This is a genomic window from Burkholderia sp. BCC0419 (genome assembly GCF_902830285.1).
In the GTDB taxonomy this organism is placed as follows: domain Bacteria; phylum Pseudomonadota; class Gammaproteobacteria; order Burkholderiales; family Burkholderiaceae; genus Burkholderia.
The window spans coordinates 456,554-513,136 of sequence record NZ_CADESR010000003.1; the positions used below are offsets into that span (position 1 = coordinate 456,554).

Annotated in this window: 51 protein-coding genes and 1 pseudogene (2 of these 52 only partly in view); 19 read left to right on the top strand and 33 right to left on the bottom strand. The window is 68.5% G+C overall.

The window, feature by feature from the left end:
- Positions 1–3,600: the end of an LWXIA domain-containing protein gene (locus HWW87_RS20340; protein WP_175821848.1), read on the top strand. The gene continues 7,800 nt to the left of window position 1, outside the view; only the last 3,600 of its 11,400 coding nucleotides appear in the window; its start codon lies beyond the left edge, outside the window; it ends in the stop codon at positions 3,598–3,600.
- A 72-nt stretch (positions 3,601–3,672) separates the two neighbouring features.
- On the opposite strand, the gene asnB is transcribed toward HWW87_RS20340, so the two are convergent.
- The 15 genes from asnB to HWW87_RS20415 all read right to left on the bottom strand — a co-directional run bounded on the left by asnB (position 3,673) and on the right by HWW87_RS20415 (position 19,974).
- Entirely contained in the window at positions 3,673–5,643 is a 1,971-nt protein-coding gene (gene asnB / locus HWW87_RS20345; protein ID WP_175821849.1) for an asparagine synthase (glutamine-hydrolyzing), read from the bottom strand.
- Between the two features lie 271 nt (positions 5,644–5,914).
- Positions 5,915–6,946, bottom strand: coding sequence for an EscU/YscU/HrcU family type III secretion system export apparatus switch protein (locus HWW87_RS20350; protein ID WP_175821850.1), 1,032 nt, complete (start codon positions 6,944–6,946; stop codon positions 5,915–5,917).
- Between the two features lie 16 nt (positions 6,947–6,962).
- Positions 6,963–7,772 carry a type III secretion system export apparatus subunit SctT gene (gene sctT / locus HWW87_RS20355; RefSeq protein ID WP_175821851.1) on the bottom strand — a complete coding sequence of 270 codons (810 nt, stop codon included), beginning with the start codon at positions 7,770–7,772 and terminating at the stop codon, positions 6,963–6,965.
- Positions 7,766–8,440, bottom strand: a complete 675-nt coding sequence (locus HWW87_RS20360) for a hypothetical protein (protein ID WP_175821852.1) — start codon at positions 8,438–8,440, stop codon at positions 7,766–7,768. The genes sctT and HWW87_RS20360 overlap by 7 nt, the downstream gene beginning before the upstream one ends.
- A complete protein-coding gene (gene sctN, locus HWW87_RS20365; RefSeq protein ID WP_175821853.1) occupies positions 8,433–9,809 on the bottom strand; it encodes a type III secretion system ATPase SctN in 1,377 nt (458 codons plus the stop codon). The genes HWW87_RS20360 and sctN overlap by 8 nt, the downstream gene beginning before the upstream one ends.
- Positions 9,806–10,435 carry a type III secretion system stator protein SctL gene (gene sctL / locus HWW87_RS20370; RefSeq protein WP_027781117.1) on the bottom strand — a complete coding sequence of 210 codons (630 nt, stop codon included), beginning with the start codon at positions 10,433–10,435 and terminating at the stop codon, positions 9,806–9,808. The genes sctN and sctL overlap by 4 nt, the downstream gene beginning before the upstream one ends.
- Positions 10,417–11,166 carry a SctK family type III secretion system sorting platform protein gene (locus HWW87_RS20375; RefSeq protein WP_175821854.1) on the bottom strand — a complete coding sequence of 250 codons (750 nt, stop codon included), beginning with the start codon at positions 11,164–11,166 and terminating at the stop codon, positions 10,417–10,419. Before HWW87_RS20375 ends, sctL begins: the two co-directional genes overlap by 19 nt.
- Positions 11,163–12,047, bottom strand: coding sequence for a type III secretion inner membrane ring lipoprotein SctJ (sctJ, locus tag HWW87_RS20380; protein WP_175821855.1), 885 nt, complete (start codon positions 12,045–12,047; stop codon positions 11,163–11,165). Before sctJ ends, HWW87_RS20375 begins: the two co-directional genes overlap by 4 nt.
- A gap of 50 nt (positions 12,048–12,097) precedes the next feature.
- Positions 12,098–12,574 carry a hypothetical protein gene (locus HWW87_RS20385; RefSeq protein ID WP_175821856.1) on the bottom strand — a complete coding sequence of 159 codons (477 nt, stop codon included), beginning with the start codon at positions 12,572–12,574 and terminating at the stop codon, positions 12,098–12,100.
- 124 nt (positions 12,575–12,698) lie between these two features.
- Entirely contained in the window at positions 12,699–12,908 is a 210-nt protein-coding gene (locus tag HWW87_RS20390) for a hypothetical protein (RefSeq protein WP_175821857.1), read from the bottom strand.
- Positions 12,909–13,048: 140 nt separating this feature from the next.
- A complete protein-coding gene (gene sctD, locus HWW87_RS20395; protein WP_175821858.1) occupies positions 13,049–14,392 on the bottom strand; it encodes a type III secretion system inner membrane ring subunit SctD in 1,344 nt (447 codons plus the stop codon).
- Positions 14,373–16,409 (bottom strand): type III secretion system outer membrane ring subunit SctC, encoded by a 2,037-nt coding sequence (gene sctC, locus HWW87_RS20400; protein WP_175821859.1) that lies wholly within the window; start codon positions 16,407–16,409, stop codon positions 14,373–14,375. The genes sctD and sctC overlap by 20 nt, the downstream gene beginning before the upstream one ends.
- Positions 16,409–16,687, bottom strand: coding sequence for a type III secretion system export apparatus subunit SctS (gene sctS / locus HWW87_RS20405; protein ID WP_006480854.1), 279 nt, complete (start codon positions 16,685–16,687; stop codon positions 16,409–16,411). The genes sctC and sctS overlap by 1 nt, the downstream gene beginning before the upstream one ends.
- On the bottom strand, positions 16,684–18,891 hold the full coding sequence (gene sctV, locus HWW87_RS20410; RefSeq protein ID WP_175821860.1) for a type III secretion system export apparatus subunit SctV: 2,208 nt from the start codon (positions 18,889–18,891) through the stop codon (positions 16,684–16,686). Before sctV ends, sctS begins: the two co-directional genes overlap by 4 nt.
- A 249-nt stretch (positions 18,892–19,140) precedes the next feature.
- Positions 19,141–19,974, bottom strand: a complete 834-nt coding sequence (locus tag HWW87_RS20415; RefSeq protein ID WP_175821861.1) for an autoinducer binding domain-containing protein — start codon at positions 19,972–19,974, stop codon at positions 19,141–19,143.
- A gap of 282 nt (positions 19,975–20,256) precedes the next feature.
- Here HWW87_RS20415 and HWW87_RS20420 point away from each other — a divergent pair, with 282 nt between their 5' ends.
- Positions 20,257–21,165 (top strand): LuxR family transcriptional regulator, encoded by a 909-nt coding sequence (locus HWW87_RS20420; RefSeq protein ID WP_175821862.1) that lies wholly within the window; start codon positions 20,257–20,259, stop codon positions 21,163–21,165.
- Positions 21,166–21,295: 130 nt separating this feature from the next.
- Here the strand turns inward: HWW87_RS20420 and HWW87_RS20425 are convergent, their stop codons facing one another.
- Together HWW87_RS20425 and HWW87_RS20430 are read right to left on the bottom strand one after the other, a co-directional pair.
- Positions 21,296–22,942 (bottom strand): NRAMP family divalent metal transporter, encoded by a 1,647-nt coding sequence (locus tag HWW87_RS20425; RefSeq protein ID WP_175821863.1) that lies wholly within the window; start codon positions 22,940–22,942, stop codon positions 21,296–21,298.
- A 117-nt stretch (positions 22,943–23,059) separates the two neighbouring features.
- Positions 23,060–23,197 (bottom strand): hypothetical protein, encoded by a 138-nt coding sequence (locus tag HWW87_RS20430; RefSeq protein ID WP_174388375.1) that lies wholly within the window; start codon positions 23,195–23,197, stop codon positions 23,060–23,062.
- 1,080 nt (positions 23,198–24,277) lie between these two features.
- Between HWW87_RS20430 and HWW87_RS20435 the strand changes: the two genes are divergently transcribed.
- Together HWW87_RS20435 and HWW87_RS20440 are read left to right on the top strand one after the other, a co-directional pair.
- A complete protein-coding gene (locus tag HWW87_RS20435; RefSeq protein ID WP_175821864.1) occupies positions 24,278–24,544 on the top strand; it encodes a hypothetical protein in 267 nt (88 codons plus the stop codon).
- 94 nt (positions 24,545–24,638) lie between these two features.
- Positions 24,639–26,126 carry a carbohydrate porin gene (locus HWW87_RS20440; protein WP_175821865.1) on the top strand — a complete coding sequence of 496 codons (1,488 nt, stop codon included), beginning with the start codon at positions 24,639–24,641 and terminating at the stop codon, positions 26,124–26,126.
- A gap of 125 nt (positions 26,127–26,251) precedes the next feature.
- On the opposite strand, the gene treA is transcribed toward HWW87_RS20440, so the two are convergent.
- Positions 26,252–27,970 carry an alpha,alpha-trehalase TreA gene (gene treA / locus HWW87_RS20445; protein WP_175821866.1) on the bottom strand — a complete coding sequence of 573 codons (1,719 nt, stop codon included), beginning with the start codon at positions 27,968–27,970 and terminating at the stop codon, positions 26,252–26,254.
- A gap of 329 nt (positions 27,971–28,299) precedes the next feature.
- Between treA and HWW87_RS20450 the strand changes: the two genes are divergently transcribed.
- Both HWW87_RS20450 and HWW87_RS20455 read left to right on the top strand, forming a co-directional pair.
- Positions 28,300–29,688 carry an MFS transporter gene (locus HWW87_RS20450; protein WP_175821867.1) on the top strand — a complete coding sequence of 463 codons (1,389 nt, stop codon included), beginning with the start codon at positions 28,300–28,302 and terminating at the stop codon, positions 29,686–29,688.
- A gap of 356 nt (positions 29,689–30,044) precedes the next feature.
- Entirely contained in the window at positions 30,045–31,256 is a 1,212-nt protein-coding gene (locus tag HWW87_RS20455; protein ID WP_175821868.1) for a crosslink repair DNA glycosylase YcaQ family protein, read from the top strand.
- Positions 31,257–31,316: 60 nt separating this feature from the next.
- On the opposite strand, the gene fabI is transcribed toward HWW87_RS20455, so the two are convergent.
- From fabI to HWW87_RS20475, 4 genes are read right to left on the bottom strand one after another with little or no spacing between them, the layout of a single operon-like run.
- Entirely contained in the window at positions 31,317–32,078 is a 762-nt protein-coding gene (gene fabI / locus HWW87_RS20460) for an enoyl-ACP reductase FabI (RefSeq protein WP_175821869.1), read from the bottom strand.
- A 28-nt stretch (positions 32,079–32,106) separates the two neighbouring features.
- Positions 32,107–33,228 (bottom strand): alpha/beta fold hydrolase, encoded by a 1,122-nt coding sequence (locus tag HWW87_RS20465; protein ID WP_175821870.1) that lies wholly within the window; start codon positions 33,226–33,228, stop codon positions 32,107–32,109.
- 8 nt (positions 33,229–33,236) lie between these two features.
- Positions 33,237–34,445, bottom strand: coding sequence for an acetate/propionate family kinase (locus HWW87_RS20470; protein WP_175821871.1), 1,209 nt, complete (start codon positions 34,443–34,445; stop codon positions 33,237–33,239).
- 10 nt (positions 34,446–34,455) lie between these two features.
- Positions 34,456–35,583, bottom strand: coding sequence for a phosphate acetyltransferase (locus HWW87_RS20475; protein WP_347879294.1), 1,128 nt, complete (start codon positions 35,581–35,583; stop codon positions 34,456–34,458).
- Between HWW87_RS20475 and atpG the strand changes: the two genes are divergently transcribed.
- A complete protein-coding gene (gene atpG / locus HWW87_RS20480) occupies positions 35,576–36,445 on the top strand; it encodes an ATP synthase F1 subunit gamma (RefSeq protein WP_175821872.1) in 870 nt (289 codons plus the stop codon). The two genes, HWW87_RS20475 and atpG, sit on opposite strands and share 8 nt — an antisense overlap.
- Before the next feature lie 10 nt (positions 36,446–36,455).
- Complete coding sequence (gene atpC, locus HWW87_RS20485) at positions 36,456–36,914, top strand: ATP synthase F1 subunit epsilon (RefSeq protein ID WP_175821873.1); 459 nt, start codon at positions 36,456–36,458, stop codon at positions 36,912–36,914.
- Between the two features lie 22 nt (positions 36,915–36,936).
- On the opposite strand, the gene HWW87_RS20490 is transcribed toward atpC, so the two are convergent.
- Positions 36,937–37,155: a DUF1653 domain-containing protein gene (locus HWW87_RS20490; RefSeq protein WP_006480837.1), complete on the bottom strand. Its 219-nt coding sequence runs from the start codon at positions 37,153–37,155 to the stop codon at positions 36,937–36,939.
- 52 nt (positions 37,156–37,207) lie between these two features.
- On the bottom strand, positions 37,208–37,651 hold the full coding sequence (locus HWW87_RS20495) for a GNAT family N-acetyltransferase (RefSeq protein ID WP_175821874.1): 444 nt from the start codon (positions 37,649–37,651) through the stop codon (positions 37,208–37,210).
- A gap of 150 nt (positions 37,652–37,801) precedes the next feature.
- Between HWW87_RS20495 and HWW87_RS20500 the strand changes: the two genes are divergently transcribed.
- Together HWW87_RS20500 and HWW87_RS20505 are read left to right on the top strand one after the other, a co-directional pair.
- Positions 37,802–38,425: an HAD hydrolase-like protein gene (locus tag HWW87_RS20500; RefSeq protein ID WP_175821875.1), complete on the top strand. Its 624-nt coding sequence runs from the start codon at positions 37,802–37,804 to the stop codon at positions 38,423–38,425.
- A gap of 409 nt (positions 38,426–38,834) precedes the next feature.
- Positions 38,835–39,413: a DUF4142 domain-containing protein gene (locus tag HWW87_RS20505; RefSeq protein WP_175821876.1), complete on the top strand. Its 579-nt coding sequence runs from the start codon at positions 38,835–38,837 to the stop codon at positions 39,411–39,413.
- A gap of 114 nt (positions 39,414–39,527) precedes the next feature.
- On the opposite strand, the gene HWW87_RS20510 is transcribed toward HWW87_RS20505, so the two are convergent.
- Positions 39,528–40,127, bottom strand: a complete 600-nt coding sequence (locus HWW87_RS20510; protein WP_175821877.1) for a GNAT family protein — start codon at positions 40,125–40,127, stop codon at positions 39,528–39,530.
- A gap of 63 nt (positions 40,128–40,190) precedes the next feature.
- Positions 40,191–41,105: a LysR family transcriptional regulator gene (locus tag HWW87_RS20515; RefSeq protein WP_175821878.1), complete on the bottom strand. Its 915-nt coding sequence runs from the start codon at positions 41,103–41,105 to the stop codon at positions 40,191–40,193.
- Positions 41,106–41,213: 108 nt separating this feature from the next.
- On the opposite strand from HWW87_RS20515, the gene lysA reads away from it, so the two are divergent.
- Positions 41,214–42,467: a diaminopimelate decarboxylase gene (gene lysA / locus HWW87_RS20520; protein WP_175821879.1), complete on the top strand. Its 1,254-nt coding sequence runs from the start codon at positions 41,214–41,216 to the stop codon at positions 42,465–42,467.
- A gap of 182 nt (positions 42,468–42,649) precedes the next feature.
- Here the strand turns inward: lysA and HWW87_RS20525 are convergent, their stop codons facing one another.
- Positions 42,650–43,537 (bottom strand): DMT family transporter, encoded by an 888-nt coding sequence (locus HWW87_RS20525; protein ID WP_175821880.1) that lies wholly within the window; start codon positions 43,535–43,537, stop codon positions 42,650–42,652.
- A gap of 124 nt (positions 43,538–43,661) precedes the next feature.
- Between HWW87_RS20525 and HWW87_RS20530 the strand changes: the two genes are divergently transcribed.
- Complete coding sequence (locus tag HWW87_RS20530) at positions 43,662–45,137, top strand: PLP-dependent aminotransferase family protein (RefSeq protein ID WP_175821881.1); 1,476 nt, start codon at positions 43,662–43,664, stop codon at positions 45,135–45,137.
- A gap of 42 nt (positions 45,138–45,179) precedes the next feature.
- Here HWW87_RS20530 and HWW87_RS20535 read toward each other — a convergent pair whose 3' ends face one another.
- Complete coding sequence (locus tag HWW87_RS20535; RefSeq protein WP_175821882.1) at positions 45,180–46,613, bottom strand: nicotinate phosphoribosyltransferase; 1,434 nt, start codon at positions 46,611–46,613, stop codon at positions 45,180–45,182.
- Positions 46,614–46,686: 73 nt separating this feature from the next.
- Positions 46,687–47,727: a bifunctional nicotinamide-nucleotide adenylyltransferase/Nudix hydroxylase gene (locus tag HWW87_RS20540; protein ID WP_174432321.1), complete on the bottom strand. Its 1,041-nt coding sequence runs from the start codon at positions 47,725–47,727 to the stop codon at positions 46,687–46,689.
- 190 nt (positions 47,728–47,917) lie between these two features.
- Here HWW87_RS20540 and HWW87_RS20545 point away from each other — a divergent pair, with 190 nt between their 5' ends.
- From HWW87_RS20545 to HWW87_RS20565, 6 genes and pseudogenes are all read left to right on the top strand, one after another.
- On the top strand, positions 47,918–48,370 hold the full coding sequence (locus HWW87_RS20545; protein WP_174432322.1) for an SRPBCC family protein: 453 nt from the start codon (positions 47,918–47,920) through the stop codon (positions 48,368–48,370).
- Between the two features lie 148 nt (positions 48,371–48,518).
- The gene (locus tag HWW87_RS20550; RefSeq protein ID WP_175821883.1) at positions 48,519–49,406 is read left to right on the top strand and encodes a DUF4261 domain-containing protein; all 888 of its coding nucleotides are present in this window, start codon (positions 48,519–48,521) and stop codon (positions 49,404–49,406) included.
- A 40-nt stretch (positions 49,407–49,446) separates the two neighbouring features.
- A pseudogene (locus tag HWW87_RS37570) lies at positions 49,447–49,632 on the top strand (hypothetical protein); the annotation flags it as partial.
- A 56-nt stretch (positions 49,633–49,688) separates the two neighbouring features.
- Entirely contained in the window at positions 49,689–50,453 is a 765-nt protein-coding gene (locus HWW87_RS20555; RefSeq protein WP_175821884.1) for an N-acetylmuramoyl-L-alanine amidase, read from the top strand.
- Positions 50,454–50,507: 54 nt separating this feature from the next.
- A complete protein-coding gene (locus tag HWW87_RS20560; protein ID WP_006480817.1) occupies positions 50,508–50,897 on the top strand; it encodes a lysozyme inhibitor LprI family protein in 390 nt (129 codons plus the stop codon).
- 36 nt (positions 50,898–50,933) lie between these two features.
- Positions 50,934–51,464 (top strand): GNAT family N-acetyltransferase, encoded by a 531-nt coding sequence (locus tag HWW87_RS20565; protein ID WP_175821885.1) that lies wholly within the window; start codon positions 50,934–50,936, stop codon positions 51,462–51,464.
- On the opposite strand, the gene HWW87_RS20570 is transcribed toward HWW87_RS20565, so the two are convergent.
- A complete protein-coding gene (locus tag HWW87_RS20570; protein ID WP_175821886.1) occupies positions 51,453–52,388 on the bottom strand; it encodes a LysR family transcriptional regulator in 936 nt (311 codons plus the stop codon). The genes HWW87_RS20565 and HWW87_RS20570 overlap by 12 nt on opposite strands.
- Positions 52,389–52,537: 149 nt before the next feature.
- Here HWW87_RS20570 and HWW87_RS20575 point away from each other — a divergent pair, with 149 nt between their 5' ends.
- Positions 52,538–53,716, top strand: coding sequence for an FAD-dependent oxidoreductase (locus tag HWW87_RS20575; protein ID WP_175821887.1), 1,179 nt, complete (start codon positions 52,538–52,540; stop codon positions 53,714–53,716).
- Between the two features lie 23 nt (positions 53,717–53,739).
- Here the strand turns inward: HWW87_RS20575 and HWW87_RS20580 are convergent, their stop codons facing one another.
- From HWW87_RS20580 to HWW87_RS20590, 3 genes are all read right to left on the bottom strand, one after another.
- A complete protein-coding gene (locus HWW87_RS20580; RefSeq protein WP_175821888.1) occupies positions 53,740–55,086 on the bottom strand; it encodes a glutamine synthetase family protein in 1,347 nt (448 codons plus the stop codon).
- 152 nt (positions 55,087–55,238) lie between these two features.
- Complete coding sequence (locus HWW87_RS20585) at positions 55,239–55,796, bottom strand: XRE family transcriptional regulator (protein ID WP_175821889.1); 558 nt, start codon at positions 55,794–55,796, stop codon at positions 55,239–55,241.
- Positions 55,797–55,815: 19 nt separating this feature from the next.
- A protein-coding gene (locus tag HWW87_RS20590; RefSeq protein WP_175821890.1) for an FAD-binding oxidoreductase crosses the window boundary here: on the bottom strand, positions 55,816–56,583 show its 3' portion. The gene runs 522 nt beyond the window's last position; the window shows 768 of its 1,290 coding nt (coding positions 523–1,290); the start codon falls outside the window, past its right edge — the gene reads right to left on this strand; its stop codon occupies positions 55,816–55,818.

Below are 56,583 nucleotides of genomic sequence, written 5' to 3' on the forward strand. Positions count from 1 at the left end.
ACGCCCGCGACCACCGCGCTGGCGTCGGTGCCCCGCTCGTTCGAAGCCGGCCTGCTGCCCGCCGCGTCCGGTCATGCGCTGGATTTCAGCGGTCAAAACGTCATGCACCTGCTCGGTCTCGCGAAAGCACGCGGCCTGGTGCCCGGCAAGCACTTCATCTACGTGTATGGCGGCGGCGACCGCATCGCGTACCGGCTCGGCAAGCCGCGCGCGGTGATCACGGCCAACGCGGAAGGCGAACTGACGTGGCATGACAACTGGCGCAAACCGGACGGCCCCGGCGTGCCGCTCGAAGCGTCGCCGATCGGCGGCGGCCCGTACGGCGGCGATACCCATCTGCTGCTGACCGAACTCGCGCCGGATGCGCTGGCGGAACACGCGCGCGGCACGCGGCTCAAGACGCTCGAGACCCGCCTCGCGACCGTCGACGCGCTGGCCAAGGACCCGTCGCCGGAAACGTCCGACGCGCGGCGCAACTGGGGCGCGGCCGAGGCGCAGCGGCTTCGGTCACAGCGCAACGCGGCGCTGCAGTCGATCCGCCGCGCGAACGCCGCGGCCGCGCGCAACGGGCAAGCGGCATCGAGCCATCCGGTGCTCGACGTGCGGACCTACCAGCCGTCGCTCGTCAGCACGACGCAGGTCGAATCGCTGCAGCGCTATGGCGACGGCAACGCGTCGGCCCTGCTCGCGCACTACGACCGGATCGACGCGCTCGTGCAGCACGCGCGCGATCCGCGCGCCGCGCCGCTCGAACTCGACGATGCGGTCAACGGCGTACCGCCCGCGATCATGGCCGACGCACAGGCGTTGCGCGACACCGGCATGCCGCTGTACGTCGCGCGAGACTGGTCGGGCGGCGGCTCGCGCTATGCGCCGATTCCGCTGAGGAAAAAAGTGCTGAGCCGCTTCAGCACCGCGCTCGCGACCGATCGCGCGCTGCGTCGCCGACTGCTCGCCGCCGATCCCGCGTACCAGCAGCGCGTCGTGCCGATGAGCCGTGCGTTCCGGCTCTCCGACGATCCCGCGACGTTCGTCGCGCAGATCGAGCGGCACGGCGGCGTGATGCCGGCCGTGACGATCGTGATCGATCCGCACACGCTCGCGGCCACACGCGGCGCGAAGCACGACCCCGCCGTCGTGCACGACGCGAAGTCGATCGGCGACCACAAGGACGCGACGATCGACTACTGGACCGGCACGATCACCGGCGCGAACGGCAAGTCGATGCGTATCGACGACCTAGCCGAGCAATACGTGCACGACTGGCTCGACGCGTCGTCGAAGGCCGGTTTCCTGCTGCGCTTCGAAATGGCGCCGGCGCGGGCGCTGGTGTCGTCCGTCGACCACCGGCATCAGCCCGGCCCCAACACCGGCTATCACGACCACGCGCGGCTGGGTGCGCTGCTCGAATCGTGGAACCGGAAGCACCTCGGCCAGCCGGCGCCGCACGTGATGGTGACGTTCCACGGCTGGGATACCGTGCCGGAGCCCGCATCCGGCGCGAGCCATCTGGAGCTCGCGAAATCGCTGCTCGACCATCCGGCGCTGCCGTGGGTGCACGTCGGCCTGTCGTACGCGACGCATGGCTCGGATTTCGTCGCGAACCAGGAACTGACGACCGCGCTCGCGACGCTGCTCGTCGAGCGCGCCAGGGCGAACGACCCGACGCTCGCACGGCTGCACGGCGCCGACGCGCTGACGCGCGTGTACGACCGCGTCGACCGCACGACGCTGATGAACCAGCACAGCCTGCTGCTCGCGGAAGTCGACCGCATCGGCCGGGCGCGCGGCATGTCGCCCGCGCGGATCGCGGCGTTGCGCCAGCAGCTGTACGAAGGCAACACCACGCAACTGCTGCATCGCGCCCGCTATGCGACGTCGCGCTTCGCGGCCGACCAATGGGCCGCCGACCCGCGCCGCGCGCCCGCGGCCAGCGATGCCGCCCGGATGTTCACCGAACGGTGGCTCGCCGACGTCGGCACGCGGCTCGCGGCGCCCGAACAGCGCGTCACGACGGACGGCGGCGGCACCGGCGTCGAACCGCTGCAGGCCTGGCGCGAAACCGTCCTCGCGCCGGCGCTCGTCGCCGCCGATACGCAGCCGATCAGCGAAAGCCGGCTCGTCAGCGCGCAGACGAACGAGCCGATGCGTCCCGACGATCCGCTCGCCGCGGCCGCGGAACTGCATGCGCTGCGCCTGCATCAGCCGGACAGCTGGATCGCCGCGCTGCTGAACCGCAAGAACCTGATGTCGATCGCGGTCGGCGCGGCGGCCGGCTTCGCGGTCCATCACTTCGGCCTGACGCCGGACAAATTCAAGCAGGCTGCCAACGCGGCATTCGTCGGCGTGCGGACCGGCCGGCTCGTGCAGGCCGTGCACCAGGACACCGTGCGCGCGCTGCAAAGCGGCGACCCGCGGCTGTTCGACCGCGTGATCGACCGCTTCGTCGACGGCCTGAACAATCAGCTCGATGCGCACCAGATGCATGCCGAGCAGCGCAACGCGTCGCTGATCCTGCTCGCGGAAAGCGCGCGTGCGAAGATCCATCTCCAGCTGGAATTGCACAAGGCCGCGTCGCTGCCCGCGGACAAGACGCTCGAGTACACGAAGATGATCGCCAACGACATGCTCCAGCAGATGCAGGGCGTGCTCGCGGGCACCTCGATCCAGCAGCTGCATTACGGGAATCCGCGCCGCTTCATGGGCAAGGCCGGACGCGCCGCCGCGATCGCCGGCTATGCGAGCCTCGGCGAGCTGTCGCTGCATGCGCTGCTGCAGAATCCGTCGGTGGTGCCCGCGCTGGGGGCGGCCGGCGCGCTGCTCGGCATCACGTATACGGGCCTCGTGCAGGGCAGTGCATTCGCACACCTGAACATCGAACGGCGCAGCCGCATCGTGCGCGGCATCGACCTGATGTCGGATCTCGCGAGCATCGCCGGCGGCGCGATCGCGCCGTTCGTCGGCCCGCATCCCGCGATCCACTCGGACTTGCCGATCGCGATTTCGTCGCTGTCGTCCGCGACGCTGCTCGCGCTCGCGCGCATCGACACGCACTTCCCGAACCTGCCGAAGCGGCTCACCGGCTCGATCCCGACTTCGCTCATGGTCGCGCCGATCCTGATCTATGTCGGCAAGTGGATCTACACCGCATTCGAGGACGACGACGGCAAGCCGCCGCCATCCGGTACGCAGCAGCCGGGCGGCGGTCCGACGCAGCACGCCGTCGCGCCGTCGCCGGCCGCCACGCCGGGGCAGCATGCGCCCGTCACGCATGCGGCGCAGCCGAGCGCCCCGCCATCGCCTTCGGCGAGCGCCTCGCCGTCCCAGCCGCAGCCGTCGCCAGGCACGCCGTCGAGCCCGCCGTCACCGTCGAACACCGCGCAGCCCTATATCGTCGTCGACGGCGATTCGCTGTGGGTGATCGCGGACCAGCATCGCCAGTCGCTGCTCGACGCCGCGCACGTGTCGCGTGCCGACCAGCAGGCGATGACGCGCGGCGAGCAGGATACGCATGCGTTCAACGAGATCCTGCAGCTCAATCCGTCGGTTTCACGCGATCCGGACCGCCTGTCGGTCGGCACGCCGCTGATCGTGGGCTGATATCGGCGCGCTGTCCGTGTGGCGCCGCGCGCGCGTGGCGCCGCGCGCATCGGTTGCGCGCGGCACGCCGCATCACCCCGCGCGCTGCGCCTCCAGCCACGCCTGGAACATCAGCACCGTCCACAGCTGATGCTGCCAGTTCATCCGGCCCGTCTGGTGCTGGCGCCATAGCCGCTCGACCGCCGCCGCATCGAAGAAGCCTTCTTCGCGCAAGCGCGACGGCCGCAGCAGCGCCTCGGCCCAGTCGCGCAACGCGCCGCGCAGCCAGTGGTCGACGGGCGCGCAGAAGCCCTGCTTCGGCCGGTCGATCAGCGCGGACGGCACGTACCGGTCGAGCAGCCGGCGCAGCAGCGCCTTCGACTGCCCTTCCGGCAAGCGCACCGACGCCGGCACGCGCCACGCGAATTCGACGACGTGATGATCGAGGAACGGCATGCGCGTCTCGAGGCTCACGGCCATCGCCGCGCGATCGACCTTCGCGAGGATGTCGGTCGGCAGGTACGTGAGCGTGTCGATCGCCATCGCCTGCTCGGCGAAGCTCAGGTGCGCGGGCCACGCGGACACCGTGTCGAGCGGCGTCGGCGGCTCCTGCCCCGACAGCGCGATGCGTTCGGGATGATGCACCGACGACATCAGCAGCCGGTACAACCCGATGCGGCTCTCGGCCGTCATCACATGGCCGAGCTTGTGCAGGCGATCGCCGATGCGCGACGACGATTCGCGCGCCTCCACGCCGCCGCCCCACGCGCCCTGCGCGACGGCCGCGAGCTGGTCCGCGTGATCGGGCCGCAGCGCATGCAACGCGGCGGCGATCCGCGCGCGCACGGCGGCCGGCACGCGATGCAGCTTGCGCCACAGGCGCGGCGTCAGGAAATAGCGCGTATAGCCGCCGAACAGCTCGTCGCCTCCGTCGCCGGACAGGCTCACCTTCACGTGCCGGCGCGTCAGTTCGGAGACCAGAAAGGTCGGGATCTGCGACGCATCGGCGAACGGCTCGTCGTAGATCGACGGCAGCTTCGGTACGACGCCGAGCGCATGGTCGGCCGTCACGTAAAGCTCGGTATGGCGCGTGCCGAGATGGCGCGCGACCGCCTTCGCGTAACCGGCCTCGTCGTAGCCGGCCTCGTGAAAGCCGATCGTAAACGTGTCGACCGGCGTCGCCGATTGCGCCTGCATCAGCGCGACGATCGCCGACGAATCGATGCCGCCCGACAGGAACGCGCCGAGCGGCACGTCGGCTTCCATCTGCCGCGCGACGGCCTGACGCAGGATCGCGTCGAGCTGGCCGACGGCTTCGTCGGCGCTGCCCTCGAACGGCTCCGCGCGGCCCGCCTCGATCGCCTGTTCGAGCGTCCAGTACGCGCGCAGGCGCGGCGTGTCGCGCGCATGTTCGAACTGGATGTACGTGCCGGGCGGCAGCTTGCGGATGCCGCGGTAGATCGTGTAAGGCGCGGGCACGCTCGACTGGCGCAGGTACAGGCACAGCGCGTCGCGGTCGACCGTGCCGTCGAAGCCCGGATAACCGCGCAGCGCCTTCAGCTCGGACGCGAACACGAGCGCGTCGCCGATCCGCCCGTAGTAGAGCGGCTTCTCGCCGATCCGGTCGCGTGCGAGCGTCAGCACCCGCGACGCGCGATTCCACAGCGCGAACGCGAACATGCCGGTCGCGCGGCGCAACGTGGCCTCGACGCCCCACGCGACGATCGCCGCGATCAGCACCTCGCTGTCGGAGTGGCCGCGCCATACCGGTGCACGCCCCGCGCGCTCGAGCTCCGCGCGCAGTTCGCGATGGTTGTAGATTTCGCCATTGAAGACGAGGACGTAGCGGCCGCACGCGGAAGCCATCGGCTGCCGGCCGTGCACCGACAGGTCGACGATCGCGAGCCGCCGGTGGCCGAGCGCGATGCCGGCTTCCGGGTCGACCCAGATCCCCTGCCCGTCCGGCCCGCGATGCGCGAGGCTCGCCGTCATTCGCGCAAGCGTGCCGCGCGCTGTCTCCTCATCGAAGGCGACGCTATTCAGAAAGCCGTCGATTCCGCACATTGATTTGTCTGCCCCTGTTGACCTGTTCCGTCACGCGCGGCGCCACCTCGCGGGCCGCCGTCGGGCATGACGGTCGAGCCATATTACGAAGAAATAAATCAGCAATAATTCACCAGTGAATGTCGGCAGGGTTCGGAAAAAAATGGACGTCAAGCGCCGCGTGCATATGGCCGTATGACGGGGCCATATCGAATCGGACCAGATGGCCGGCAAGCATGGCAGACAAAAAAAGGGGCCGCATGCCGACGTGACGCCACCCCGCCCCGCCGCGTCAACCCGCGCCGGTCGCCCATTTCAGCAATTGCGCGACCTCGCGGAAATGCTGCGGCTGGATCGTGCCGTTCTCGGGCGTCGTCTCGTACAGCGCCTGCGCGAGCCCGACGTTCGCGAGCGTCGGGCGCAGCGCGTCCCGGGCCAGCCGCACGATCCGCTCGGCCGCGTCGCCCTCGCCGCGCGCGAGCACCCACGGCAGCGAGCCCATCCCGCCGTAGTAGAGCGCGACCGCGACGCGCGGCGAATAGACGACCACCGACGCATAGCCGATCCGGTCGGGCAGCGACGCGAACTGCGCTTCGCGCGCGAGCTGGCGGCGCTTCGCCTGGACGTGCGGATCGCCTTCGTCCTCCTTGTGCTCGCGCCGCACTTCGTCGATCGACATCTTCATCTTCTGGTTGAACTCGTGCCGCTGGTGCACGATGTCGATCAGCGCCATCACGATGTAGATCAGCGCGGCCCAGCCGAACAGCAGCATCAGCAGCTTCACGATCAGCGCGAGGATCGAGACCGGCCGCGTGAAGCCCGACTGCACGGCCGGATCGAGCGACTCGACGATCAGCCAGCCGAGCGTCGCGACGAGCAGCGCCGTCTTCAGCAGCATCTTCGCGAGGTTGACGAGGTTGCGCAGCGACCACAGGTTCTTCATCCCCTCGGCCGGATTGAGCCGCGACAACTGCGGCACGAGGCGGCTCCATGCCATCATGCCGCCCACCTGCACGAAGCCCGCGAGCAGCCCCGCCAGCAGGCCGGCGGCGACGATCTGCGCGGACAGCGTCGCCCAGTCGCGCGCGGCGCCGTCGATCAGCGTCGCGAGCCGCGCGGACGGATCGGCCGCGCCGACCGCGTCGAACACGAGCCGGAACAGCGCCTGCACGCGCGCGAACAGCGAACCGATGCCCACCGCGAGCGCCACGCACACGCCGACGAAGAACGCCGACGACACCGTCTCCGCGCTCTTCGGCACCTCGCCTTTCTCGCGCGCCTCGCGCAGGCGCTTCGCGGTCGGCTTCTGGTCCTTTTCGGCCATCCCGGCTCCGGCGCGCTCAGCCGCCGCCGTGCGCGGCGAACAGCGCGCGCAGCAGCGCCATCAGCCCGCTGTCGGGGCTCAGCAGCGCATGCAGCGACGCGTACACCACCGGCAGGAACAGGATCATCATCAGCAGCGCGAGCGCGCTCTTCAGCGGCTGCGAGAACACGAAGATGTTGAGCTGCGGCACCGCGCGGCCGACCAGGCCGACGCCGAGCTCGACGAGCACCAGCACGATCGTGACCGGCGCGGCGAGCTTCACCATCCATTCGAAGATCGTGTCGGTCTGACGCACGATGAAGGTCTGCAGCATCGACGAGAAATCGGGGCCGAGCGAGCCGATCGGCCACCACGCGTACGACTGCGCGAACAGTTGCACGAGCACCTGCAACCCGCCCGCCGTGACGAACAGCGCGATCGCGACGAAATTCAGGAATCCCGAGGTCGGGCCGCCCTCGTGCCCGCCCATCGGATCGAAGAACGCGGCGCTGCCGCTGCCGGTCTGGAAGTCGATCAGGTAGCCGACGCCCTGGATCGCGAACAGCACCGCGCTGAACGCGCCCGCGAGCAGCATGCCGACCATCGCCTCCTTCGCGACCAGCAGGCACCACATCAGGAACGGCAGCGCGGCCACCTGCGCGGCATCGATCGTCGGCGCGACGAACGCGGCGATCACGACCGCGATCCCGTTGCGCACGAGGCCCGTGATGATCTGCTCGTTGAACACCGGCACGACGAACATGATCGGCAGCAGGCGCGGCATCACGTAGAGCAGCGGCCGCAGCATGCCGGCGACGTCGTTGAAGCCTGCGGCCTGGTCTAGCATCGGCGCTCCGCGGCGGCGGGCGGGGCGGGATCGTCGGGCGCGGCGGAAGCGTCGGTTTCACCGGCGATTTCAGCGCCCGCGCCCGTTTCCGCGTCGGTCATTGCCGCATCGAACGCGGCGGCCGCCTCCGGCGGCGCGGACGCATGACCGGACGCATCGCCCGCGCCGGCCACCCAGGTGCCGCCCGTCGCGAAGCGCCGCACCGCGTAGCCGTCCGCGACTTCGTCGGCATCGCGCTCGACCCGCGCGGCGCGCGCGTGCAGCGCCTTCTCGCCGGCCTTCTCCAGCTTGTCCTCGGCGGCCTTCGCCTTGCGCGCGGCGCGCTGCAGGTCGGCGAGGGTCGCCTCGTGGCCACGATGCACGTGCGCGGCTTCGCTCACCGACGCGTTCGCGGTGCCGATATGCCGGTCGAACGTGCGCGTATCGGCCGCCGCGTTCTGCAATGCGCGCGCTTCGCGCACGTCGTCGGCGAGGCGCGTCTGGATCGCGGCCTTCGCGGCGACCTGCTGCGCGAGCTGCGCCTGCGCGGCCGCCAGCGTGCGCCGGCTCTGCGCGGCGATGCCCTGCTGGCGTGCGGCCGCGACGCGCGCGATCTGGCTGCGCATCTCGCGCACGCGCTTCAGGCGGGCGAGCGTCGCGAGCACGAGGCGGTCGTCGGCTTCAGACATGATCGTTCGCCAGCTTCGTCAGCTTCGCGAGCAGCGCGTCGAAACGCACGTCCTCGTCCGACGCCTGCGCGCAGAACGCGCCGATCGCGTCGCGCGCCCGCAGCGCGAGATCGCCGAGCCGGTCGCTGCCTTCGCGATACTCGCCGATCTGCACGAGCAGTTCGATCTCCTGATACTTTGCGATCAGCTCGCGCACGCGCGCGGCCGCATGCTGGTGCGCGCGGCTCGCGACGAGCGGCATCACGCGCGACAGGCTCGCGAGCACGTCGATCGCCGGATAGCGGTTCGCGAGCGCGATCTTGCGCGACAGCACGATATGGCCGTCGAGGATCGAGCGCACTTCCTCGGCGATCGGGTCCGATTCCTCGTCGCCTTCGACGAGCACCGTGTAGAGCGCGGTGATCGACCCGTGCGCGCCCTGCCCCGCGCGTTCGAGCAGGCGCGGCAGCACCGCGAACGTCGACGGCGGAAAGCTGCGCCGCGTCGGCGGCTCGCCGCTCGCGAGGCCGACCTCGCGCTGCGCGCGTGCGAAACGCGTCAGCGAATCGACCAGCAGCAGCACGCGCTTGCCCGCATCGCGGAAGTGCTCGGCGATCGCGGTGGCCACGAGCGCGGATTTCACGCGCTCCATCGCGGGGCGGTCCGACGTCGACACGACGACGATCGAACGCGCGCGCACCTCGGGCGACAGGCTGTGCTCGATGAATTCGCGCACTTCGCGGCCGCGTTCGCCGACCAGCGCGATCACGTTCACGTCGGCCTGCGCGCCGCGCGCGATCATTCCGAGCAGCGTGCTCTTGCCGACGCCCGACGGCGCGAAGATGCCGACGCGCTGCCCGATGCCGAGCGTCATCAGCCCGTCGATCACGCGCACGCCGGTCGGAAACGGCGTGTCGATCATCTTGCGCGCGAGCGGGTTCGGCGGGTCCTGCTGCGTCGACACCCACGCGGCGCCCGTCACCGGCCCGCGATCGTCGAGCGGCCGGCCGAGCCCGTCCAGCACGCGGCCGAACAGCCCTTCGCCCACCGGAAACACATGCTCGCGCCCGGACGGCACGACGGTCGTCTCCGGCGACAGCCCGGCCACGTCACCGAGCGGCGTGAGCAGCGTCGTCTGCCGCGAGAAGCCGACCACCTCCGCAAGCAGCGTCGGCTGGTTCGGCGTGCGCAGCTCGCAGATTTCGCCGAGCCGCGCGCGGATGCCCGTCGCATTCAATATCTGCCCGACCGCGTGGTTGACGCGGCCCTGCACCGACACCGGCGAGAAGAACGCGAGCCCCGCGTCGAGTTCGCCGACGAGGCGGCCGCGATCGAACGGCGTGCCGTCCTCGTCGCCGAACGATGGCTGGTCGTCGAGCGGCGCGTTCATCGCGCGGCGCCCTTCAGCGCGTCGCGGCGAATCGCCTGGCGCAACGCGTCGATCTGCAGGTCGAGGCTCGCGTCGATGCGCCCGGACGGCGTCTCGACCGTGCATGCGTGGCGTTCGAGCTGCGCGTCCTCGACGATGCGGATCTTCTGCCGGTTCGACTGCCCCGCGAACGCGCCGTCGAGTGCGTCGCGCATCTCGTCCGTGCGGCCGGGCGCGATGCGCACGATCAGGAACGCCTCGTCGCGCACGAGCGGCGCGATCCGCGCGAGCGCGGCCTCGTACAGCTTCTGCGTGCTCATCTCGCCGACGATCGCGCGTACGGCCTTCACGACGATATCGGCCATCGCGTCCTTCATCGTCTCCATCGTGCGCGTGGCGGCGAGCGCCTGCGTGTAGGCCTGCGCGGCCTGCTCGCGCTGCGCGCGGCGCATGCCTTCGTCGTAGCCGGCCGCCTGGCGCTTGTCGAATTCGCGCTGCGCATCGGCGACGATGCGCGCCGCCTCTTCATGCGCGGTCGCGATCACCGCGGACGCGTCGAGCAGCGCCGCGTATTCGCGCTCCTTGAGCACCTTGCGCTCCGACAGCAGTTGCAGGTTATCGCTCGTGATCAGAAAAGCCAGTCCCATGACGCAAGCCTCTCGGGAATCAGAAACAGGAACATCAGTTCGCCGAACTGGTCGCGCTGCGCGCGGTTCAGCCAGTACGGCGCTTCGTCGTCGATCGCGCGGTTGAATTTCAGGCGCACGCGCCGCGCCACCGCGTCGCCGGCCACGCCGATGAAATCGGCGAGCAGCCGCCCGCCGCGCGCGCGGATCACGACCGGCAGCGCGGCGGGATCGGCGCGCCACGGTTCGAGCGTTTCGGCGAGCGCGCCGAATTCCGGCGCGCGTTCGAGCGCGAGTTCGAGCGCATCGCCGCCGAGCCGCGCCGCGACTTCCGCGCGGATACGCCGCCCGGCCAGCGCGTCGCGCAGCCACGCGCGATGCAGCAGCAGCCCCGCATACGCGGCCAGTTGCTCGAGCGCCGCGCCCGGCAGCAGCGCGAGCCGCGCGCACGGGTTCGCCACGTCGAAGTCGTGCCGGTCGGCCACGCCGTTGACGTCGAGCAGGTGCCGCGCGAGCAGCTTGCGGCCGGCCGCGCCGAACGCGTCCGGCGAACGGTAGCGCGCGGGCCAGTCGGCCGGCACGCGCGTCACGTGCAGATAGCGGTCGGGCCGCAGGTTGAAGTCGCAAACCAGCGCATGAAACGCGGCGGCACGTGCGGCCGGCGGCGGCCCAAGCGGCTGCAGCCACGGCAGCGGCGCCGCCTCGGCTGCGGCGGCCGCATCGCCCCGCGGCAGCGCGTGCGGATCGCTCATGCGCCGTCGCGCGCGCCGTCCGGCGTACGCAGCCCGCCGCCCGCCTGCTGCGCGGCCGCACCGCCGCCGTTCGCGCCGCGCGGCGCGCCGAGCAGGCCCGCGAGCCGCACGCCGAACATCCCGCGTCGTGCCGCCGACAGCGCGATCACGGCGCAGGTCAGCAGGATCAATGCGAACACCAGCCAGCCGAGCGGCGAGCGCAGCCGCAGGATGTCCGACACCGCGCTGCCGATCCCGTCCACGCGCGTCGCGCGCGCGGCGGCCGGCTGCAGGAACAGCGACACGTTGTCGTACTGCAGCCCTTCGATGCTGTGCGCGACGAGATCCTTGACCATCGGCGCCATCGCGCGCAGGTCGACGCCCTGCCGGTAGCGGATGTACACCGCTGCCGACGACGGCTTGATCTTGTCCGCGAGCGGATCGTTCTCCGGAATCACAACCTGCACGCGCGCGACCACCACGCCCTCGATGTCCTGCAACGTGCGCGACAGGTCCTGCGACACGCCGTACAGGTAGCGCACGCGCTCCTCGGCCGGCGTCGACACGAGGCCCTGCTTCTGGAACAGCTCGCCGAGGCTCGCATAGCTCGGCTTCGGCAGCCCGTTCGCCTGCAGCACCGTGAGCGCCGACTGCATGTCGCCGTCCGCGACGCTCACGAGCCACGCGTTGCGGTCCGACGTGTCGCGCGCATCGTTGTCCTTCGACGCGCTGATGCCCGCGTCGCCGAGCACCGCGACCATCTGGTTCGCGTCGCGCTCCGACAGGCCCGAGTACAGCTCCTTCTGGCACCCGGCCAACAGCACGAGCAGCCCCGTGAGCAGCGCGCGCGCCGCCCGGCTGCGCCACGCATGCATGCGCGGCGTCGAATCGATCGTCGTCATCGTTTGTCCGCTTCAGGGCGCGTGAGGCCGCATCCGGCCCACGCGCACTATCACTCCTGCGTCTTCAGCACGGTATGCGTGAAGCCGTTCGCCGCCTGCGCAACCGACAGGCTCAACTGGTATTCCGAAATCGTGGTGGTTGCCGTCCACTGGAAATCCATCGCCTTCACCATCGTCATCAGCGGGTCGCTGCGGCTGTCCGCCATCGACGTCAGCATCTCGCTGCGGTGCTTGTCGATGTTCGCGTACCGCGAATCGAGATCGTTGCCGTACGTGCGCAACCGCTCGACGAGCGACGACTGGTTCGCCTGCGCGGGCGTCATCTGCACGGCCGGCGCCGCATCCGCCGGCGCGCGCGACATCGCGACGCCCGACGAAGACGGCGGGGCGGCCGACGACGCGCCCGGCTGCATCAGCGCATCGAACTGGCGCACCTGCGCCGGATCGGACGTCGCGCCCGTTTGCTGCGCGGCACTCGCGAGCGCGGCTGCGCCCGGCGCCGCCGCGCCTACGCCTGTTACCGACATGATCGTGTCCTCCTTGACCGGCAGAGCCGGGAACGGGCCGGCCGGCACGCACATACGCCACGCCGGGCGCCCGTCACGGGCGGCCCCGGCACTCGGCGTCGCGCGGCACGGCCGGCGACCGGCGTCACGCGCGGCCGGCGGAACTCAGGTGTTGCGCAACCTGGGCGTTCGCCGTCCCTTCCTGCGCGGTCACTGCGTTGCTGGTTTCGAACGTCGCAGTCGATTGCTGAACCTGGAAGTTGATCTTCGTCAGTTCGAGCTGCGTCTTGGTCAGGTCGTCGGCCTGTTGCTGGACCTGCTTCGTGTCGGTTGCACTACTCGTGGGACCCGGCATGATTCGCTCCTTTACGTGAAGTTCACTTGCGTTGCCGGCGGCAGCCCCATGCCCCGCCGATGACGTGACGCGCCGCCTGCCGGCGACGTGTCGCGTAATGCGCGCACCGCGAAACGCGCTGCGCCTGATCCGTCGCGACGCTAATGCGCCGCCTCCTTCGTCGATGCACCGGCCGCCGGCTCGCCCGGCAACAGCGTCGGCCCCGGCACCGGCTGCGCGACGCCCGCGGCCGCGCCGCTCGCGAGCGGCGCCACGGGCGGCGCCGGCGCCTGCTCGGGCGCACGCGCCGACGGGCCGCCGAGCGGCATCGTGATGCGCTGGCCGTTGCGCTCGAACACCACTTCGTCCGGGCCGATCGACACGACGGTCGCGCCCTCCTTGAGCCGCGCGCCTTCGAAATAGCGGCTGCCGTCGACCGTCTCGATGTAGCGCTGGTCGCCGTCGCCGGCGAACACGGTCGTGATCTCCGGAATGCCGGCCGTGCCGCCGAGCGTCGTCGCCGTGCGCGGCGCGGCCGCATCGGCATCGCGCACGTGATCGACCACCTCGAGCGCCGGGCGGGCGTCCTTCATGTAGTTGCGGATGCGCGGCTCGATCTGCGCGCGCGCGGCCGTGCCCGTCAGCTCGATCCGGCCGCGGCCGAGATACGTGACCGTCAGCGCCGTATCGCTGAAATAGGTCTGCGCGGTCGCGACCAGATCGCTGACCACATAGATGTTGCCGAGCGCCGCGTTGTCGACGCCCGCGACGATCTGCGCGACGCGCTCGCGCGCGGCCGGGTCGCTCACGTAGCCCGACACGATCACGCCGTCGTCGCGCGGCGCGACGGCCAGCTCCGGATACGCGTGCAGCAACTGCTGCAGCCGGTGCGTGCGCGCGAGCACCGATTCGTGCTGCCACGGCAGCCGCCCCGACCACGCGACAAAGCCGTAGCCGAGCGCGCCGAGCAGCACGCCTACCCACAGCGCGACCAGCGCGATCACGAGCCGCCGGCTGCCGAGGCGGCGCAGCCCACCGGTGAGCCAGCCGAGCCACGCGGCCTCGCGCGCGGCGTCCGGCGCATCGGTTTCGTCGGGCACCGCGACACTCGCCTGCGCATGCCGCGCGATGCCGAGCCGGATCGAGCCGACCGTCACGACGTCGTTCGGCGTCAGCGAGCGGCGGCCGGTGCCGAGCGGCGCGTCGTTGAACAGCACCGGCGCGCCGGTGTCGCCGCCGTGGTTCTGCACCGTCACCGCGAGCGCGCCGACCTGCAGGCACACCTGTTTCGCGCCGATCTCGCGATCGGGCAGGATCACTTCGCAGTCGGCCGCCGTACCGACCCAGTTCGCGCCGCGCGCGAGCGACATCGTGCGGCCGTACATCGGCCCGCTCAGGAAGCACAGGTTCCACGGCGACGCGAGCGCGGCCGAACCGGCCCCTGCGCCTCCCGCGCCGCCGGGCAATGCGCCGTCGCCGTGCGGATCAATGATGCTCGTCGACATGCGTGACCACTCCTGCGGTCGTCGCCGGCTGCGACGCCGCACCCTGCGGCGGCGGCAACGCGGGCGGACCGAACTTCGTGCCGGGCAGCGGCTTCGGTGTCAGCGGCACCGCGACGTCGTTGTCCGGCGGGCGATACATCGACATCCCTTCCTGGCTCGCCGGACCGTCGGCGCCCGGGTTCACGGGCGCGCCGTCCGGCGCGTACATCGACGCGCTCGTCACGACGCGCGGCGTCAGCAGGTAGAACCGCTCCATGTGATTGCCGGACTTGTCGGTGTACTTGAACAGGTTGCCGATCAGCGGGATGTCGGACAGCCAGGGCACGCCACTCTTGTTCAGCCGCACCTCGTCGTCGTTGAACCCAGCGATCAGCAGGCTCTTGCCTTCGTCGATCATCGTCTTCGTGACGATGTTGCGCTGCTGGATCACCGGCACGTTCGACACCGCCTGCCCCGGCACGATGTTGCCGTCCTGGATGTCGATCGACATCATCACGCTCTGCGGGCTGCCGGACACGGCCGCCGCGTTGCGGATCGCCTCGTCGACGATCATCGGCGTCACCTTGATGCTCGTGCCGGTCGTCACGCTGTACAGCGACGAATCCTGGTAGCCCGGCACCTGCACGTAGAACTGCGTGAGGTTCTCGAGGATCGCCTCGGTGTTGTCGAGCGCGAGCACCTTCGGCTTCGATCGCAGCTGCGCCTGGCCCTTCTGCGCGAGCGCGTTCACGCGCGTGAGCAGGTAATTGCGCAGCGAGCCGCCGATCGACGCGGTCAGCGCGATGCCGGTCGGCATGAAGGCGCCCGTCTGCCCGGTTTCCGACGTGCCGATGCCGAACGTCAGCGGCGGGTTGCCGACGCCGTTGTACTGCGTGTTGCCGTTCAGCGCGTTCTGGCCGTTGCCGATCTGCACGTCGCCGTGCGTCGTGTGCAGGCGCCAGTCGATCCCGAGGCTGTCGAGCGAATCCTCGTTGATGTCGATGATCGTCACGTTGATCTCGACGATGCGCGGCCGCTCGTCGAGCTGGCCGATCAGCGACTGGTAGCGATACATGTTCTCCGGCAGGTCGCGCACGATCACGGCATTGATCGCCGGATCGGCGACGATCTGCGGCAGCGTGTCGCCGCCGTTGTTCGAGAACGGCGAGAACCCGCCGCCCGTGCTGCCGTCCGCCCCGCCATAACCGCCCTGCCGCGGGCCGCCGGAGATGTCGGGAAAGTCGAGCCGCGGCACCGCGATCGTCAGCCCCGAGCCGAGCTTCACCTGGCGCGCGGCCTGCCCGAGCGGCGTGCTCGACGGCGCCGCGGTCGTGCCGCCGCCCTTGCCGAACAGCTTGCGCAGGATCGTCGCGACGCCCGGCACCGTCACTTCCTTGCCCGAGCGGTTGATCGTGAAGTCCGACGCCCAGCCGTATTTCAGCCGGAACGCGCGGATATCCGCATGCGCGCCGTTCGCCGCCGGATCGCCGACCGAGCCGACCGCCTGTCGCACGAGTTCGACATAGCGGCGCGGGCCGGCCACGTACACGCTGTTCGCGCGGTCGTTGATCACCAGCGTGTAGCGCTTGTCCGGAATCTGCATCGCCTGCAGCGCGCGGCCGATTTCGCCGGATGCGTTCGGCGGGATCGGGATCATCTGCGTCTGCGACTGGTCGGCCGGATCGACGTACAGGAACGAGCCGTCGTAGTACCACGTGAGCCCGTAGGTCGAGCAGATCGTGTCGAGCGTCTGCTGCGGCGTGCCGGAGAAGCGGCCGCTGATCACGCCGTCGACCTTCGGGTCGACCACCGCCGTCACGCCCTGCGACGACGCAAGCTCGCGGATGAAGTCGCCGATCTTCTTGCCGTTCGCGACGATCGTGAACGGCTTGTTGCGCCAGCGCAGGTCCGCGGCGCGCGCAGGCTGCGCGGGCGCCATGCACAGCGACGCCGTGAGCAGCGCGGTCGCGCACACGGCAAGCGCGGCCCGTTGCAGGCTGCGCGGTTGAAACCGGATCGAGGCGACGCGTCGACGCATCAAAGGACTCCTGTGGAAGAAACGAACATGCGTTCCAGCGCCTGCTGCGCGAAGCGCAGCACTTCGCCGCCGAGCCAGCCCGACAGCAGCACGAGCGCGACCATCACGGCGATCAGCCGCACCGCGATGCCGATATTGGCGTCCTGCACCTGCGTGACGGCCTGCAGGATCGCGACGACGAGGCCCGTGACGGTCGCGATCAGCACGATCGGCAGCGACAGCAGCAGCACGAGCATCAGCGCCTGGCGCGTGAGGTCGAGGATCGTCGAGCTCGTCATTGCACGGCTCCCGGCGCGCGCACGTCGGCGCCCGCGCCGACCGTGCCGTCGTCCGGCGGGTTCTTCACCCAGCCGACCGTATGCAACTGCACGTCCTCCTCGACTTCCTGGTACGACAGCACCGCGAGTTCGGGCAGCACCGGCTGCAGGATCGTCTTCACGTAGCGGCGCGCGCCGAGCGCGACCATCACCGCGAGCCGCGCGGCGCCCTGCGCGTTGCCATGGCCGCCGGGGCCGGCCGCCTGCGCGGCCTGCACGATCGCGCGCACCTGTTCGCCGATGTCCTGCTTGACCGCGCTCGACAGCGCGAGGAAATTGCCCTGCTTCGTGCGCATCACCGCGCTCTCGATCCGCTCCTGCAGGTTCTGCTCGAACAGCACGACCCGCAGCTGGCGCGCCGTGCCCGCGTGACGGTCGGTGATCATCCGGCGCAGGTCGACGCGCACGAGCTCGACCAGCGCGATCACGTCGTCGGGCTCGTTCGGCGCCCACGTGATCAGGCTCTCGAAGATCACGCGCAAATTGCGGATCGGCACCTGTTCGGCGAGCAGCCGGCGCAGCACTTCGGTCACGCGCTGCAGCGGCACGAGCCGCGTCAGTTCGCCGACGAGCTCCGGATGATCGCGGCGCACCAGATGCACGAGCGCCTGCGTCTCCTGGATGCCGAGCAATTCGTCCGCATGCTGGCGCACGATCTGCTCGACGTGCGCGGCAAGCGCGCTCTCGCTCGACAGCCACTTGCCGTCCGGCGCCGCGCCGTCGGGCTTGATCCACAGCGCGGTCTCGAACGGGCCGAACGCCTCGGCCGGCTGGCGCTCCGCGCGCTCGGGCAGCGGCGCGACGCCGTCCCACAGCAGCCAGCCCGGCTTCAGCGCGCCGTGCGCGACGAGCACGTCCTGCAGGTAGATCCGGTACGTGCCGGCCGCCGCGCCTTCGTCGTCGTTCAGCGTGATGCGCGGAAACACCGTGCCGATGTCCGCGTCGACGCGCGCCTTCGCGCTCGACAGCGCCGCCTGCAGTTGCGCGAGGTTCAGGCTCGTGCGCAGGTCGTCGGACAGCGACACCGCGATCAGCGACGTGACGCCCGCCGCGTGCGACACCTTCGCGGGCTCGCCGTCGTCGGCCGCGCCGACGCGCCCGGCGACATGAATCAGGTTGAAGCTCGGCGCGGACGTCTTGCGCTTGAGTTGCGAGACCGCGAAGGCGCCGAGGCCCAGCGCGATCAGCGCGAACGACCATTTCGGAAAACCGGGCACGACGAGAAAGCCGGTCAGCACGAACGCCGCGATCAGCAGCGCGCGCGGATGCGCACCCAGTTGCTCGCCGAGCTGTTCGCCGAGCTGGCGCTGCCGCGCATCGCGCGTCGCGACGCGCGTCGTCACGATGCCGGCCGCGATCGACACGAGCAGCGACGGAATCTGCGACGCCATCCCGTCGCCGACCGTCAGGATTGCGTAGCGCTGCAGCGCCTCGCCGATGTCCATCCCGTGCATCAGCGTGCCGACCGCGATCCCCGCGACGATGTTGATGAACGCGATCACGAGGCCCGCGATCGCGTCGCCCTTCACGAACTTCATCGCGCCGTCCATCGCGCCGTGCATCTGCGATTCCTGCTCGAGCTTCTCGCGGCGCTCGCGCGCTTCGTCGGCGCTGATGATGCCCGCGCGCAGGTCGGCGTCGATGCTCATCTGCTTGCCCGGCATCGCGTCGAGCGAGAAGCGCGCGCCGACTTCGGCCACCCGCTCCGACCCTTTCGCGATCACGATGAACTGCACGACCGCGATCACGAGGAACACCACGCCGCCCACCACCACGTTGTTGCCGACCACCAGCCGCCCGAACGCGTCGATCACGTGGCCGGCGTTCGCATGCAGCAGGATCAACTTGCACGACGCGATGTTCAGCGCGAGCCGGAACAGCGTCGTGAACAGCAGCAGCGCGGGAAACGACGAGAAGCTGACCGCCGACGGTACGTAGGTCGACACCGTCAGCAGCACGACGCTCGCCGCGAGATTCAGCGAGATCATCCCGTCGAGCGCGGTCTGCGGCAGCGGCAGGATGAACAGCGCGACGACCGCGACGATGAAGGTTGCGAGAAACAGGTCGGCGCGCGGCGAGGCGCCTCCGAGGCGCCGTCCGGACACGCCGCGGCCGGCGGAAAACAACCGCTGCCAGTCGCGGGAGAGCGCCTTCGGTTCAGCCATCGTGCCGTTGTCCTGTCGTTATCGCCGGCTGGCACGGGCAACCCTTCCCCGTGCTGCGCGGACCGTTGAATGGGACGAGTGTAGCGACGGGAAACGGCGGAAAAAGAAGCGCGCCTCGTAGCGTGAAAGCGCGTTTTCCTCAGACGATCGAATCGGACTACGAAACCCGGCGGCCGGTTCGGGCACGCGCCGCCGGAACCGCTTCCATCGCGCGCCGGGCGGCCGGCGCGCGCCTCCGGCAGGGGTCGGTCAGGACGGCAGCCGCCGCGCGGCGAGGTACGCGAGCTGTGCGCGGTTCTGCACGTTGAAGAGCTTTTCGAGCGAGCGGATATGGTGCCCGACCTTGTGCAGCGACGTCCGCAGCGCGCTCGCGATCTCCTGGTCGGACAGCCCGTGCACAAGCCGGTCGAGCACCTGCTGCTGCTCGTCGGCGAGCGCGAAGCCGCGCATGCGCGCGACACGCGCCTCGAGGAACGGCAGCGCGACGCGATGCACGGCAAGACTGACCGACAGCGCGCCGCCGATCACGCGATCGTCGATCCAGTCGGTGCCGTGCGTTTCCGACGTCAGGTTCACCGCGACGCGCAGGTCGAGGCGCGGCGCCGACAGGCTGAAGATCACACCGCTGTTCATCGCATGCGCGCGCAGATGGCCGGCGAGCGCCAGCACCTTGCGGTCGCCGCTGCCCTGCGCGGCCGCCTCGATCTCGTCGAGCCGCCACGCGACCGGGAAGCCGCTCTGCCGCACCTGCGCGAAGCGCGGGTCGCTTTCATACAGCATCCCTTCGATGAACGGCTGCATGAACGTCGCCGGCGCGAGGTCGCGCAGCAGATGCGCGCGCAGAATGCGCCGCCCGATCATTTCGTAGGCGCCGTAACCGAGCGTACTGAATCCGATTTGCCGCAATCGCGCATGGCATTGCGCGAAGTCGAATGACGCAAGGTCGCTTTTACCTGCCGTTATTTGAATACCGGTAAAAACGTCACGCTCGATTGCGTGATATTCGTTCGAATAAGCGGCAGCGGCCGCTATATCGGATTGTGAGAACCACTCGACGCGTGGTGCGCCGTCAGCATATGTCATGAGGAGCCCGCCCTTTCCCAATATGTGAAACTGCGCCCCGTCACGATCTGGTCTTTTCTTTATGATTTTCTGGTCGTCGTTATATGCGTGCGAACATGAACCTTTCGCCGACATTAGTATTACGGCATATTACGCGCACACCGGCATTTTTGTACAATGCCCCCGCGTTTCGTCAGGGATGACGATCGGCGCATATCACAACGATGCTCGGTCGCACCGCCGCGAATGCCGTACACGATACGGCCGCCGCAGGCGATGCGCGTCGATTCCGAGGGATGGCTCATGTCCGATATTGCATTGCATGAAGAAGCGGTCGCCCCAACCACCATGCCGCGCTCGTCGTGCGGATTGAACGCAGGCGCGGACGCGCTGCGCGAGCGCACCGTGCAGGTCGTCTGGTGCGACGACGTGAAACGCGGCGACGACGCGCAGCCGCACGCGCCGAAGCTCGGCGTCGCCGATACGCTCGCGCACGCGCAGAGCACAGCCGAGCGCAACCGCATCGTCACGAGCCTGCTGCATCTGACGGGCTTCTCGACGTTCGCGTACTTCGCGCTCGAATTCTCGCGAGAGCGCGTCGAAAGTCTTTACCTGCACGAAGCGTTCACGCCGGCCACCTATCGCGGCGACTACGTGCGGCACAACCATCACGACGTCGATCCGCGCACGCTCGGCGCGCGCGTGTGCAACATGCCGATCGTGTGGGATCTCCAGCAATTGCGCCGCGAACACCGCGAGCGCGACGACGCGCCGCGCGTGAGCCCGGCCGCGCTCGACGGCTTCCTGCAGACGATGCAGGACGACGGGATGTGCAGCGGCATCATGTATTCGATGGCCGTGCCCGGCACGCGGCTGCACGCGTTCATGAGCTTCACCGCGCCGCGCCGCACGCGCGAATGGATCACGCCGGCGACGATCGAGCAGGCGCTGTCGATCGGGCTGTCGGTCCACAAGTTCGCGTCACCGCAACTGATCGCGACGTCGCGCGAGCGAACGGTGAACGGGCTCACGCCGTTCGAGCAGGAACTGCTGCTCGGCATCGCCGAAGGCGCGTCCGACAAGGAAATCGGCCGGCGCCTCGACACCAGCGCACACAACGTCGACTATCACCTGCGCAAGCTGCGCAAGCGCTTCGGCGTCGCGAACCGGATCCAGCTCACGTACCTGACGTCGAAGCTCGAACTGATCTGAACACGGGCGCGGCGCGGGCGCCGTTTCCTGAAACCGGGCGCGTAAACGCGCATGCCGGCCTCGCGGGCCGGCATGCGTGGATTGCGGCGCGGCGCCGGGTCCGGTGCCGCCTCCTGTCAGACGGGCTGCGTTACTTCAGCAGCGTCATCTGCACGACCTTCACGATCACGAGACCGACCGCGATCACCAGATAGCCGCGCAGCACCGCCATCCAGATCCGCGTCGCGAGCGTCATGTTCTGCGGCTCGAGCGTGTCGAGCGGCGGCATGCGCCACGTGTCGCGCAGCGAACGATCGACGGCCGGCTCGACGACGCGCTTGTTGCGGCGAATCAGCACCGTCGCGAGATAGCCGGCGATGGCGAGCACGGTGCCGCCCACCAGCACGTCGACGATCGCTTCCCCGCTGATATCCGGATACATCACCGACGCGGTCAGGATGATCGACAGCAGCACCAGCACCCAGATCACCGCGCCGGTGAACACGTTGAGCTTCGTCGAGTTGACCCAGGGCCCAAGCACCTGGCGGTCGTTGCACAGCACGAGCAGGAACACTGTCGCGCTCGGCAGCAGCACGCCGGCCAGCGTCTGCACGGCTTCGGTCAGCAGGCCGAGCGGGCTGCCCGGGATCAGCACGAGCGTGGCCGCGGCCGCGACGATGCCGAAATAGACCAGATAGAAGCCCTTCGCGTCGGTCACGCCGCGGTGCAGCGAGTGACGGATCTTGAACACGTCGCCGATCGCGTATGCGGTCGACAGCGACACGGCCGCCGCGCCGATGATGCACGCGTCGAGCAGCGCGACCGCGAACAGCGTCGCGCTCGTGCGGCCCGCATACCTCTCGAGGCCCGCGATGATGCCGCCCGCGTCGGTGAAGTTGCCGGCTTCCGGATGGCCGCCGAACAACGCCGAGCTGAAGCCGATCATCGCGACCGCGCCCACCAGCACGAACGCGATGCCGATCCACAAGTCGGCCTTTTCATATTTCATGAAGCGCGGCGTGATGCGCTTGTCGATCACGTAGCTCTGCTGGAAGAACAGTTGCCACGGCGCAACCGTCGTGCCGACGATGCCGATCACGAGCAGCATCACGTCCGACAGCTTCGCGTGCGCAGGCCAGTTCGGCACGAAGAAATCGCGCGTCATCTGCGCGACGGGCGGGTGGATCGACACGAGCACCGGCACGAGCAGCAGGCTCAGCACGCACAGCCCGATCGCGAACCGCTCGAAGCGCCGGAAATCGCCGGTACTGACCGCGGCCATCGTCAGCGCGGCGGCCACGCACACGCCGGCCACCTTCGGCAATCCGAAGAAATCCAGCACGAACGTGATACCGATGAACTCGGTGACGATGGTCAGCGCGTTGAGCAGGAACAGGTCGATCACGCTGAACGCGCCCCAGAACTTGCCGAAGCGTTCGAAGATCAGGCGCGCATGGCCGACGCCCGTGACCGCGCCGAGGCGCAGCACCATTTCCTGGTTCACGTACAGCACGGGCACGAGCAGCAGCAACGTCCACAGCAGCGTCGTACCGTAGTTCTGGCCGGCCTGCGTATAGGTGCCGAATGCACCGGCGTCGTTGTCGCCGACCATCACGATCAGGCCCGGGCCGATGATCGCGAGCAGCGTGCGCAGTCGCGCCCACCACGTGCCGCGCGCGCCGGTGTCGTGGTGCGAGATCGTGCCGAGCGCACCGCGGATGTCGCCCAGGTGGGCTTCGTCGAGCACGGCGCTGCGATCGACCGCGATCGGTGGAGAGACGTTGGAGGGCGTGGACATGATGTGTTCCGTACGGCTAAGGGTTATTCGATAAACGTGTGACCTTGGAATGCGCACGCGGCGCCTGCAGACAGGCAGCCGCGCGTGCGCATGCCGAGGCGCGCTCGGCGTTTCTTTTCAGCGGATCAACGATTTCAGCTGGTTCAGCAGGCGGGAGAACACCCGCGGACGGGCGTCGAGCGTCAGCATCGTGTCGTAGTGGTGGCGCGATTCCGTGACGTGCGGAAGGGTCGACAGCAGAAGGCCGAAGTTCATGGTCTGGCTCCGTGCGGCGATGGCAGGCGTGCCGGCCGCGTGGTGGGCGCGGGCCAGTCCGGGGCCTGAACGACGTGTCAGGCTAGTCGGCCGGATTGTCCCCGCGACCCGGGTTCAAAAGGGTCTGCGTATGCAACGGGCATAAGGGACAACTGTCACTGTCGTTCATGGCGGCTCCTGTGCGGTGTTCCGGGGAACACGGTTGACCGCCGTCCGGCGTGCGGGCCGGCATTCGCGCGCCCGGAGAACGGATGCGCGAACGCGGCCGCCTGCCAGGCGGCGGTGAAACCGGGCAACGCATGCGAAAACGCATCACGCTAACCGGCGCGAATCAGGGTGCACGTAGGGAGTTGCTGCGGAATACTGCTGCGCGCACCGTTTGCCCGGGAGACAAACGGCGGCTTCGATGAGGCGCGGACGTCGGTCGCTCAGGCGGAAATTTCGTTCGAAGATCGACTACTGCAGGCGTCCAAGGCGGCGGCCCCAAGAGTGAAGATGGCGGATTCTATGGACCGCGCGAAAGTGAAGTCAACCCCTTGAAACCCCATTTTTCGAAATAAATTTCCCGCCTGACGCGACTGAAAGATTTGCCCTTGAAATAACGTTCCGTAACCTTTCAGCGCCGTCATGACGCAACCCCGCGCCGATGCGTGCGAGCAACGGCCCGGCCCCCTGCTGCGCCTCCTTTTCACCATCGCCGGGTGGCCGTGTGGCGGCCCCGCTCCGCTGCGACGCACACACCACGCAGCGCATCTTTCGTGCGTTTTCTACTTGCGCCGCAGCAAAAGTCGCGACTACAATCCGCCCCAATTCATTACGGGAGTCCCTCCGTGGACACATGCTCTAGTTGCAGTTCGATGCCGGTCCAGGCCGGCCAAGCCATCGCGAGATAGCAGCCAGACGCATGTCTTTTGCCGCTAGCTCGCACTCGTCGGGTTAGCGCGCCTCCACCCGGGCCGGCCATCGCCGGTTCGTCAGTCGCACGCTCCGTTATGTTCCATCCTCCGATCGCAGGCCGCGTCACGCGCCCGCGCTCGATCACGTCGTCCGGCGTTCGCCGGACGGAACGGAGGCAGCGTCATGTTCTTTCAATCGTTCGCGGTCACACTCAAGCGCGTCGTGCACGTCGCGTGCGACCACTCGTTTTCCGGCCGCTCGCCGTTCGCCCGGGCATTCAGCCACTGGCGCGGCCTGGCCCTCGCCCATGTGCCGGCGGCGCCCCGCCCGCTCGATTGCGTGCTGATCGCCGCGACGGCGGCCGCGGTCGCGCTCGTCGCGCTGCTGTGCTCGGTCGCGCCACACGTCGGCTTCGCGCAGGCGTGGCGCGTCGGCGGCTGGCTGCCGTAAGCCCTTCTCCCTTCGTGCGGGCCGTCTCGCCATGCGTCCCGCATCCCGTTCCTGTTTCTTCAGCCTAACTAATCAAACTGCCAACGGAACCGAAATGAAGAACCCTCTCGCACCCGTCCCGCGCAAGCGTCGCGTCGATGCGCTCGCCGCGCTGCTACTGTCGTTCGCCGCCGCGCCCGCATTCGCGCAAGCGACGTCTCCCGTCACAACCGAACCGGCGGCCGGCGCGAGCGATGCCGCCGCCCCCGCACAACAGGCCGCCGATGCTGCCGCGCCCGCTCCCACCGGCTTGTGGGAACGCTCGAATCTGCTCGGCAACATGGGCGGCCTGCGTGACGTGCTCGACGAGCATGGCGTCACGCTGAGCCTGCAGGAAACCAGCGAGTACCTGTACAACACGTCCGGCGGCACGGGTCGCGGCGGCGCGTACCAGGGGCTCACGCAATTCGGTTTCAACGTCGACACCGGCAAGGCGATCGGCCTGCCCGGTGGCACATTCAACGTGTCGGGGCTACAGATCCACGGCACCAGCCTCACGCAGCGCTACCTGCAGACGATGCAGACCGCGACCGGCATCGAGGCCAATTCGACCACGCGCCTGTGGGAGCTCTGGTACCAGCAGTCGCTGCTCGACGGCAAGGTCGACGTGAAAGTCGGCCAGCAGAGCGTCGACCAGGAATTCATGGTGAGCGAGAACGCGGCGACGTTCATGAACGCGACGTTCGGCTGGCCCGTGCTGCCGTCCACCGACCTGCCGTCCGGCGGCCCCGCGTATCCGCTGTCGTCGCTCGGCGTGCGGCTGCGCGTGAAGCCGGCCGACGCGTGGACCGCGATGGTCGGCGTGTTCGACGGCAACCCGGCCGGCCGCAGCGACGGCGACGCGCAGGTGCTGAACGCGCACGGCACCAACTTCAACCTGCGCAGCGGCGCATTCGTGATCGGCGAAGTGCAGTACGCGCTGAACGCGCCGCCCGCCGATCCGAAGGCCCCGCAGCCGGCCGGCCTGCCCGGCACGTACAAGCTCGGCTTCTGGTATCACTCGCAGCACGCGAACGATCCGCGCTACGGCACCGACGGGTTGTCGCTCGCCGATCCGGCAAGCAACGGCACACCGGCCACGCATCGCGGCAACTACGGCTTCTATGCGGTCGCGGATCAGATGGTGTGGCGGCCGGCCGCCGACAGCCCGCGCTCGATCGGCGTGTTCGCGCGCGTGATGGGCTCGCCGGGCAACCGCAATGTCGTCGATTTCGCGGCCAACGCCGGCGTGACGCTGAAGGCGCCGTTCGCCGGACGCGACAACGACGTCGCCGGCATCGCGGTCGGCTATGCGAAGATCGGCTCGCGTGCGCGCGGCCTCGACGGCGACACCGGCGCGTACACGACGCCCGGCTATCCGGTGCGCCGCGCGGAGACGGTCGTCGAGGCGACCTACCAGTACCAGGTCGCGCCGTGGTGGCAGGTGCAGGCCGACCTGCAGCACTTCTTCCGTCCGGGCGGCGGCATCCCGAACCCGAACGCGGCCGGCGCGCGCATCGGCGACGAAACGGTGGTCGGCGTGCGCACGACGATCACGTTCTGACGCCAGCCGCATGAAAACACGGGCTGGACGGCCGCTTGCGCGACGGTCCGGCCCGTGCGGTTGCCTGCCGTGCGGGTACGCGGCCCACGCCGCGCCTTACTCGCCGTGCATGAGTCGCTTGTGCATTACTCGCCGTACAGCCCCAGCAGCTTCAGCGTGACGCCGTTGGTCCAGCCGAAGCCGTCCTGCAACGGATATTCGCCGCCTCCACCGCCGCCCGTGCCGGTGCCCTCGACCACGTACTTCTCGACGAGCTTGCCTTCGGTCGCGTACACGTGCTTCACGTCGGACAGGAAACGCGTGCCGATGTCCTTCGCGAGCGCCGGTTCGCCGTAACGGCGCAGCCCGTCGATCGCGATCCACTGCAGCGGCGCCCAGCCGTTCGGCGCATCCCACTGCTGGCCCGTGTTCTCGGTCGTCGTCGCGAGGCCGCCCGGCTGCAGCAGCGTCTTGCGCACTTCGCGCGCGGTCGCCTTCGCGCGCTCCGGCCACGCGACGCCCGCGAACAGCGGATACAGCGCGGCCGCCGTCACGCCGTCGCGCGGCTTGCGCAACTGCCAGTCATAGTCGCCGTAATAGCCGCGACGGTTCCACAGGTAGTGATTGATCGCGGCCGCACGCCGCGCCGCGCGCCCTGAAAAATCGGCCACGCAGGCGATGTCGCGCGTGACCGCGCAGCCCTTCACGATCGTCGTCTCGAGATGGAACATCAGGCTGTTCAGGTCGACCGGCACGATCGCGGTCGTGCGGATCGTCGCGAGCGTCTTGCCGTCGCCGAACCAGCGCGAGCTGTAGTCCCAGCCGCTTTCGGCGCCCGCGCGCAGGTCGCGGTACACCTCGTTCGCCGGCCGGGACGGCACCGATTTCGCGGTGGTCACGTCCTCGAGATACGACTCGTCGCGCGGCGTGTCGCTCGCATCCCAGTAGCGGTTCAGCACCGCGCCGTCGGGCATCGCGACCACGTTGCGCGCCGCCTGCCCGCGCGGCGTCGTGGTTTCGCCCTGCATCCAGTACGCATGCTCCTTGCGCAGCGCCGGCAGGTATTTCTGGTAGACCTTGTCACCTTCGGCCTGCGCAGCGAGCGTGACCATGTACGCGAAGAACGGCGGCTGCGAGCGGCTCGCGTAGTACGTGCGGTTGCCGTTCGGGATGTGCCCGATCGTATCGATCAGGTATGCGAAGTTGTCGAGCATGTCGTCGACGAGATCCTCGCGCCCCGACGCCTGCAGCCCGAGCATCGTGAAATAGGTGTCCCAGTAGTAGCCTTCGCGGAAGCGGCCGCCCGGCACGACGTACGGCTTCGGCATCGGAATCAGCGAACTGTACGGGGGCGCCGTGACGCTCGTGCGCGTGAGCTGCGGCCACAGCCAGTCGATATGCTGGCGCAGCGTCTGGTTCGGCGGCGGCGTCACGCCGCCTGCCGGGGGCGGCGTGAAATGCTGGTCGACGAACGTCTTCAGCGAGAAGCCCGGCTGCGATTTCTGTTGCTGATACAACCGCACGATCGTCGCGGGATCGGTATCGGGCGTGGCGTCGACGAAGGTCTTCTGGTCGGGATAGAGCTGCGCGGTCTGCACCGCGACGAACAGGTCGCCGTAGAGCTGGCTCGGCGGCGGCAGCAGCGCGCCCGACGCGGGAGCGGGAGCCGCTGCGGTGGCGGCAGGCATCGCGGACTGGCTGGCCGCTTGCGCGGCGGCCTGGTTCGCATTGTCGGCCTGCGCGGCGCAACCGGCGACGGCGAGATAGGCGATGGCCAGTGCGGCGGCCCAACGCAGACGCGGCGCGGGCGGTGACTGACGCGACGGGAAGCGAGATGCAAGCGGTGCGGCACGACGTGACGTCATGGCGTGTCCCCTCCTTTCGATGGTGAGTGGATCGGCACGAGGTCTCGTTCGCGCGCGCGTTCGTCTCGATGGCCTTCGATCGATACGCGTCGTGTTGTGATGCGAGTGGGTCCGACTGTCGCACAAAACATGCATGTCAAGCAAGTTTCTCGGCCGGCGTGACCGGACCGTCATGGGTCATGTCACGCACGACGGCCGAGGCGGCAGTCGTCTCGCCTTCCGCACGTGGAAACAGGAACGACTGTTGCAACATGCGGAACAACTGTTGTCGCACGTGACGCAACGGTCACATTGTGGGCATAATGGCGTCTTTACCGCGCGCCCAGCCCATGTCGCCCGTCTTTCTAGCACCGCTCATCGTTGCCTGTGCGTTGTTCATGGAAAGCGTCGACGCGAACATCATCGTCACCGCGCTGCCTGCGATGGCGAGAGACTTCGGGCACAACCCCGTCACACTGAACATCGCGATCACGGCCTACGTGGTCGGCCTCGGCGTGTTCATCCCGATCTGCGGCTGGCTCGCCGACCGCTTCAGCGCGCGCGCCGTGTTCCGCACCGCGATCGGCATCTTCGTCGTCGGCTCGCTGATGTGCGCGGCGTCCAACTCCCTCGGCGTGCTCACGTTCGCGCGCTTCATACAGGGCGTCGGCGGCGCGATGATGGTCCCGGTCGGCCGCATCATCATCTTCCGCGCGGTGCCGCGCTCCGATCTCGTGCGCGCGATGAACTACCTCGCGATTCCCGCGCTGTTCGGGCCCACGGTCGGGCCGCTCGTCGGCGGCTTCATCACGACCTACCTGCACTGGCGGATGATCTTCTTCATCAACGTGCCGATCGGCATCTACGGGATCTACCTCGCGAGCAAGCACATCGCGAACACGCACGAGCCCGATCCCGGCCCGCTCGACTGGTTCGGCTTCCTGCTGTCGGCCAGCGGCGCCGCGCTGCTGCTGATGGGCCTCACGCTGATCGACGGCTCGCTCACGTCGCGCTCGAACGCCATCCTCATGTGCGCGGCCGGCGCCGCGATGCTCGCGCTGTACGTGCCGTACGCGCGCCGCAAGGAGCGCCCGGTGCTCGACCTCAGTTTCCTGAAGATCCCGACGTACCACGCGAGCGTCGTCGGCGGGTCGCTGTTCCGCATCGGCCTCGGCGCGGTGCCGTTCCTGCTGCCGCTCGCGCTGCAGGAAGGGCTCGGCATGAGCGCGTTCCACTCGGGGCTCATCACGTGCGCGTCCGCGCTCGGCGGCGCGGTCAGCCGCTCGACGGCCACGCATACGCTGCGCCGCTTCGGTTTTCGCACGGTGCTGATCTACAACGCGGCATTCGCGGGCCTCGCGATCGCCGCGTACGGCGTGTTCCATCCCGGCATGGCGACCTGGGCGATCTGGCTGATCGTGCTCGTCGGCGGCATCTTCCCCGCGCTGCAGTTCACGAGCCTGAATTCGATGATCTATGCGGACATCTCGCCGCGCGACGCAGGCCGCGCGACGAGCCTCGGCAGCGTCGTGCAGCAGATGTCGCTCGGCCTCGGCGTGACGGTGGCCGGCCTCGTGCTGCACGTGTCGCACTGGCTCCAGGGCCATCAGGCGATGGTGTGGTCGGATTTCTGGCCCGCGTTCCTCGTGGTCGGGCTGTGCTCGTTCGCATCGATTCCGATCACGCGGCGGCTGCCGCCCGGCGCCGGCGACGAAGTCGCGCGCGGCAAGCGGCAATGAATGGCCGGCGCGACGGCATGACCTGTCGCGCGGCAACGGATGAAAACCGGAAAAACAAAAAAATCAGCGGACATCCACACGGGGCCGGTGCACAGCCGCATGGATGTCCGCTCAGGGCTCCGGGTCTCCCGATGGGGGTCGGGAATCCCGGATTCGCTTCCTGCGTGCCATGGACATATGTGCGTCGGAAGCGGAATCGTTGCGCGCACGTGTCGTCGCGCCATGAACTGCACTATAGGGAAACTTGCAAAACGCATCTGTCAAGCATTGTCAGACGCGTTGCAGTCGCGCGTCGCACGCGCGCGCCGCTTTCGCGCTAAAGTGGTTCCCGATCGCCACCCTCGACCGTCCTTCCGATGCTCACGCTCTCGCCCGCCGCCGCCCGCGCACTGCATCTCGCCGCCCAGGGCCTGCTCACACCGCCGCGCCGCAAGGCGACCAAGTCCGACGTGCTCGACACGATCCGCCGGATGGCGCAGTTGCAGATCGACACCATCCACGTCGTCGCGCGCAGCCCGTATCTCGTGCTATTCAGCCGTCTCGGCGATTTCTCGCCGCACTGGCTCGACGAACATCTCGCCGAGGCGCGCCTGTTCGAATACTGGTCGCACGAAGCGTGTTTCCTGCCGATCGAACAGTTCGGGCTGATGCGCTACAAGATGCTCGATCCGTCGGGAATGGGCTGGAAATATGCGGCCGAATGGCATGAGCAGAATCGTCCCGAGATCGAACGGCTGCTGGCGCGGATTCGCGAAGAAGGCCCGGTGCGGTCGGCCGATTTCGCGCGCGAGGATGGCGTGAAGGGCAATGGCTGGTGGGATCGCAAGCCGGAAAAGCGTCACCTGGAAGTGCTGTTCACGACGGGCGACCTGATGGTGTCGGAGCGCCGCAATTTCCAGCGCGTGTACGACGTGCGCGAACGCGTGCTGCCCGGCTGGGACGATACGCGCGACCTGCCGCCGCGCGATGCCGTGCTGCCTGCGCTGCTCGACTTCACGTGTCGCGCGCTCGGCGTCGTGCGCGCGGACTGGGTGGCCGACTACTATCGGCTGCCGCGCCGTTCGTATCGCGCGGAACTCGAGCGGCTCGCCGAGGCCGGCGACCTGATTCCGGTGCAGATCGACGACTGGAAGGAACCGGCCTACGTGCATCGCTCGCTCGAAGCGTTGCTGCCGGCCGCCGCGGCCGACACGCTGCGCTCGACGGTCACGACGCTGCTGTCGCCGTTCGACCCGGTCGTGTGGGATCGCCGGCGCGCATCGACGCTGTTCGGTTTCGACTACACGATCGAGTGCTATACGCCGGAACACAAGCGGCGCTACGGCTATTTCTGCCTGCCCGTGCTGCATCGCGGCCGGCTGGTGGGCCGCATCGACGCGAAAGCGCATCGCACGCTCGGCACGTTCGAGCTGAAGGCCGTGCATGTCGAGCCGGGCGTGCGCTTCGGCACCGGGCTCGCGGCCGACGTCGCGAAAGCCGTGAAGAAACTCGCGGCATGGCACGGCACGCCGGAGGTCACGGTCGCCCACGCGCCGCCGGCCCTCGTGCAGGCATTCGCGCGCACCTGACGGTCGCGTGCCGCCGGCACGCCAGGGCCTGTTCACGCTGATAACGCGCTTGCACCGGCCCTAGCCGAGCATGTGCATGCCGGCGTCGATATAGTGCGTGCCGCCCGTGATCGCCCGTGCGCCGTCGCTGGCAAGAAACGCGCAGAACGCGCCGACGTCGTCGATGTCCAGCGCGTGATGCAGCGGCGCCCGGCGCGCGGTATCGTCGAGCAGCCGGCCGAAATCCGGCAGGCCCGACGCCGCGCGCGTCGGCAGCACGCCCGGCGAAATCGCGTTGACGCGAATGCCCGCGCCGCCGAGTTCGGCCGCCAGGTACCGCACGCTCGCTTCGAGCGCGGCCTTGACCGGCCCCATCACCCCGTAATTCGCGACGACCTGCTCCGCGCCGAGATAGCTCATCGCCATCAGGCTCCCGCCTCGCGTCATCAGCGGCTCGGCGAGCCGCGCCATCCGGATGAACGAATGGCACGAGGTATCCATCGCCAACGAAAAGCCTTCCGGCGAACTGTCGACCACGCGGCCCTGCAGATCGGCCTTCGGTGCATACGCCACCGAATGCAGCACGAAGTCGAGCGCGCCCCATTGCACCGCGATCGCGTCGAACACCGCCGCCATCTGGTCGGGCCGCCCGACGTCGAGCGGCATCCGGATCGGCGCATCGAGTTGCGCGAACAGCGGCTCGACGTGCGGCAAGGTCTTGTCCGACTGCCAGGTCACCGCGAGCGTGGCGCCTGCCCGGCAAAACGCGCGCGCGCATCCCCACGCGATGCTCTGTTCGTTCGCGATACCGACGACGAGCCCCCGCTTGTGTCGCAACGTCATGTCGCCTCCCGTGTCGATCCGCGCCGGCCTAGCGCTGCGCCGCGATCCATCGCGCGATGTCGGGCCACACCGTCGCCAGCGTGCGCGTCCCCATGAACAGGCCGATATGGCCGCCCGGCACGAGCCGGCTCTCGATCCGCGACGCGGGCGTCCCGAGAAGATCGTGCGCGCCGAACACCTGCTCCGGCGTCGTGATGTCGTCGGCCTCGCCGGCGAGCAGATAGGCCGGGCACGCGACGTTCTTCAGGTCGAGCGTGCGCCCGAGCGCGACGAACGTGCCCTTCGCGAGCCGGTTCCCCTTGAAGATCTGCACGATCGCCTGCAGGTACCAGCGTCCCGGCAGGTCGATCGGGCTTTCGTACCAGTTCGCGAACACCTCGCGCTTGTGCAGGTATTCGGGATCGTCGAGATGCTCGTACAGGTCGACGTGCTCGGCGAGATAGTGCTGGTCGGGATGCATGTTCTTCCAGCCACGCAGCATGAACCGCCCGCGCATCAGCCCGCCGCCCATCGCGACGAGTTCCTCGTAGAACGACGTCGGATACGTGTGCACCATCCGCTTGATCGGGCCGTCGCCCGCGTCGGTGTCGATCGGCGAGCCTGCCAGCACGAGGCTCGCGACCTTGTGCGGGAAACGCGCCGCATACATCGCGGACATCCAGCCGCCCTGGCACAGCCCGACGAGATTCACGCGGCCGCCGAGTTCGTCGACGCACACGTTCAGCTCGGCCAGATACTGGTCGATCTCGAGGTCCTTCATGTCCTCGGTGGCCGAGCGCCAGTCGGTCAGGTACAGGCGCGTCACGCCGTGCTCGCGCAGCGTCTGCATCAGGCTCTGCCCCGGCTGGTAGTCGGCGATCATCGCGCTGTGCCCCGCGTACGGCGCATCGACGATCGTCGGCAGCCCGTGCGCCGGCGCGACCGAATAATCGCGAAACGTCATCGTCCGCAGTTCCAGCAACGGCCGGTTCGCCGATGCCAGCGCCGGGTGCGCTTCGAAATGAAGCTTCTCCTCTTCCGCGAGGAAGCGGAGATTGCGCGCCGCAATCTCGGAGCCGGCCGCAAACATCGCGGTAGCGGCGGCCATCGGCCAGAAAATCGGCAGCGCGGGGGCGCTGACGGCAGGGAAAGATGTGTCGCGGGCTGTCATCGAAGGTCTCACCGGGTCGGATACGGCGTGGAAGGGATCGCGTCGTCCAGCACGCGGCGCGTGTGCCGCGCGATCATCAGGTTCTCGTCGGTCGGGATCACGCGCACCGTCACGCGCGACGCGTCGCTCGAAATCACCGGCAGGCCGGCAGCGTTCGCCGCGTCGTCGAGCACGATGCCGAGCCACGCGGCGCGGCTGCAGATCCGTTCGCGCACGCGCGGCGCGTGCTCGCCGATGCCCGCCGTGAACACGAGCGTGTCGAGGCCGCCGAGCACGCCGGCCAGCGCGGCGAGTTCGCGGGCCGCGCGATAGGCGAACAGCTCGACCGCATGCGCGGCCGACGGTGCGTCGCTCGCGAGCAGCGTGCGCATGTCGCTCGACACGCCGGACACGCCGAGCAAGCCCGATTCGGCATAGATCAGATGCTCGACCTCGTCGAGCGACCGGCCTGCGTGACGCTGCAGGTACAGGATCACGCCCGGATCCAGCGCGCCCGTGCGCGTGCCCATCGGCAGCCCGTCGACGGCCGTGAACCCCATCGTCGTCGCGACGCTGCGGCCGTTCGCGAGCGCACACAGGCTCGCGCCGTTGCCGAGGTGCGCGACAACCGTCCGGCGCTGCACCCACGACGGATCGAGCGCCGCGAGCGCCATCGCGATGTACTCGTACGACAGCCCGTGAAACCCGTAGCGCACGATGCCCTGTTCGGTCAGCGCGCGCGGCAACGCGAACTCCCGTTCGAGCGCCGGCACCGTCGAATGGAACGCGGTGTCGAAACACGCGACCTGCGGCAGGTTCGGCGCAACCGCGGCAACCGCGCGAATCGCATCGACGTGATGCGGCTGGTGCAGCGGCGCGAGCGGCGAAAGCGACGCTATCGCATCGAGCACGCGTGCGTCGATCCGCACCGGCGCGGTGAAATACGGGCCGCCATGCACGACCCGGTGCCCGACGCCGTCGAACGCGGCCTCCTGCCCGACGTGAGCGGCGAACCACGCGTGCAGTGCCTCGATCGCGCCTTGATGCCCCGGTCGCGCGACGGGGCGGTCGGCGAGCGCCGCGCCGTGCGCATCGGCCACGAACAGATGCGGTGTGCCATGCAGGTTCTCGACCTGCCCGTGCAGGCCCGCATCGAGCGAGCGATCCTCGCGCGTGTCGTAGACCGAGAACTTGAGGCTCGACGAGCCGGCGTTGAGCACCAGGACGGGATGTCGCATCGCGGCCCCGTCAGTGTGCGTCGGCCACAACCGCCGGCGCGGCCACCGGCGCCGCCGTGGCGCGCGCCGCCGCCGCGACGAGCGCCGCGACCGCGCAGCTCGCCAGGCGCGTGCGTTCGCTGTCGGCACGACTCGTCAGGATCACCGGCACGCGCGCGCCGAGCACGATGCCGGCCGCATCGGCATTCGCCAGGAACGTCAACTCCTTCGCGAGCATGTTGCCGGCCTCGAGGTCGGGCACGAGGAGGATGTCCGCATCGCCCGCGACCGCGGAACCGAGATGCTTGAGCCGCGCGGCCTCCGGGCTGATCGCGTTGTCGAGCGCGAGCGGCCCGTCGAGCAACGCGCCGGTGATCTGGCCGCGCTCGGCCATCTTGCACAGCGCGGCCGCGTCGAGCGTCGACGGCAGCTTCGAGCTGACCGTCTCGACCGCCGACAGGATCGCCACCTTCGGCCGGGCGATGCCGAGCGCGTGCGCGAGATCGATCGCGTTCTGCACGATGTCGGCCTTCTGCTCGAGCGTCGGACGGATATTGACGGCCGCGTCGGTGATGAACAGCGGCTTGTGGTAAGTCGGCACGTCCATGATGAACACGTGGCTCAGGCGCCGCCCGGTGCGCAGCCCCGTATCGGCGCGCACCACCTCCTCCAGCAATTCGTCGGTATGCAGGCTGCCCTTCATCAGCGCCTGCGCATCGCCCGCGCGCACCAGCTCGACGGCGCGCGCCGCCGACGCATGACTGTGCGGCGCATCCACGAGCCGATAGCCGGACAGGTCGATACCGAGCGTCGCGGCGAGCATCGTGATCCGCGCCACCGGGCCGACCAGCACGGGCACGACGATACCGGCCCGAGCGGCGGCCGCCGCCGCGTGCAGCGATACCTCGTCGCAAGGATGCGCGACCGCGACCGTCACCGGGCGTAATGCGCGGCAACGCGCAACCAGTGCTTCGTATTTCTGATGCATGCGCAACTCGGTCATCGACTGCCCCTTCGCAAGGATCACGTGAACGGATTCTGGTGCGGGACCGGGCGAAGTCGTTTGATTTCCGTCAATCGTTTCAGGTGAAGTCCCGATAGCATGAAGTCGCACAATGACATTCGGATGGCCGCGACGCCCACCCCCTGACATGCACATACGCGAAATCCGCTCGAAGATCGCCAGTACCTCGTCCACGCGCAAGATCACCAAGGCGATGGAAATGATGGCGCGCACCAAGATGGCGAGCGCGCAGCGACGTGCGCGCGAGTTCCGCCCGTATGCGGCGCGCATCGGCGCGATGGCGGAACGCGTGCTGCGCGACCGTCCCGACCATGTATCGGCGCTGATGGCGCGACGCGATACCGTGCGCCGCGTCGGCCTGATCGTCGTCAGCACCGATCGCGGGCTGTGCGGCCCGCTCAATGCGCGGCTGCTCGTCGAATGCGTGGATGCGCTCGAACGCTGGGACCAGGCCGGCGTCGCATGCGAACTGAGCGTGATCGGTGCGCGCGGCGTCGCGCCGCTGCTGCGCCACGGCGCGACCATCGCAGCGCGTGCGGGCGGCCTGGCCGCCGAGCCGCACTTCGAGCAGTTGCTCGGTGCGCTGCTCGTGCCGCTGACCGCGTTCGTCAACGGCGAGCTCGATGAAGTGCACGTCGCGTACAACCGGCTGACGAGCCCGCTCGCGTACGAGCCGCGCATCGATGCGATGCTGCCGATCGCGGGGCTCGACACCGGCGCGCCGACCGACGGCGCGGCCGCGTCCGACTATCTGTACGAGCCCGCGCCCAAGCCGGTCGTGGACACGTTGCTGCTGCGCTACGTCGAGGCGATGCTCTATCAGGCCGTCGTCGAAAACTACGCGTGCGAGCAATGCGCGCGGATGTTCAGCATGCAGACCGCGACGGACAACGCCGACCGCGTGTTGCGCGAACTGCGGCACCTGTACCAGAAGACGCGACAGGCGCAGATCACCACCGAGCTGTGCGAAATCGTCGCCGGCGCGGCGGCGGTCTGAAGGAGTCCACATGAAGACGTCGATGAAGCTCGACATCGTGAGCGTGGAAGCGGTGCTGTATGCCGGCGACGCGCATTTCGTCGTCGTCCCGGGGGAAAGCGGAGAACTGGGGATCTACCCGCATCACGCGCCGCTGCTCACGCGGATCCGGCCGGGCGTCGTGATGCTCGTCGATGCACCGACCGGCGAGCATCGCCGCCTCCTCGTCGCGGGCGGCGTGCTGGAAGTCAGCCGCGACGGCGTGACGCTGATCGCCGATCACGCGCTGCGCACGCCCGAACTCGACGATCTGCGCGCACGCGAAGCGCGGCATGCGGCCGACGACTGGCGCCGGCGCTACGCGCACGAAAACCGGCGCGCGTTCGATTTCGCGTCGGCCCGCGCGGAATTGATGGATGAAATCCGGCGCTTCTTTGCGATGGCGCTGCGGCAACAGGGGCCGCACGACAAGCCGGGCGGCGTCGGTTAGGGCCTGTTCCGGTGCCGCCCGCTCAGTCGCGCAGCTTGCGAAAACGCGGCGTGCCGTCTTCGAGATTGCCGTTGAACATCGCTTCCGGCCGCACCCACAGCCCGCGCGCATGCGGCCACAGATGCTCGTATACGACCACCGATTCCTCGGTTTCGGAATGGCGGGCAACGCCGATATAGCGGTACAGGCCGCCCTTGTAGTGGCGGTGCGTCGCGAGTTGTTCGGCTTCCTGTTCGGTCATGGTGTGCTTCTCTTTGGCAAAAACGGAAAGCGCGTATTGTATGCGCTGCGCGTCAGCGTTTCGTGTAGATGTCGGGGCGGCGGATCTCCATCAGCCGCTCGGGGTTCGCGCACGGGCCGAAGCCGACCGGCCGGTACAGCGCGTGCGCATCGGTCGTCACGAGCATGATGCGGCGCAGCCGCTGCACCATTTCCTGCGCGAATATATGGTCGATCAGTGCGCGGCCGTAGCCGTTGCCGCGTTCGGCCGGCAGCACGAATACGTCGCACAGGTATGCGAACGTCGCGTGATCGGTGACGAGCCGCGCGAACCCGACGAGCCGGTCGCCGACATACGCACCGAAGCACAGCGAGCCCTCGATCGCCCGCTCGACCACGTCGCGCGGAATGCCCTGCGACCAGTACGCGTCGCGATGCAGGAAGTCGAAGATCGCGTCGATGTCGAGTTCGCGCTTGTCGGTGGAAAATCTCGGCGTGGCGGGGGTGGCTGCGGGCACGTCGGTTCTCCGGTTTGAGGGCGGAAGGCGGAGCATCGACGATACCGCGCTGTCGGGTGCGGGACAAGGGACGCCACGGACCATCTGCCGCCCTGCCGGCCTCGATTCGGTGACAATATCGTCCACCCGATTACCCCGCTACGCTGCTTCATGACCTACCGCCTCGTCGCTTTCGACTTCGACGGCACGCTTGCCGATTCGCTCGACAGTTTTCTCGCCGCGCTGTCGGAAGCGTCACGCCTGCACGGCTTTCGCGACGCCACGCCCGAACTGCGCCCGGCGCTGCGCGGCATGTCGGCGCGTGACATCATTCGCGCGCTCGACGTGCCGATGTGGAAAGTGCCGCGCGTGACGATCGACATGCGTCGCCTGATGCGGCCGCGCATCGCGCACGTGCGGCTCTTTCCCGGCGTCGACGCAACGTTCGACGCGCTCGCCGCGCGCGGCATCCGCATCGCGATCGCCACGTCGAATACCGAAGAGATCGTGCGTGACCGGCTCGGCCCGCGCGCCGGCGCGCGCGTCGACCATTTCGCATGCGGCATTCCGCTGTTCGGCAAGGCGCGCCGTCTGCGTGCGCTCGTGCGCGAGGCCGGTGTGCGCGCCGACGAAGTGCTGTACGTCGGCGACGAAATCCGTGACGCCGACGCGGCACGGCGCGCCCATATCGCGTTCCAGGGCGTCGCGTGGGGCTACACCGCGCCCGACGCGTTGCAGGCACATTGCGCGACGCCGTTGCTGCCGCGCCTCGATGCGCTGCTCGATCGCGTGTAACGCTTTCTTTCACGCACGCCACACACACGCAGCCCTCTCGCCCGACGCGCCGCCACGGCAACGGCCGCGACACCATCACGCCGATGAAATGCCGATGACACGCACGTGCATCTCATGCATTGCATGCGCCCCGCGCGCGCAAAAATTGCCGCTGCCGCATGCGCATCAGGTACGCACTACCTGCCTGCGCCTCTGCCCATCGATTCGTCTTACCAACCGTTACACAAGCCACAGCACGGTTGCACCTGCTACCCGACCGCTCTCCTAGAATCAGTCGGGCCGGGAAACACTTCGAACGCCGCCGCGGCAGAGCGGCCATCGAATCCGGCCCGGGCGCGCCCGGTCTCTCGCACAGCGACGGATCACACGATCCGTTTTTTAACCAGAGCCCCGATCGAGGAGGTCCCCCATGAACCGCTTTCCCCACATTTCGCGCCTTGCTTTGTCTGCCGCTGGCCTGCTTCTCGTCGCCGTGACGGCGACCGCGCAAACCGCACAACCGGCACCCGCCGCGTCCGCTGCGCCGGCCGCGACCGCGACGCGCATCCACGAAGCCGACCAGACCTTCATCACGGACGGCACGAAGACCGTGTCGACCCAGCACGACGCCGCGCGCATCGCCGATTCACGCACGTCGGACAGCCAGGTCAAGGCGTTCGCGCAACGCGTGTCGACCGACGATGCAAAGATCATCCAGGCGATGCGTGCGGCAAGCCCGCGCGGCATCGACGTGCCGGCCAACGACCCCGACACGACCGTGCTGAACAGCATCAAGAGCCTGCGCGGCGCCGAGTTCGACAAGGCGTATATCGAACAGGTCGCGCTCGCCGGCCAGCAGAAGACGATCTCGGCGTTCCAGGCCGAAATCGCATCGGGCCGCGACACCAAGCTGAAGGAAGTCGCACGCCAGGCGCTGCCGATCCTGCAAGCGCACTACGCGGACGCGCAGAAGCTCGCGCAGCGTCATCACCTCGCATCGGCGCAGTAAGGCGATGCAGCGCCGCGCATCGTGCGCGGCGCACCGTTTCCCCCGCCGTCGCGCTGCCGCCTCCCCTGCCGGCGGCGCGACGCACGTCGCGCATCAAGCGTCCCGCGTCACCCGTTACGTCGCCAGCTTCGCTTCGAGTCGCGCACGCACTTCCGGCCATTCGTCGTCGATGATGCTGAAGCGCACTGAATTGCGCTTGCGGCCGTCCGGCATGATCCGTTCGTGACGCACGATGCCCTCCTGTTGCGCACCGAGCCGGAGGATCGCCGCGCGCGATTTCTCGTTCAGCTCGTCCGTCGTGAACTGCACGCGCACGCATTGCAGCGTGTCGAACGCATAAGCCAGCAGCAACCACTTCGCTTCGGTATTCGCGCGCGTACGCTGCGCCGATTCGCCCAGCCACGTATGGCCGATCTCGAGCTTGCGATTCTTGCGGTCGATCTTCCAGAAGCGCGTGCTGCCGATGACGCGGCCCGATGCGCGATCGACGATCACGAACGGCATCACGGTACCGGCCGCCCGCCCCTGCAGCGCCGCGTCGATGTAGGCGTCGACCGTCTGCGCGCCCGGCACGACCGTGACTTTCAGGTTCCACAACTCGCCGTCGGCCGCGGCGTCCAGCAGCGCCTGCCGGTCGGATGCCTCGAGCGGGCGCAGGACGACACGTTCGCCGGTGAGGGTCGGTTGTTCGAGGGCAGACGATGCGTCGGTCATGACGGAATTCCGGAAAGGAAATGAGGACGATGGCGGCGAAACGCCCATCATACGGTGGCGCCGCTAGCCGAGGTGTGCGGCCAGCCGGCGGCGGATCGCCTTCGCTTCGCCGCGCAACGCATCGGCGAACGCATCGACGAGCAGGCTCTTCGGCCGGTGCTCGGGCACGATCAGGCTGACCCGGTACGGAAACGAGCGCGTCAGCGGCCGCACGTGCAGGTCGCGGCCGACGAAATCGAGCGCCGTGAGCGGGTTGACGATCGCGGCCCCGAGCCCTTGCCGCACGAACGCGCACACCGACACCGCCGACGGCGTGTCAACCACCGAACGCGGCGCGACGCCGAGCTGCGCGAACGCCTCGTCGATCAGGATGCGGTACGGATCGTTCAGCGACAGGCTCACGAACGGGCGGTCGGCGAGATCCAGCAGGTCGATCGCGTCCTGCGCGAGCAGCGGATGGCCGTCGGGCAGCACGCACACCTCATCGACTTCGAGCAGCGGCGTGAGCACCGTGCCGGCCGGCGCGACGTCGTGCTCGGTCAGCCCGAGGTCGTAACGCTGGGCAGTGAGCCACTCTTCGAGCACCGGCGACTCCTGCGTCGCGACCGACACGCTGACGCCCGCATGCGCGTCGTGAAAGCGCCGGCACGCACCGGGCAGGATCGCGTGCGAGAACGCCGGCAACGCGATCACCGACAGTTGCCCGTCGCGAAACTCGCGCAGGCGCGCGGCCGTCGCCGCGACGCGTTCGAGCCCCACATATGCGAGCCGCACGTCGTCGAACAGCGTGAGCGCGGCCATCGTCGGGCGCAGCCGGCCGTGCGCGCGTTCGAACAGCGCAAAGCCGACGACCTGCTCCATCCGCGCCAGCTCGCGGCTGATGGTCGGCTGCGACGTGTACAGCATCTCGGCCGCGCGCGTCGTGCTTCCGGTGACCATCAGCGCGCGAAAAACCTCGATATGACGGTGCGTCAGCATGATCGTATATATCAGGAATGAATCGAGTATCGATAGATAGGCATTTTACTGTATAGCCGATCAGGCGCATCATCCGGCTATCCGTTCATTCAATCCGATTCATCCGCCATGTCCCTCGATTCCCGCCAGCTCGCGACGCTCGCGCAGCAATACGGCACCCCGCTGTGGGTGTACGACGCCGACGTCATCCGCGACCGCATCGCCCAACTGCGCCAGTTCGACGTGATCCGCTATGCGCAGAAGGCGAATTCGAACGTCCATATCCTGAAGCTGATGCGCGAGGAAGGCGCGTGCGTCGACGCCGTGTCGCTCGGCGAGATCGAGCGCAGCCTCGCGGCGGGGTTCAGTCCGGCAGGCGATCCTGCGGCAGGCGAGCCGGAAGGCGTCGTATTCACGGCCGACCTGATCGACCGCCCGACGCTCGCGGCGGTGCTGAAGCATGGCGTGACCGTGAACGCCGGTTCGCTCGACATGCTCGCGCGCATCGGCGAGCATGCGCCCGGCCACCGCGTGTGGCTGCGCGTCAACCCCGGGTTCGGCCACGGCCACAGCAACAAGACCAACACCGGCGGCCCGCAGAGCAAGCACGGCATCTGGATCGACGACATACCGCGCGCGATCGAGATCGTGCGCCAGTACGGGCTGAAGCTGGTCGGCATTCATATGCACATCGGTTCGGGTGTCGACTACGGCCACCTGTCGCAGGTGTGCGACGCGATGGTCGATCTCGTCACGTCGCTCGGCCACGACATCGACGCGATCTCGGCCGGCGGCGGCCTGTCGATCCCGTATCACGACGGCGAGCCGCGTGTCGACGTCGGTCACTACTTCAGCCAGTGGGACGCCGCGCGCAAGCGGATCGAACGGCATCTCGGCCACCCGGTGCGCATCGAGATCGAACCGGGCCGCTTTCTCGTCGCCGAAGCCGGCACGCTCGTCACCGAAGTGCAGGCCGTCAACCGTCGGCCGAAACACGATTTCGTGCTGATCGACGCGGGCTTCAACGACCTGATGCGCCCGTCGATGTACGGCAGCTATCACGCGGTGTCGGTGCACGCGCACGATGGCGCGCCGCCCGCCGGCCGGCCGCTCGTCGATCTCGCGATCGCCGGGCCGCTGTGCGAATCGGGCGACGTGTTCACGCAGGATGCAGGCGGCGTGGTCACGCACCGCAAGCTCGCGCAGCCGCAGATCGGTGACCTGCTGTTCCTGCACGACGCGGGCGCGTACGGTGCGTCGATGTCCTCGAACTACAACAGCCGGCCGCTCGCGCCGGAAGTGCTCGTCGATCGCGGCACGCCGCGGCTGATCCGCCGCCGGCAGACGATCGGCGAATTGCTCGCGCTGGAAACGTTCGAGTAACCCACGCCCGGCGTGACGAACGCCAACGGCCAGGCTTGCCGCTACCGGCAGCCTGGCCGTTTTGCTTGGCGTCTCGTCGTCGGGCGCACGATCGCGATCATGCGCATCGACGGCAACCGGCTTGCAGCCAGCCGCGCATCGGGTGACGTCAGCCTGATGCGCGGCACGCCGCTGCGCCTGCCTCACCCCGCGCGCTGCACCGGCGCCATCTTCGAGAAGTACTTCGCGCCCGCCACGCAGCCGACCACCACGACCGTCACGACGACCATCGACGGCGGCACCGTCTCGTGCAGCAGCCCGGCCGCGAGCAGGAAGCCAAAGAACGGCTGCAGCAGCTGCAACTGGCCGACGCCCGCGATCCCGCCGAGCGCAAGCCCGCGATACCAGAACACGAAGCCGATCAACATGCTGAACAGCGACACGTACGCGAGCCCCCACAGCACGGCGGCATCGATGCCGTCGAACGATGCGGGCCAGGTCAGCCACGTGAGCGGCAGCATCAGCGGCAGCGACAGCACGAGCGCCCACGAGATCACCTGCCAGCCGCCGAGCTGGCGCGAGAGCCGCGCGCCTTCCGCATAACCGAGCCCGCAGGCGACGATCGCGGCCAGCATCAGCGCATCGCCGAGCACCGACGCCTGCCCGCCGTTGCGCAGCGCAAACGCGGCCACCGCGCCGCTGCCGACGATCGAGAAGATCCAGAACGGCAGCCGCGGCCGCTCGCCGCCGCGCCACACGCCGAACAGCGCGGTCGCGAGCGGCAGCAGCCCGACGAACACGATCGCATGCGCCGACGTCACGTGCTTCAGCGCAAGCGCCGTCAGCAACGGGAAACCGACCACGACACCGAGCGCGACGATGGCCAGCGACACGGCCTCGGCACGCGACGGCCGCCTCTGCTTCAGCACGACGAGCAGCAGCAGGCCGAGCGCGCCGGCGATCGTCGCGCGGGCGAACGTGAGAAACAGCGGGTCGAGCCCTTGCACCGCGACACGCGTCGCAGGCAGCGAGCCACTGAAGATGATGACGCCCAGCATGCCGCTGAGCCATCCGTCGGTCGTCTTTTGCACGGTCAATCCTGAATGGAGGGTGGATGACCGATGATCCGCCGCCGGCGAAAACGGCGTAAGCTACAGCCCAATACAATTCAGACAAACTGTACTGGACAACCGGCCGTACAGTTCATCGTCCGCCATGAGCCCTTCCGCCCCGACTCCCGTTCCGCCCGCGCCGTCGCGCACGCGCGTGGAAACCGTCATGGATACCCTGCGCGCGCGGATCGCGAGCCGCGCGCTGATGCCCGGCGCGCGCGTGCCGTCGATCCGGATGATGGCCGACGCGCTCGGCGTGTCGAAATCGACGGTCGTCGATGCGTACGAGCGGCTCGCGAGCGAAGGCGTGCTCGCCGCACGGCGCGGTTCGGGCTTCTACGTGTCGGGCCACGCACCGCCGCTCGCGCTCGCCGAGCTGGGCCCGCGCCTCGATCGCGAGCTCGATCCGCTGTGGCTGTCGCGCCAGTCGCTCGAGGCGGCGCCGACGTCGGTGAAGCCCGGCTGCGGATGGCTGCCGTCGTCGTGGCTGCCAGACGAGAGCCTGCGCCGCGCGCTGCGCGCCGTGTCGCGCGACGAATCCGATGCGCTGACCGACTATGCGACGCCGCTCGGCCTGCCCGCGCTGCGCCAGCAGCTTGCATGGCGGCTCGCGCAGCACGGCGTCCACGCGGAACCCGCGCAGATCATGCTGACCGACGGCGGCACGCACGCGCTCGACCTCGTGTGCCGCCTGCTGCTGGAACCCGGCGATACCGTCGTGCTCGACGATCCGTGCTACTTCAACTTCCAGGCGCTGCTGCGCGCGCACCGCGCACGGATCGTCAGCGTTCCGTTCACGCCGAACGGCCCCGATCTCGTGCGCTTCGAACAAGTGCTCGCCGAGCACCGGCCGCGCCTGTACATCACCAACGCCGCGCTGCACAACCCGACCGGCGCGACGCTCGCGCCGCCCGTCGCGCACCGGCTGCTGACGCTCGCGGCCGAGCACGGGCTGCTGATCGTCGAGGACGACATCTTCGCGGATTTCGAGAGCACGCCCGCGCCGCGCCTCGCGGCGTTCGACGGGCTGTCGCGCGTCGTGTCGATCGGCAGCTTCTCGAAGACGCTGTCGGCCGCGATCCGCTGCGGTTATGTCGCCGCGCGCCCGGAATGGATCGACGCGCTCGTCGACCTGAAGCTCGCGACGTCGTTCGGCAATGCGCAGATCGGCGCGAACGTCGTGCACCGGCTGCTGATCGACGGCACGTACCGGCGCCATCTCGACAGCCTGCGCGCGCGTCTCGCGGATGCGATGGGCGAAACGATCCGGCGCCTCGCGCGAGCCGGCCTCGGGATCTGGACGGAGCCGCGCGGCGGGTTGTTCGTGTGGGCGCAATTGCCGGACGGGCTCGACGCCGCGCGCGTCGCACGCCACGCGCTGGACCACGGCGTGGTGCTCGCACCCGGCGACGTATTCAGCGCGTCGCGCAGCGCGACGTCGTACATGCGCTTCAACGTGTCGCGCTGCAAGGGGCCCGCTGTGTTCGATGCGCTTGCGCGGGCGATGGAGGCCGCGCGTGTGGTGGAGCGCAGCGGCGCGCCGGCGAATGCTGGCGGCCATGTGCTGGCCGGCAAGTGACGCGAGCCGGCCGTACCGCGGCGGGTTAGCCCGCCGCCCGCGTCACACCTCCCCCGCGTGCGCCCTCGCCCGGACCTCGGCGAACGACGTATCGACGAGCAGACGCCCGGTGTCGAACACCGTCTCGAGCGCCTCGTCCCACTCGCCTTCCAGCGCACGATCGTCCCATGCAACCGGCAATGTCACCGTCCGATACTCGCCGGTGCGGCGATTGCGCAGCAGCGTGAGCCGCCCCCGCTTCGAGCGCTTGCCCTGATCGGTGACCGGATCCTTGCTGACGTCGTGCCACACGCCTCCGCGCCGGATCGCCGAACACTTCATCGCAAAGCGCTGCGTATCGCGGTTCACGCGCTGCAACAACGCACCACCCATGCCGAATACGACGTTGCCGGCCGCGTAGCCCGCGTCGTCGAGTGCGGCGAGGATTGCTTCGATCGACTGCTCGTCGACGCCGTCGCCCTGGATCACGCGCACGCGGTTCAGCACGCGCCGCCCCTTGCCGTTCACGGTCGAACCGAACGACGCATCGAGCGCGCGCACGGTCTGCATCACGATCGTCACCGGGTCGCCGGAATCGGGACGCACGACGAGCGTCGCGCCCGAATCGATCACCGCCTGCCGAAGTTCGCCGCCCCACAGATCGAGCGCGGCAAACAGATCATAGGAGTCCGACACGACCGATACGATCGCACCCGGCAAACCGAAGCGGCTGATCATGTTGCGGTACGCATCGGCCTCGCCTTCACGCCCCCACGATGTGATCGTGCTGTGCTCGGCCGCCGGCACCGAGTATGCGGCCATCGGCTCGCGATAGAAGCGGTTCGCGGCCAGCACACCGAGCACCGTGTCCGAACCCATGAAGCTCACGAGGTGCGCGGCGCCGCCGATCGCGGCCGATTCCGCGCTCGACACGCCGCGCGCGCCGAAGTCGTGCAGCTTGAACGACAGTTGCGCGAGATCGTCGTCGGTCTTTTCGAGGAAGCGGCGAATCGTTTGCCGCAGGTGCCAGCTGCGGGTCGCCACCGTCACCGGATACCAGATGCGCAACAGCATCGTCTCGAGATACGACGCGAGCCAGAACACCTGCGGATCGTCGCATTCGACCGTCATCAGCACGTTGTGCACCGGCACGATCGAACCTTCCGGCACCGCGCGGATCTTCACCGGCAGGTAGCCGTCGTAGTGCTCGACGATATGGCGCCATCCTGTTTCGTTGAACGGCTCGCCGTGCACGGTGAAGAAATCGCGCGCCTCGTCGATCATCGCGTGCGTGACCGGCTTGCACAGATACTCCTTCAGCAGCATCTGCAGGCCGAAGAACAGCGTGCGGTCGTAACGGCCGCCGCGCGATTCGACGTACGAGAACATCGCCGAGGCGTCCGGCGGATATTGCAGGAAATGGGAAGCCTTGTACGAATCCGTGTTGAGAATCGGATTGGCGAGAACCGCGGCAAAGCCGCCGGGATCGTTTTGCATGGCTAGAGCTCCTCTAGGCCGTTGAAGTACCGCCGCGTCTGTCGCGGCGGACCGAATGCGGGGAATCAGCGCGTCACAGCTTCCCCAGGAAGTGATACGCGATGTCGAAGTGATCCTCGAACATCACGTTGCGCATCTGCGCGAATTCGTTGAGCGGGACCCAGCGCGCCTTGTCGGCGTCGTCGCTGCCCTTCACGCGCGGCAGCTCGCCGGTCGGGAAGTTGAACAGGCACGCATGCGTGATCGTGCGGCCGCGCAGCGAACGGGTCGGGTGATCGAACACCTGGCGATCCTTGATCGAGCCGCGCAGCACGGGCTCCGGCAGCTTGAGACCGGTTTCCTCGCGCAATTCGCGGATGCAGGCCGCATCGAGCCGCTCGTCCTGGTTCACGAATCCGCCCGGCAGCGCCCACAGGCCGCGGCCCGGTTCGCTTCGGCGGCGCACGAGCAGGATATGCCCGGAGTGCACGACCACCGCGTCGACCGTCACGAACGTGACGGGATACGGCGCGGCCGCCCAGGCCTTGCGATACGCGGCGATGAATTCGGCTTCCGATTTCAATTGCGCGAATTCCGGCTGCGTGCGGAAACGCTCGAGCCAGCCGAACACGGGTTCCGGCACGGCCCACTGCACGAAGCTGTTGGTCCGTTCGGCGAAATACTGGTCGCGGATTTCGGTGGCGGAAATGTCTTCCGTCGCATCGACGTCGACGAGCTCCCATTGCGGGAACATCCGCAGGTAATACGACGTGGCGTCCTTCTCGTGGCCGATCAGCCCGACCTTGCGCTGCGCGATATCGCCGAGCATGGACGCGACGACCTCCTGCACCCAGCGCACCCAGTCGCCGTCGTTGTAGGTCGAATCCTGCAGCGGGGCGATCGTCACGCGATCGCGCTCGGACGCATCGAGCAGCGAAGCCAGCATCTGGCGGCGCTCGTCGAACGAAAACGGATCCTTGATGGTGCGGGGCTTGTCGGTCGACCCGATCAGCACGCACACGCGCTCGGCCCGGCTCAGTGCCGACTTCAGCACGTTCAGGTGACCACGATGCGGAGGCTGGAAACGACCAATGAAAACGAGCGCGTCGAAGCGCCGGTTCTGTTGCGTACTCATGAGGCTCCCTCAAGAGATTGAAACGCTTCGGGTCTTTCCCGAAGGCATGGGATCAATCGTAGGGGAAATCCCGAGGTGCGTCAATCGAGCCTATTCGAGCACGCGCTCGACTTGACGAACTCTGACAAACACGTGTTATTGGCGCGGTACACTCGATCGCATCCCAATCCGCACCCTGGCGCCCGCCCTCATGAGGATCTCAGTCAGCCGGACCGTCGGCGTCGATCGCAGGCGCCTGTTCACGTGGTCGCAGGACTACGGACGGCGGCTCGTGTGGGACAGCTTCCTCATCGATGCCTATCTGCTCGACGAAACGACCGCCGATGTCGGCGTCGACGCGTTCTGCCGCAGCCAGTCGGGCGCGACGATGGTGTCGCGCTACATCTCGTACCGTCCGCCGCAGGTCGCCGCCGTCGAAATGGTCGAAGGGCCGAAGGTGCTCGAACGCTTCAGCGGCAGCTGGAACTTCACCGAGCACACGCCCGGGTCGACCGAGGTGAAATTCACGTACCACTTCCGTGCGCAGCCGTCGTGGCTGCGCTGGCTGCTCGAACCGCTGATCGGCGCGTTCTATCTCGTGCAGACGCGCCGGCGTCTCGATTCGTTCAAGCGCTGGGCCGAAGCCGAAGCGCTGCCGCGCTGACCGGCGCGCGCCGGCGGCCGCACCATCGGATATTTGCCAGATTCGCCGAACCCGGGGAAACTACGGGCGGCCGCCATCCCGACGGCCAGGCCCTGACCGAGAGAACAGGGCTCCCTCCCTGTAACGGCATCGACACAAACAACATCCGATGAGCCTGATATCCCGATTCTTTGGCCGCAAGGAAGAGCCCGACCACCCCGTCGCACTGGTCGCCGCACCCGACGTCGAGCATCCGCTGAGCGTGGCGGTCGTCTTCGACGGTCCGCTGCAGGTCGATATCGCCGCGCTGACGGCCGCGCTGCGCGCGTATCACCCGAGCATGAAGCAGGCGCGCGTCGAAACCGAACCGACGCTGGAACAGGTATTCGGTCTCGCCGGCTGGGGCAACCACGTCGTCCGGCTGGTCGGCTTCGATTCGCCCTACCCGGCCGACGCACTGGAAGCGTGCGTCGCGCCCGCTCACTACGGGCAAGACCTGAAGCACCAGGTACGCGCGAACCGCAGCCACGTGATCCTGTACTACGCCGGGCACGAAGCGAATCCGCTCGACCAGTATGTCGCGCTGGCGGCCGTCGCCGGCGCGCTGGCCGAACAGAACGGTCTCGCGGTGCTGAACGAGCACGCGCACACGTCGCTGCCGGCCGGTGTGTTCGATGCGAAGGAACTCGGCGACGAAAGCCTCGAAGTGCTGCGGGATATCCCGCTGAACCTGTTTTTCTGCGGCTTCGTGAAATACGAAGTCGAAGGCGTCGACGGCGTATGGATGCGCACCTATGGCGCGGACGTGTTCGGCCTGCCCGATTTCGCCGCGCTCGCCGCCGGCCATCACGAAGGCGAACGCTACTCGGGCATCTTCAACAACGTGATGCATTACCTGCTGGACAGCGGCGCGCGCATGCATGCGGGCGAAACGATGCAGATCGGCGCAGAAACGTTCATGAAGCTGCGCGAACCGCTCGAGAGCGAGTACTACCTGCAAGGGCCCGCGCAAGTGCTGGTGGCTGAACTGATCTCGGCGGACGAAATCAATCGCTGACACGCAGGCCGATGCATAGCGCGCATCATCCGTTCAGTCCAATGCGCCGGGACTGCTTGCGCGGCGCGATGCCGACGGCCCGGTGGTATTCGCGCATGCCGGCCTGTCCGGGTTGTCGCCGTTCGGGAAAGCGTCGTACTGGGGGCACGCTGGCCTGACGACCGTCGTTCGTCATTGCAGCGCCACCACCAGCCGCTATAATCGCGCGACATTCCGACTGCATTGAGCAGGCCGACGGTGGCGCGCCGTTCGACGCGCCGTACGCCCTTCTCGACAACAACAATGACGAACCGAACCCTTCGACGCCTTCGCCCGGTCGTGCGCGCCGCCGCGCGCGTGCTCGCGTGCACCCCGCTGCTCGGCACACCGCTGGCGCTGCATGCGGCCGACACCACCGGCACTTCAGCTACCGAGCCCACGGCCGGGCGCTATATCGTCGTCGACACCGGCCATACACCCGCGCATCCGGGCTCCACCGGTGCGAGCGGCCGCGTCGAATACCTGTACAACCTCGACCTGTCCGGCGCGGTCGCCGACAAACTCGCCGCGCATGGCGACCGCGTGCTGCGCACGTCGGCGGACGGCCGCGAGATCGCGCTCGATCAGCGCTCGACGCAGGCGCCCGACGCGAACCTGTTCGTGTCGATCCATCACGACTCGATGCAGCAGCAGTTCATCGACGCGGGCCGGCAGCGCGAATTCCGCGGCTTCTCGGTGTTCGTGTCGGCGCGCAATCCGCATTATGCGGAAAGCCTGCGTTGCGCAAAGGCGATCGCCGAGCGGCTGGTCGCGGCCGGCGAACGGCCGTCGCTGTATCACGCGCAGCCGATTCGCGGCGAGAACCGCCCGCTGATCGATCCGCAACTCGGCATCCACCGCTTCGACGATCTCGTCGTGCTGCGCACCGCGCCGGTTCCGGCCGTGCTCGTCGAAGCCGGCGTGATCGTCAATCCGGACGAAGAAGCGCGGCTCGCGCGGCGCGAGACGATCCAGCGCCTGTCCGCCGCGATCGCGGGCGGCATCGACGCGTGTACGACGCCCGAATAAACGACGGTATCGTCCGTCGGATTCAACGGTTTTCACCCAGTCAGGAGCATCACCATGAAGAAGAAAAATCTGCTCGCATCCTGCGCCTTGCTCGCGCTTGCCGTTCCGTTCGCCGCGCATGCGGCCGGCTGCGGGAAGCCGCGCAGCGCGTTCGACCAGGTGTATTGCACGAGCACGCAGTTCTCGCAGTCCGACCGCGATCTCAACGACGAATACGGCCGGCTGCGCAAGCAACTGAGCGGCGACCAGCAGGCGACGCTGAAGGCCGGCCAGCTCGCGTGGCTGAAACAACGCGACGCGCAGTGCAGCGAAACGCGTGGCAGCAGCTACCTCGTCGATATCCAGTGCGCGAACGACATGACGCAGTCGCGGCTGTCGTTCCTGCGCGAGCGTGAGCGCGAATGCTCGAGCACCGGGTGCGTGACGTCGAAGCTCGGCGAATAAGGTCGGGCATACGGCAACCGGTCACACGGGGAACACATGGCACCGAACACGACGACGATCGACATCCGCGCGGCCACCTCCGCCGATGCACCGGCCATCGCCGACATCCACGTCGCGTCGTGGCAAGCCACCTACACGGACATCATGCCGGCCCCGTTCCTCGCCGGTCTGTCGGTCGAAAAACGCACGGCCGCCTGGCGCCAGGCACTCGACGCAGGACGGCCGCGCGTTGCCCTCGCGTTCACGAACCACGCACCGACCGGCTGGATCGCGTACGGCCCGACGCGCGATACCGACAAGGATCGTGCGTGGGGCGAAATCGAAGCGATCTATCTGCATCCGTCGCATTGCGGGCAAGGCATCGGCGCGCGGCTGGTCGACCACGCATGCCAATCGCTGCATGCCGCGGGACACGCGTGGGTATCGCTATGGGTACTGGTCAAAAACCGCCGGGCAAGGGCGTTCTACGAACGCGAAGGTTTCGTTGCCGAACGCGACATCAAGACGTTCGAGATCGACGGTACGCCGATCGAAGAAGTGCGCTACTGGCGCGCCCTACCGAAGTGATCGCGATGACGGCATCGCCGCCTCCATCGCCAGTCGTTCCTGCATCAGCTGTAGCAACTCGCGAATCTTCGCGTTGACCGAATTCCGGCTCGCGTAAGCGGCATGCAGCTCCAGCGGCGCCGGCGCCCTCTCCAGCGGCACGCGCACCAGCCGCCCTTCGGCAAGCTCGAGCGCGCATGCGCGCTCGACGAGAATCGCGAAGCCGATCCCGTTCACCGCGGCCAAGCCGGCCATCTCGCCACTATTGACGCGATACCGGCTCGCCACCGGAATCTTGTGAATCCGCCCGTCGCGGTCGGCGAACTGCCACGGCTGCCCTTTCAGCGTGCTCAACGTCGTGATGCACGGCAACTGCCTGAGTTGCTCCGTCCGCGTAGGCATCCCGACCCGCTCGACGAGCGACGGCGCGGCCACGACGACGCTCGGCAAACTCACGAGCGGCCTGACGACGAACGCGCTGTCGTCCAGCTTGCCGCGATTGACGATGATCGACAGGTCGATATCGTCGCGCAACGTCGACACGCCCGCGAGGCTGGTATCGCAGTCGATCTCGACATGCGGATGGCGGCTCGCGAACTCCGCGACGATCGGCCCGAGCATGCGCGGCCCGATTTCGCCCGGTACGCAAAGCTTCAGCACGCCCCGCAATTCCGTCTGCTGCGACGTCAGTTCGCATTCGGCCTGCGTCAACGCATCGAGCATCGGCCGCGCACGTTCGTGCAGCAGCCGCCCGGCCTCGGTCATCCGCAGATGCCGCGTGCTGCGCTCGAGCAGGCGCACACCGAGCCTCGACTCCAGTTGCGCCACATGGCGGCTCACGTTGGAGCCCGGCAGCGCGAGCACGCGCGCCGCGCCGGCAAAGCTGCCTTCGTCGACGACCGACACGAATACGCGCACCGCATTCAGATCCAGCTTGCTACGCATCATTATCCCGTTTCAGGTATCAAAGCCTGTCGATTTTCACGGCTTATCCCGTCAGAGACCGTAATTTACGATGCTCATCCCGTCAATGCGACGCCGAGGCGCGAACCCGCGGCCAGGCGAGCGTTCGCACGACACTGGCAAGGAGCATCATGAACATTGCAATCCTGGGCGCCGGCGTGGCCGGCATGAGCACCGCACTCGCGCTCGCCGGACGCGGCCACGAGATCCGGCTGTACGAACGCAGGCCGTCGGAATCGACGATGGGCGCGGGCGTGGTGCTGTGGCCGAATGCCGGCTTCGTCCTCGCGCAGTTCGGCCTGCTGCCGGACATCGTCGAGGCCGGCGGCCGCCTGCAAGCGATGCGGCGCGTCGACCGGCACGGCACCCTGCTCAAGGTCACCGAGATCCGCGCGCTCGACCGCCGCATGGGCTTCCCGACGGTGTCGATCCTGCGGCGCGACCTGCAGGCCGTGCTGGCACGGCACCTCGCCGCGCGCGGCATCGATGTCCACTTCGGCCATGGCGCAACGACCATCGACGCCGGGGCGGATGGCCGCACCATCGTTCGCTTCGACAACGGCACGACGATCGCCCCCGACCTCGTGATCGGCGCGGACGGCCGCATGAACTCCGTCGCGCGACGCCATGTGGTCGGCGACGACACACCGGTCTATCAGGGCTTCGTCAACTGGATCGGCATCGCGCAAAGCGATGCGCCGCTGGTCGACGAGGTGTCGATATTCGATTACTGGGGCAGGCGCGAACGCTTCGGCATCGTCGCGCTGGACCGGCATCACCTGTACTGGGCGGCGGCATGGCCGGAAGCGAACCCGAACGATGCGGCGGAAGACGACCCGCGCGCGATGCTGGAGCGGCGCTTCGCGTCGTGGCCGGCGCCCATCGCGGACGTGATCCGTGCGACGCCAGCGGACACGATCGCGAAGATCCGCGTGCACGATCTCGATCCGGTCGACGTATGGCACCGCGGCAATGTTCTGCTGATCGGCGACGCCGCGCACGCGCCGCTCCCGACCTCCGGACAAGGCGCATGCCAGGCGCTCGAGGATGCGTGGCATCTTGCCCGGTGTCTCGACGAATACGATTCAGGCAACGGCAGCGATCTCGATGCAGCGCTCGCGTCGTTCACGCTACGGCGCAGCGGGAAAACCGCGGCGATCACCGAGCGTGCGCGTGAATTCGCGCACCTGTTATTCGGCGACGACGTGAGCGACAGTGCCCGACAACAGATCGATCCGGTCGCCGAAATCGAAGCGCTGACCAGCGCGTGGGGCGCGCACCTGCCGATGGAGCAGGCGCGCGGCCGATAAGCGGCGCGGACGGCGGCAGGCAATCACAGAAACCACCGATACTCCCGCGCGCCGATCTCGTTGCGGAAATCCAGCTCCTCCTGCCGCTTGTTCTCGCAATACACCATCACGAACTCGCTGCCGAGCCCTTCGCGCACGGCCGGATGATCCTGCATCGCGGCGACCGCCGACAGCATCTCCTTCGGGAAATCGATGCCGCTGCCGCGATCGTCGTTGAGCGGCGCGATCGGCTCGAGCCGCGCATCGAGCCCGTGCTCCATCCCGCTGAGGATCGCCGCGAGCACCAGATACGGGTTCGCATCCGCGCTCGCGAGCCGGTGCTCGATCCGCAGGTTGCGTGCATCCGACTCCGGAATCCGGATGCACGCGTCGCGATCCTCGAAGCCCCAGCTCGCGCGGCTCGCCGCGTTCACCATCGATCCGTAGCGGCGGAACGCATTGTGATTCGGCGCGAACACGGGCATGCAATGCGGCAGCAGCGCGAGGCAGCCGGCCACCGCATGCCGCAACGGCCGCTGCCCGTCCGCCGCAAGCAGGTTGCGCCCCGCCTCGTCATATAGGCTTACGTGCACGTGCATCCCGCTGCCCGGCGCATGCAGGTACGGCTTGCCCATGAAGCTCGCGCGATAGCCATGCCGCAACGCGACGCCGCGCGTGCTGCGGCAGAACAGCGCCGACCAGTCGGCTGCGCGCAGCGCGTCGTCGGTATGCCCGAAATTGATCTCGAACTGGCCGGGACCGAGCTCGGCGGTGATGACCGTCGCATCGACGCCCTGTTCGCACGCGGCGTCGACCATCTCGTGCAGCACGTCGGCGAAGCGCGACAGGCGCTCGATATGCATGTTCGGCTGATCGTCGCGGTCGTCGCTCAGGCGGTCGCGCGGATACTGCGGCATGCCTTCCGCGAGCTGCGCGGCGAACAGGTAGAACTCGAGCTCGAAGGCGACGACCGGCCGGATGCCGCGCGCCGCGAACCGCCGCAGCACGCGCGCGAGCACCTCGCGCGGCTCGAATTCGATCGGGGAATCGGTGCCGTCGGAGCTGATCAGCATCTGCGCGAGCGGCTGCCGCTCCCAGCGCACCGGCTTCAGCGTGCCGGGAATGAGGCGGCGCGGCGCATCGGGATCGCCGTCGTTGAAGCAGTAATCGCCGATCTTGTAGAGGCCGCCCTGCGTGCCGAGCAGCACGCAGTTCTGCGGCAGTTTCAGCAGCGCGCCCGACGCGACTTTTTCGAGCGCGTCGATCGGATAGCGCTTGCCGTAGAAATGCCCGGGCAGGTCGAGGCAGATCAGGTCGACATAACGGATCTCGGGGTGCGCCTGCCGGAATGCGCGAACTTCACTAACCAGCGCGGGAACGACGTCAGCCATGTCTCATCCTTTCCATGTCTTGTATGGCGGCGCCGCAACGCGGCGAACCGGATTCATGCGGCACACAGCGGAATGCACGCCGCATGTCTATCAGTACTGCAAACAGGATGCATGGTGCGGCGGCCTGCCATACCGCCCACCCTGCCTACCACTCAGGTGAACACCCAGATCACGCGCGTCGGCGCGTCGGTCAGGTTCGCGTAGCGGAAGCGCTTGTGCGCGGGAAGCTGGAACGCATCGTTCGGGCCGAGCGTGACCGGCGTGTCGTCGCCGTCGATCCAGATCGTCAGTTCTCCTTCGAGCACGAAGCCGCCCTGCTCGTCGCTGTCGTCGACCGGCCGCTCGCCGCTGCTCGCGCTCGGATCGAGATGGCTTTCGAGGATCGAGAAGCGCGAACGCATGTTCGGCGACACGAGGATGTCGGTAATGCCGGCCGCGTAATACACGGTGCGGCGTTCATCGGGCCGCGTGACCCACGGCACGCTGCGCGGCTTGCTCAGGCTGTAGAAATACGTGGTTGGCACGCCGAGCGCCTCGCCGATCGCGGTGAGATCCGCGACCGTCGGGCGCGACAGCCCGCGCTCGACCTGCGACAGAAAACCGACCGAGCGGCCGATCCGTTCGGCGAGATCGTTCAGCGTGACCTTGCGATGCTTGCGCAGGTCGCGGATCAGGATCGCCAGGCTTTCTATCTCTTCCTGTTCATTCATGATGGATTCCGAAGTGACGTCAGACGGTATCGCGCAGCCGGTACCAGGCCTTGCCGATCGCTTCGAGCGGCGCGGCCAGCCGGTCGCCGCCGGGAAAGCGCGGGTTGCGGATGCGCTGGTACTGCGCGAGCAGGTGTGCGTCGCCGAGCACCGCGTCGGCCACCGCGCGCGCGCCGGCGAGCGTCGGCAGCACGCCATGCCCCGAAAAGCCCTGCAGCCAGAAGCGCTGCCCGTGGCGGCCGATGTCCGGCGTGCGGCGCATGCTGATGTCGATGTGACCGCCCCACGCGTAGTCGAGCGGCACGCCGGCCAGTTGCGGAAACACGCGTTCGAGGTGCGGGCGCGTCGCCGCCGCGATATCGGCCGGGATGCCGCCGAGATAGGTGCAGCCGCCGCCGAACAGCAGCCGGTTGTCGGGGCTCAGGCGGAAATAGTCGGGCACGAACTGGTTGTCGATCACGCAGCTGTTGCGCGGCAGCAGCGCACGCGCGACGTCGGGCGCGAGCGGCGCGGTTGCGACCTGGTACGTGCCGACCGGCAGCAGCCGGCGCGCAAGGTCGCGATCGAGCCGGTCGACGTATGCATTGCAGGCCAGCACCAGCACGTCCGCCCGCACTTCGCCGCGCGCCGTGCGGGCGACGTGGCCGCCCGCCGTCTCGCGGCAGTCGAGCACGCGGCTCTGTTCGAAGATGCGGCCGCCCGCGCGCTCGATCGTCTGCGCGAGGCCGAGCGCGAGCTTCAGCGGGTTCAGGTGGCCGGCCTCCGGATCGTGGAGCGCGGCGAGATA

Excerpts from the sequence above, each read along its gene's own strand:
- asnB (WP_175821849.1), bottom strand. The coding sequence starts at position 5,643 with ATGTGCGGAATCGACGGCTTTCTGAATAGCGTCGCCTTCGATGAGGAG.
- HWW87_RS20350 (WP_175821850.1), bottom strand. The coding sequence starts at position 6,946 with ATGGCCGAAAAGGACCAGAAGCCGACCGCGAAGCGCCTGCGCGAGGCG.
- sctT (WP_175821851.1), bottom strand. The coding sequence starts at position 7,772 with ATGCTAGACCAGGCCGCAGGCTTCAACGACGTCGCCGGCATGCTGCGG.
- HWW87_RS20360 (WP_175821852.1), bottom strand. The coding sequence starts at position 8,440 with ATGTCTGAAGCCGACGACCGCCTCGTGCTCGCGACGCTCGCCCGCCTG.
- sctN (WP_175821853.1), bottom strand. The coding sequence starts at position 9,809 with ATGAACGCGCCGCTCGACGACCAGCCATCGTTCGGCGACGAGGACGGC.
- sctL (WP_027781117.1), bottom strand. The coding sequence starts at position 10,435 with ATGGGACTGGCTTTTCTGATCACGAGCGATAACCTGCAACTGCTGTCG.
- HWW87_RS20375 (WP_175821854.1), bottom strand. The coding sequence starts at position 11,166 with ATGAGCGATCCGCACGCGCTGCCGCGGGGCGATGCGGCCGCCGCAGCC.
- sctJ (WP_175821855.1), bottom strand. The coding sequence starts at position 12,047 with ATGACGACGATCGATTCGACGCCGCGCATGCATGCGTGGCGCAGCCGG.
- HWW87_RS20385 (WP_175821856.1), bottom strand. The coding sequence starts at position 12,574 with ATGTCGGTAACAGGCGTAGGCGCGGCGGCGCCGGGCGCAGCCGCGCTC.
- HWW87_RS20390 (WP_175821857.1), bottom strand. The coding sequence starts at position 12,908 with ATGCCGGGTCCCACGAGTAGTGCAACCGACACGAAGCAGGTCCAGCAA.
- sctD (WP_175821858.1), bottom strand. The coding sequence starts at position 14,392 with ATGTCGACGAGCATCATTGATCCGCACGGCGACGGCGCATTGCCCGGC.
- sctC (WP_175821859.1), bottom strand. The coding sequence starts at position 16,409 with ATGCGTCGACGCGTCGCCTCGATCCGGTTTCAACCGCGCAGCCTGCAA.
- sctS (WP_006480854.1), bottom strand. The coding sequence starts at position 16,687 with ATGACGAGCTCGACGATCCTCGACCTCACGCGCCAGGCGCTGATGCTC.
- sctV (WP_175821860.1), bottom strand. The coding sequence starts at position 18,891 with ATGGCTGAACCGAAGGCGCTCTCCCGCGACTGGCAGCGGTTGTTTTCC.
- HWW87_RS20415 (WP_175821861.1), bottom strand. The coding sequence starts at position 19,974 with ATGACATATGCTGACGGCGCACCACGCGTCGAGTGGTTCTCACAATCC.
- HWW87_RS20420 (WP_175821862.1), top strand. The coding sequence starts at position 20,257 with ATGTCCGATATTGCATTGCATGAAGAAGCGGTCGCCCCAACCACCATG.
- HWW87_RS20425 (WP_175821863.1), bottom strand. The coding sequence starts at position 22,942 with ATGTCCACGCCCTCCAACGTCTCTCCACCGATCGCGGTCGATCGCAGC.
- HWW87_RS20430 (WP_174388375.1), bottom strand. The coding sequence starts at position 23,197 with ATGAACTTCGGCCTTCTGCTGTCGACCCTTCCGCACGTCACGGAATCG.
- HWW87_RS20435 (WP_175821864.1), top strand. The coding sequence starts at position 24,278 with ATGTTCTTTCAATCGTTCGCGGTCACACTCAAGCGCGTCGTGCACGTC.
- HWW87_RS20440 (WP_175821865.1), top strand. The coding sequence starts at position 24,639 with ATGAAGAACCCTCTCGCACCCGTCCCGCGCAAGCGTCGCGTCGATGCG.
- treA (WP_175821866.1), bottom strand. The coding sequence starts at position 27,970 with ATGACGTCACGTCGTGCCGCACCGCTTGCATCTCGCTTCCCGTCGCGT.
- HWW87_RS20450 (WP_175821867.1), top strand. The coding sequence starts at position 28,300 with ATGTCGCCCGTCTTTCTAGCACCGCTCATCGTTGCCTGTGCGTTGTTC.
- HWW87_RS20455 (WP_175821868.1), top strand. The coding sequence starts at position 30,045 with ATGCTCACGCTCTCGCCCGCCGCCGCCCGCGCACTGCATCTCGCCGCC.
- fabI (WP_175821869.1), bottom strand. The coding sequence starts at position 32,078 with ATGACGTTGCGACACAAGCGGGGGCTCGTCGTCGGTATCGCGAACGAA.
- HWW87_RS20465 (WP_175821870.1), bottom strand. The coding sequence starts at position 33,228 with ATGACAGCCCGCGACACATCTTTCCCTGCCGTCAGCGCCCCCGCGCTG.
- HWW87_RS20470 (WP_175821871.1), bottom strand. The coding sequence starts at position 34,445 with ATGCGACATCCCGTCCTGGTGCTCAACGCCGGCTCGTCGAGCCTCAAG.
- atpG (WP_175821872.1), top strand. The coding sequence starts at position 35,576 with ATGCACATACGCGAAATCCGCTCGAAGATCGCCAGTACCTCGTCCACG.
- HWW87_RS20475 (WP_347879294.1), bottom strand. The coding sequence starts at position 35,583 with ATGTGCATGTCAGGGGGTGGGCGTCGCGGCCATCCGAATGTCATTGTG.
- atpC (WP_175821873.1), top strand. The coding sequence starts at position 36,456 with ATGAAGACGTCGATGAAGCTCGACATCGTGAGCGTGGAAGCGGTGCTG.
- HWW87_RS20490 (WP_006480837.1), bottom strand. The coding sequence starts at position 37,155 with ATGACCGAACAGGAAGCCGAACAACTCGCGACGCACCGCCACTACAAG.
- HWW87_RS20500 (WP_175821875.1), top strand. The coding sequence starts at position 37,802 with ATGACCTACCGCCTCGTCGCTTTCGACTTCGACGGCACGCTTGCCGAT.
- HWW87_RS20505 (WP_175821876.1), top strand. The coding sequence starts at position 38,835 with ATGAACCGCTTTCCCCACATTTCGCGCCTTGCTTTGTCTGCCGCTGGC.
- HWW87_RS20510 (WP_175821877.1), bottom strand. The coding sequence starts at position 40,127 with ATGACCGACGCATCGTCTGCCCTCGAACAACCGACCCTCACCGGCGAA.
- HWW87_RS20515 (WP_175821878.1), bottom strand. The coding sequence starts at position 41,105 with ATGCTGACGCACCGTCATATCGAGGTTTTTCGCGCGCTGATGGTCACC.
- lysA (WP_175821879.1), top strand. The coding sequence starts at position 41,214 with ATGTCCCTCGATTCCCGCCAGCTCGCGACGCTCGCGCAGCAATACGGC.
- HWW87_RS20530 (WP_175821881.1), top strand. The coding sequence starts at position 43,662 with ATGAGCCCTTCCGCCCCGACTCCCGTTCCGCCCGCGCCGTCGCGCACG.
- HWW87_RS20535 (WP_175821882.1), bottom strand. The coding sequence starts at position 46,613 with ATGCAAAACGATCCCGGCGGCTTTGCCGCGGTTCTCGCCAATCCGATT.
- HWW87_RS20540 (WP_174432321.1), bottom strand. The coding sequence starts at position 47,727 with ATGAGTACGCAACAGAACCGGCGCTTCGACGCGCTCGTTTTCATTGGT.
- HWW87_RS20545 (WP_174432322.1), top strand. The coding sequence starts at position 47,918 with ATGAGGATCTCAGTCAGCCGGACCGTCGGCGTCGATCGCAGGCGCCTG.
- HWW87_RS20550 (WP_175821883.1), top strand. The coding sequence starts at position 48,519 with ATGAGCCTGATATCCCGATTCTTTGGCCGCAAGGAAGAGCCCGACCAC.
- HWW87_RS20555 (WP_175821884.1), top strand. The coding sequence starts at position 49,689 with ATGACGAACCGAACCCTTCGACGCCTTCGCCCGGTCGTGCGCGCCGCC.
- HWW87_RS20560 (WP_006480817.1), top strand. The coding sequence starts at position 50,508 with ATGAAGAAGAAAAATCTGCTCGCATCCTGCGCCTTGCTCGCGCTTGCC.
- HWW87_RS20565 (WP_175821885.1), top strand. The coding sequence starts at position 50,934 with ATGGCACCGAACACGACGACGATCGACATCCGCGCGGCCACCTCCGCC.
- HWW87_RS20570 (WP_175821886.1), bottom strand. The coding sequence starts at position 52,388 with ATGCGTAGCAAGCTGGATCTGAATGCGGTGCGCGTATTCGTGTCGGTC.
- HWW87_RS20575 (WP_175821887.1), top strand. The coding sequence starts at position 52,538 with ATGAACATTGCAATCCTGGGCGCCGGCGTGGCCGGCATGAGCACCGCA.
- HWW87_RS20580 (WP_175821888.1), bottom strand. The coding sequence starts at position 55,086 with ATGGCTGACGTCGTTCCCGCGCTGGTTAGTGAAGTTCGCGCATTCCGG.
- HWW87_RS20585 (WP_175821889.1), bottom strand. The coding sequence starts at position 55,796 with ATGAATGAACAGGAAGAGATAGAAAGCCTGGCGATCCTGATCCGCGAC.